Origin of the sequence: Microcoleus sp. A2-C3 (assembly GCF_036706065.1) — a bacterium.
Classification (GTDB): domain Bacteria; phylum Cyanobacteriota; class Cyanobacteriia; order Cyanobacteriales; family Microcoleaceae; genus Microcoleus.
Genome location: NZ_JAUBVX010000002.1, coordinates 198,987 through 256,657 on the forward strand (window position 1 = coordinate 198,987; position 57,671 = coordinate 256,657).

Below are 57,671 nucleotides of genomic sequence, written 5' to 3' on the forward strand. Positions count from 1 at the left end.
CGATCGCACAGTTGTGGAGTGTCACGGCGGATTGTGCGATCGATAATTAACGGCTAAAAGCTGACGCACCCTACCAACTTAATTCTTAAGTCTGCGGAGGCAGACATCGTTTGTCTAGGCGCGGTTTCAACCGCCGACTATTCCTGACTCTTATAAATAATCATGCCTAAATTTCAACTATCCTCTTGGCTACCCCGTCTCCCCACTCAAGTCTGGATTCTCGCCGCAGGCAGATTCCTCTCGCAAAGCGGCACCGGTTTTACTTTATTTTACGCGCCGATCTTTTTTGTCGATCGCGTCGGTTTATCTGCAACTGCTGTTGGTATCGGTTTGGGTATCGGTTCAATTGCGGGAATATTCGGCCGCGTTTTGGGCGGTTCTTTTTGCGATTCTAAATTTTGGGGAAGGCGGCGAACTTTATTGCTGGCGACAATGATTGCGGCTGTCGCTTCTTTTGTGCTGGCGGCAACTAATGATTTTGCAGGTTTAGTTGCAGGAAATGTACTGATGGGTTTTGGCGTGGGTTTGTATTGGCCTCCAACCGAGACAATGGTGGCGGATTTAACGGAGGGCGATCGGCGACAAGAGGCTTTTGCTTTGACGCGGCTTGCTGATAATTTGGGTTTACAAGTTGGGATTATTTTTGGCGGTGTTTTGATTGCGGTGACGGGAAATTATCGATCGCTCTTTATTATCGACGGTATCTCGTTTATAGTGCTGTTTGCGGTGGTGGCGATCGCGATTTCAGAAACCTACAAACCTTCTACTGCAACAGATGCAAGCCCAAAAAATCTGAAAAATGGCTGGATGGTGGCGTTGAACGATCGCACTTTGCTAGTATATGCCTCGGTAAATATTTTGTTTACTCTCTACATTTCCCAAATTCAAACCACGATGCCGCTGTATTTTAGTAAGTTTGTGCCGGTGGGGACATCTGGAGAAGGCTTTTCTACAGGTACAATTACCGTTTTGTTTGCTTTTAGCACATTTTTAACTGTGGCTTTGCAAATGCCGATTGTTAAGGCTTTGAGGCGGTTTTCCCATCCAAAAGCTTTGATGATTTCGGCGCTGCTGTGGGGAATCGGATTTATTGCGATCGGCTTGACGGGAATGGTAGCAACTGGCAATCTATTTTTAGCTGTTTTAGGCTTGAGCTTTTTGTCCTTAGCGACTGTTGCTTATACGCCTTTTGCTTCGGCTTTGGTGGTGGATTTAGCGCCGGATTCTTTGCGGGGCGTGTATTTGGCGCTTAATTCTCAGTGTTGGGCGATCGGCTATTTAATCGGGCCGCCGCTGGGCGGTTTCGCCTTGGATCAGGGTAAATTGGGGGCGGATAATTTTTGGTTGGGTTTGGCTGTTAGCGTGATACTGGCGATCGCGATTTTGCGAAAGCTCGATCCAATGTTGAAAGCAAAAATTATTGCAAAAAAACAACTTTTGTGATATGTAAACTAGACAAATAAAGAAATTTCCAAAAATGCCGATCGCCCTCAAACTGCGATCGGCATTTTTGGCACACACACCCGAACCAAAAAACCGGATTTTGGAACCAAAATAGAAAGTTTTAAGCAAATATTGTGCCGAAAAACCCGGTAGAGCGATCGTCGCCCCTGCCTCCGCAAACTAAGGCAATTATTTTATACAAAGTCGCCTCCGTACACAGTCTATCTGTATGGTACTTCGGCGCACCTTATCCCTACCAAGAGCACAGCGACACCATTTTTGCGTAATCTATTACAGAGCTTATTAAAGATATAAAAAATCCAAAAGTGATGAATTTAAAACTTGTGATTTTGGCTGCCGAATAGATTTACAATCGCTAGAAAGCTACTAGCAATTTTAGAATTTATTTGTGAGGAGTCGCAGTGAAAACACATTTACTATTTAGTGCCGGCGGAGCAGGTTTACTGTATCTACTTGTCGCTTCTTTACCATTGGCAGCCATGCCACCCGTTGCAGATCAAGAAACATTAAGCACTCAAGACTTAAAAGAGTCAGATGATAAAATTAGCCTGAATACAACTGTTGAAAATCCGCTCAAAATCCCTGAAACATCAGAATTCAAACAAATCGAGGAGCCACCCGTTGATAGTACCACCTCAACAGACGATCGCCTCGCCAACCTCAATCAGCCCGAAACCACCGCATTAACCGCAGAAAATCCCCCAAACAACTCATTAAACTTAGCCGAAAAACCAGCCAACCAAGCCCCAGCCGAAATCGCAGAAACCACATCTGCGATTCCCGCCCCAAACCCGCAGACACCAGCCGAATTCACAGAAACCACATCTGCGATTCCTACCCCAAACCCGGCACCAGCCGAAATCGCAGAAACAACATCTGCGATTCCCGCCCCAAGCCCGGCACCAATCATTGCTCAAACACAAACACCTACTTTAGAAAAGTTAGCTGAAATCGAAAACAGCGCTTCCTTAGAGCCCGCACCAACCAACAGCCAAACTCCCGAATCTACCGAACTCGAACAAGTAACATCTGTCTCACAACTCTCCGACGTGCGCCCGACAGATTGGGCATTTCAAGCCTTACAATCTCTCGTAGAAAGATACGGCTGCATAGCGGGATATCCAGACGGCACATTCCGAGGCAATCGGGCAATGACTCGCTACGAATTCGCCGCCGGTTTAAACGCTTGCTTGGATAAGGTAACAGAGCTAATTAAAGCAGGTACTGGAAATTTAGCGACAAAAGAAGACTTAACTACATTGCAAAGATTGCAAGAAGAATTTGCCGCAGAATTAGCTACTTTGCGCGGTAGAGTCGATGCTTTAGAATCCCGCACCGCCGAATTAGAAGCAAATCAATTTTCGACAACAACTAAACTCAGCGGCGAAGCCATTTTTAGTGTTGCCGACACTACCAAAAACAATAACAGCGATACTCAGACAGTCTTCAATTACCGAGTGCGCTTGAATCTGCTTACCAGTTTCACCGGCAAAGACACATTAATCACAGGCTTGCAAGCTTACAACATTCGCAGCTTCGGGCCAGATTTGGGTTTGTCAACGGGAGCATTTAGCGGTTTATCTGACAGTCAAGCAAGACTGAGTTTTGAGCCGCAATTTCCCGGAATAAACCCTCAGAATTTATCTAGCATTGGCGCTAACACAGTTGAACTTTACAAACTGCTTTACGTCTTTCCAGTTTCTAACAGCATTACTTTATTTGCTGGCCCGAAGGCGGAAACTTCCGATGCTTTTCAAGCAATCACTCCTTTTGCAGGAGAAGGGCAAGAAGCTATTTCTAGGTTTGGAGGTTACAACCCTGTAGTGCGCGTATCCGGCGGCACTTCTGGCAGCGGTTTGGCATCGGCAGGCGGGTTTATCTGGAACGTTTCTAAAAAGCTCAATCTTACGGCTTTGTACGGCAGTGTAAATGCTGCTTTGCCTAACGATTTAGGCTTTCCAGCTACTCCGTTGGGGGCTGGTTTATTTGAGGGAAGTACAATTGCTGCGGCGCAGTTAACGATTAAACCAACTAGCAGTATTGACATTGGTTTGAATTACGCTTACAGCCGCCACCAATTGAATATTCTGGCTACAGGATTATCTGATGCGGATTTGGGCTCGATTTTGGGAAGAGATAGAGAACCTGTTAACGGTGGCGTGAGGATGAATTCCTTTGGCGGTACTGCAACCTGGCGGCTTTCTCCGAAAGTTGCTGTTTCTACCTATGGAGCTTGGATAATTGCTGATGCTGAAAGAAGCAATGCTTCTACAACTTTCAACAGTTGGATGTTTGGTTTACATTTCCGAGATTTGTTCAAATCAGGAAATAATGCAGGTATTCTGTTTGGACAGCCTTTGGATCGCGATTCGGTAAGTGGCGGTGCTCGTTTTCAGGCAAACAAAGCAACTCCTTACCATTTGGAGGCTTATTATCGTTTCAAAGTTAACGATAATATCAGCATTACACCGGGGGTTTTTGTGTTGTTCAATCCTGAAGGTACTAAGGATAATGACACTGTAGGGGTGGGAGTTCTTCGCACTACTTTTACTTTCTAGGAAGTGACGAGAATTGCTCATTGCATCAAAACGGTTCGTAGTGTGGACTTTAGTCCGCTCATTTGTTGCGGACTAAAGTCCACACTACGAACTAATTAACGATCGACCTGAGATGATATTAGGATCGCATCGCGAAACAAACCAGTAAATTAATCTTTGCAGGCAGATTCTTTTAAACTGGTATTAGTTTTGCCGGTTTTCGAGCGTATTTTGGAAAATAGGACTGAAGTCCGAACGATCAAACCTATTAGCAATTATCGACTATTTTCGACGATCGCCCAATTTGCGATAAACTTCTCTCAAATCAACTTGATGGTGAGCCAAAGCAACCAAAGCGTGATAAAATAAATCCGCAACTTCCCCAGCAATCCCGTCTTTGTCGTCATCTTTGCAAGCCATCACAACTTCCGCCGACTCTTCGCCAATTTTCTTGAGAATCTTGTTGTCGCCACCCTCGAACAACTTGCAAGTGTAAGATGTTTCGTTAGGATTGTCTCGCCGATCGCAAATCACGTCAAATAATTGAGATAACATATCTCCGGGCGGCGGTGAAATTTCCCCATCAACTTGGTGAAAACAACTTCTTTCACCCGTGTGACAAGCAATATCTCCGACTTGTTCCACTGTCACTAGCAAAGCATCGCTATCGCAGTCGTAACGCAGCCCTTTGACATTTTGAATGTGTCCCGATGTCGCTCCTTTCGGCCACAATTCAGCGCGAGAACGGCTCCAGAACCAAGTTTGACCGGTTGCGAGGGTTTTTTGCAGCGACTCGCGATTCATCCACGCCATCATCAACACTGTACCGTCTAAGTAATCTTGGACGATCGCCGGTACTAAACCGCGATCGTCGTAACGAATCTTTTCAATTGGGATCGATCGGCTCAAACTAGACACATCATTAACAGACATAATTTTATTGCAGCTTTTCAGATAAATTAACGCTTTCGTGTCGGATATTTTTTTTTAATTAACCGCAGAGAGCGCAGAGGACACAGAGAGAAGAGAGGAGATTAGGCAAGTGATGGGCAAATTGTCAAGAACTATTTTACAAAAAATTACACTTTAGGGCGATCGCTGGCGGTGCTGTCAAAGCGTTAAAAATTTCACCCATATTGCTAGTCATTGGTTTGTATCATAGAATCTACTACTATAGTTTCTTTAATCGGCCTACCCTTTAACCTGAAGTCGATATATTAAGTATCCTAGCAACAACATACCTTCACTAAGGAGAAAACTTTGGTTTCCACAACACACTTGAAAACCGCCAAATCAGAAGAAATCTTTGCCGCCGCCCAGAAGTTGATGCCCGGTGGCGTCAGCTCCCCCGTGCGCGCCTTCAAATCCGTAGGCGGAGGGCCAATAGTCTTTGACAGGGTAAAAGGAGCCTACATTTGGGATGTTGACAGCAACCAATACATTGACTACGTAGGCTCTTGGGGCCCAGCCATCTGCGGCCACGCCCACCCAGATGTCATCAAAGCCCTTCACGAATCTTTAGAAAAAGGTACAAGTTTCGGCGCACCCTCGCTACTGGAAAACGTGCTGGCCGAAATGGTCATCGATGCCGTTCCCAGCATTGAAATGGTGCGATTTGTCAATTCCGGCACCGAAGCCTGCATGGCTGTTTTGCGGCTGATGCGAGCCTTCACCGGACGCGATAAATTGATTAAATTTGAAGGCTGCTATCACGGGCACGCCGATATGTTTTTGGTAAAAGCAGGTTCCGGTGTCGCAACTCTCGGCCTTCCCGACTCGCCTGGAGTGCCAAAATCCACTACCGCCAACACCCTCAACGCTCCGTACAATGACTTAGAAGCAGTCAAAGCTTTATTTGCCGAATATCCGGGCGAAATCGCAGGCGTAATTCTCGAACCAGTTGTAGGAAATGCCGGATTTATTGTACCGGATGCGGGTTTCCTCGAAGGTTTGCGGGAAATTACCAAAGATAACGGCGCTTTGTTAGTTTTTGATGAAGTAATGACCGGTTTCCGCATCGCCTACGGTGGAGCTCAGCAAAAATTCGGTGTCACCCCAGATTTGACGACTTTGGGTAAAGTTATCGGCGGCGGCTTGCCGGTGGGAGCTTACGGCGGACGGCGCGATATTATGGGGATGGTGGCTCCAGCGGGCCCGGTGTATCAAGCTGGTACGCTTTCGGGAAATCCTTTGGCGATGACTGCTGGGATTAAAACTTTGGAATTGCTACAAAAACCTGGCACTTACGAACAGTTGGATAGGATTACGAAAAAACTGTCCGACGGATTGCTGAAAATTGCTAAGGAAGCGGGACACGCGGTTTGCGGCGGGCAAATTAGCGGGATGTTTGGCTTGTTTTTTGCGGCGGGCCCGGTTCACAATTACGATGATGCGAAAAAGTCTGATGTAGCAAAGTTTGGCCGCTTTCATCGCGGAATGTTGGAGCACGGTATTTATCTGGCTCCTTCGCAGTTTGAGGCTGGATTTACTTCTTTGGCTCATACTGATGAGGATATCGATCGCACTTTGGCCGCAGCGCGCGAAGTGATGGCTAGTATTTAAAGTGCGATCGTTCCGAATGCAAGTCCTTAAAACTCAGGGATGAAGGATTAAAGTCCTTACTGTTTTTTGCAGTAAGGGCTTAAATTTTTAACGGCTACCGAATCGGAGTTAAAAACTTCTCTGGGCTTACGCATGGGGGCGAGAAACCCGGTTTCTATGAGATTTTGTGTTTAGTAACGAGAAATCACGCAAGAAACCGGGTTTCTGAACTTGTGTTTTTTCCGATTACCGACTTAATGACCAATGACTAATGACTACTGACTAATGACCAATGACTAATTCACTCGTTGAGAAATTCACCTTCACAGATAATCGAGTCTCTGCTATCCAAATCTTCTTGATTCCAAATCGAGTTTAATGCTGCCGAACTTAGAGAAGTTGACATTGTATTTAATGTTGTGTTGTAATATTCCACAGCATTATTCTGTTCCATCTGCGGCGCTTCCTTGAAGTAGGAATTAATATCCGGCGTGCAGCGCTGGGCTTGGTAGTATAAATAAGCTTCAGCATTAATGCACATGACGTGGTAAAAATCCTTGTTGGCTGCTGCGATATCTCCGAGTTTGTACAGCGCTAAACCTCGGTTGAGATAAGCTTTGACATAATTCGGATCGAGTTCCACTGCTTTGTCAAAGTCTTCGATCGCCAACTGCATTTGTTTTAATTTATAGCGAACACATCCTCTGTTATAATAGGCATAAACATTGTTTGGGTCGATGCCTAGTGCAGTGTTGTAATCGGCGATCGCCTGCGTATTGTCTTTTAGTTGGTGGTAACAGAGACCGCGATTTATGTAAGCTTTGATATATCTAGGATTCAACCGCAGCGTTTCGTTAAAGTTCTCTATTGCTGCCTCTTTTTCTCCCAAAAGGTAGTAAGCCCGCCCCCGATTGTAATAAGTTTTATAATTTTGGGAATTGATAGAGAGAGCTTGATTGTAGTCTTCTATTGCTTCTTCGTAATGCCCTAAATTAGCAAGTACGAGTCCCCGGTTGTTGTAAATAGCATGACTGTCAGGTTTGTTTGCTAAAGCGCAGTTGAGATCCTCAATGGCTTTGTCGTTTTCTCCGAGATGCCGCCAAGCATTACCTCGATTCAGATAAGCCTCGAACAAATTAGGATTGATATCTAGTGCTTGGCTGAGGTCTTCGATCGCCTTTTGGTAGTCTTTCATGTAATAGTAGACTAAGCCGCGATTGTTATATGCTTTGGCGTCGGCGGGATTTTCCTGCAATATCTGATCAAAGTCTTCGATCGCCGCTTCGTAGTTTCCTTTTTTGGCGCTGTACAAACCGCGCTTGTAAAATTGTTTGAGGTTCATAGGTGAGTTGATTTTAGATTTTAGATTTTAGATTTTAGATTTTAGATTTTAGATTGACTTGCTGCTGGCTGAATCACCGGAGTTTGAACAAGCATCTAAAGTGTTGGGAACTTCACATTTATGATGTCGGCGGCACGGTGTCGGTTATTGAGTGGGGTCAACTTTCAGGATTGCTTGATTGTGGGGAGTAATTCCTTTGTACTCTGTGTTGAGTTCGACAGGCGTTAATCTGTTGAAACAGCATTCATTTATACCAAGAGTAACTCTTGAGTTATTCCCGGAAATCTATCCAAAACAGGATTTAGGTCGATCTTAACAGCAGTTAAATCATGTTGAAAGAGCCTGCTCGTCGGCTGGATTTAATTTATGAGTTCGATTGTTTACCCGATGGCTTACGCCCCGCTACGCTACGACTTTCGATCAACATTCTAGTTTGCGTTGGTGCTCTGTGTCTCTCGATGCAGGTGCGATCGGCACGGGTAGCCAAATTAAGCTTGACGCGCCCCATCGGTATAAATTGGTGCACGCATTTCTCTTGAGTAAAATTTATATCCTGTTTAGCAACTTCATCTCAGTATTTCTAGCAGCAAGTATTGACAAAATTTTGCTGGCTAATTACATACAAATTACCGATTACCGCTCGACTTCCTCTTCCACATAAACTCTCAATTTCTCCAAATCTGGAAGTTCGATCAATTCTTTTTCCTTTTGCTCAACAGAGATTGGCATCATCACAGGTTTGCGGTGTTCTATCCAGCAACTCGCCAGCGGCAAAGTTTGTTCCAAATCTTCCAAAGGCCTCGGAATTACCATCACCGCGTTCAACTCGCCAATGCGTTCAGCTTCGTACATCCCGGCTTCTACGGCTACTGCGACATCTGCGACGGCACCGCGAATAATTGCCGTACACAAACCGGCGCCAATTTTCTCGTAGGCGGCCAAGTGTACGTCTGCGGATTTGAGCATAGCATCGCAAGCGCCGACCATTGCCGGAAATCCCCGCGTTTCGAGCAAACCGATCGCCTGATTGCTCAGCCGCGAATAACTGCCACTTTCGGAGAGTTCAGTCAGCCGAAAGCCGATCGGCAAAACCACTTCCAAATTAGCCAAAGGTCTAGCAATCACCAACTTAGAAACAAACTGTCCGAACTGTTCTGCTGTCTGAGCTCCGGCTTCCACAGCCAAGCGCACGTCCGAAATTCTGCCCCGGACGATCGCCGTACAGTGACCGGAACCAATTTTTTCGTATCCTACTAAAATCACCCCCGCCGACTTCAGCATCATGTCAGCAGTCCCGACAATTGCCGGAAAACTTTTGGTAGATACCAAACCCAAAGCAGTGTCTTTGAAATATTCCTGGCGCTGCGAGCGATCGGGGTCACTTTTACGATCTATTTGTCCGTCCATCTTCAATTACCTTTAGAAACTTCTCAAAATAAAAATTTGTTGATAGTTTTAGTTTGTCAGATGAGAAGACAGATTACACGAGCTCTAAGACACACATTTCTGCTGCAAAGCCTTAAAAATTGTTGAGCTACCAATAATATCAGATTACCTATTTATATTTTTTGATTCTGCCTTCAGCATAACTGCCTTTTGCCGAAATGAGGGCTATCCAGAACCGCCCGATAAAGTTTGACCGTTTTCTTGCGATCGATTAAAAGCTTGCCGGTGCGGAAACAGCGTTCCCAGCAACTGATTGATGTGAGCTTGACCGTAGAGAATAGTTGGTGTATTTGCTGGTTGGGGCTGCTCTGAGGCCGCGTCTGACGGCTGTTCTGGGGCTGTCTCCGGCGGTGTTTGAGGCGGTGTTGGGGCGGGTTTTGGCTCAATCGGGCGATCGACTGGCGGTTCAACTGGTGGCGTACTGGCTTCGGGAGTTTCCGGTGCTGCTGTCGCTGCTGCGGTTGCTTCTGCTGCAACTTGGCGGCTGGTATCTCCGATCAGAGAACCTGCTGCTAAAATTTGCATTTGGTCGATACAAGGATTAATCAGCGTCGTCCCCGCGCCAATACAGGCATTTGCGCCGATCGTCCCCGCACCTACAACCAACACTCCTGCACCCAGAATCACGCCCGCTGCGATTTCGAGAGTACCTTCGCGGGCGTGAAGGATTACTCCCATGCCGATACAGGTACCGGCGGCGATCGAGATCCGACTTCCCGGATCTGCTTGTAGGATGACTCCTGGGGCGATCGCCGCACCCTCATTCACAACTACATCGCCACTCATCAAAATCTGAGAGTTGCTACTTAATTGCAGTGGCGATAAATACATTCAACTTTACCATGAAAGGAGCTATTTTTTTAGATAAAAGGACTTTAATTTATGGGTTTTATTGACGAAAGAAAATTTAACCTTATCCATCAAACAAGCGAGAATTTACTCATACTGAAAAGCTCCATCGAGACTGAATCTAAACCTAATTACGCAGGATTAACACTGCGTACCTTACCCATATAAGTAACGCATCAAACCTTTTTTGCCTAAGTTTTGTTCGGGCTTTAAGATTTTCTATAAAGTTTGAGAAAATCCTAAAGTTTGCCCAAAAATTCTCAATCGAGTTGTCTAACTCTCTCAAACCAAACTTGAATCCCAGGGCTAGTTCTCCCATTAGCCCAACGCGAGCACTTAACGGGAGAAACAAGCTAATTACCAGGCATTCTTAAGGGCGCTGGATGATTTCTTCGAGTACGCGGCGCTTGGCCTTGGAGTCGATACCGAGCAAGCGGACGTAATCGCCGCTGTGTTCTGTCATACAGCTTTCGAGAGCCGAAATTACTTCGGATTCGCGGTTGGATTCGATCGGCGCGCAACTGCTCCAGGAACCGGTGCGGAAACGGCGCGGGTCGGCGTGTTCTGTGCCAATTTTGTAGCCTTGGGAGAGCAGGTTGCGGATTTGGTCGATCGTCTTGCCGGTCAAGATGCCGCTGCTGGCGACCGCACCTGTGTAAGCTTCTTTAAATTTCCCTGGTTTGAATCCCGATGTTGCAGCCGACTTAGCCGATTGAGCAACCGGGCCATCGGGACGCTGAATAATTTCTTCAACTATGCGGCGCTTAGCTTTCGGATCAATTCCGATCAAGCGCACATACTCGCCCGTATATTCCTTCATCACAGCTTCCAAAGCAGCGATCGCCTGAGATTCGTTTTTGACTTGCAGCGAAGCCCCACTTTGCCAAGAACCAGTACGGAAGCGACGCGCGTCGGCGTGTTCCGTCCCCACTTTATAGCCTTGAGCTAGCAAGCCGCGAACTTGAGCCACTGTTGCGTCGCTCAATTTGCCACTTGACGCAGAAGCTTGTGCAACTTTACCGCTACCGTTAGATTGGTAAGTTTTCGCACCGCTAGAACCGTTAGAACCATTAGAGCCATTGTCTCCGGGTCTTTGGACGATTTCTTCTAGTACGCGGCGCTTGGCTTTGGTGTCAATCCCGATCAAGCGGACGTATTCTCCTTGGTGGTCAGCCATGCAAGCTGACAAAGCCGCGACTACTTCAGATTCGCGGGTTGAGGAAATTGGGCCGCAAGTGCGCCAAGAACCGGTGCGGAAGCGGCGCGCGTCGGCGTGTTCGGCTCCCACGCTGTATCCTTGCGCTAGTAAATTGCGGATGCTATCGGCTAGAGAAGAACTCAATTGGGTGCCGGTTTGGGTAGAATAATTCATTTGAGTGATATTTGAGTTTTTAGCTTGCTCGTTGCGAATTGGTGCTAGACAAGCGATGTTGTCAGCGCAGCGATAACCCGTTCTCAAAGCGTCATTGATGCCAATGACGTGGGTCGCAAATTTAACATCTGAATCAAGAACATCTGGCAGGCGATCGGCTTGCTGCTGATTAGTGATGATGGCTCCCGAAGGTATATATTTACCTGGGGGAATCTCCACATCTTGAATTAATACGTGCATCATGACAATGCAGCCGTTGCCGACTCTGGCATTGAACACCGTAGAGCGAAAGCCGATAAAGCAATCCTCGCCCACGTAGGCTGGGCCATGAATTAAACTCATGTGGGTGAGGGAAGTATTTTTCCCCACCCATACGGAATAGGATTTGTCATCGTCTCCTGTGACTCGGCCTTGTTCTAGGCCGTGAATCACTACTCCGTCTTGAATGTTGCTTCCTTCTCCGATATAAAACGGAGTGCCTTCATCGGCGCGGATAGATGTCCCGGGGGCAATCATCACATTTGAACCGATATGTACATCCCCAATAATGTTAGAAAAGGAATGTACGTAGGCGGTGTCGTGAATTTTCGGCTCAGCCAAGTTTTTCGACCAAGGCGTCGGGGGAGCCGCAACGCTGCGGACTGCCATAAATTAAGTTCTCCTAAACTGAAAAAAAATTGTCAGTTGTTCTTTGTTAGTTGTTAGTTGTTAGTTGTTCACTGTCAACTGTTCACTGTTAGCTATTAGCTGTTCACTGTTCACTGCCAACTGTCAACGGTCAACGGTCAACTGTCAACTAGCGGTATGGGTCGTCTTTTTTACTGTAAATGAGGCGATTTTCTACATTGACAGTATCTATAATGCCTACTACTAGAGCATCGATCGGACGATTTTCGCTGCCTGGGGCTATCCTGGCTGCGCTGCCGCGGGTCACTAAAACCCATTCATCGATACCAGCGCCCACACAGTCAGCGGCTACCTCATATCCGGGAACTGGCGAACCTTCTTGATCGATGAATTGCAGCAGTAGAAATTTCGATCCTCTCAGCGTCGGCTCTTTTTGGGTACTGACAACTGTGCCGAGAACTTTGGCCATTTGCATTTTAGGTAATAGGTAATTGGTAATTGGTAATTGTCATTCTTTTGCCGTCACTTGTCTTTTTTCAATTAGCTTTATTCAGTCTCATGTCTTCATTTTAGAGTTTTTCGTCTAGTAACTAATGACTAATGACTAATGACTAATGACTCGTGACTTATGACTAATAACCAATATCTCATGCCCACCTCAATTAAAAATTAAAAATGCTAAATCAAAAATATCGCGATTTTTAATTTGTGATTTTTAATTTTTAATTACCAAACGCCCCTAACAGCCTCGTGCCTATCTTAAGATCTGTTGAGGGGGCGAATGCCGCTCACGCCTTCGCGGAACTGTTCTACAGCTTCGGTGTAGCGAATGGGTAGCACGTACTCCAAGTTTTCGTGAGGGCGGGCGATAATGTGGGTGGACATCACTTGTCCGCCGTTAACGCGCTTCACTGACTCTACTCCAGCGGCGACGGAAGCTTGCACTTCCGAGACATCTCCTCTGACAATGACTGTAACGCGAGCGCTACCGATTTTTTCGTAGCCGACCAAGGTGACGCGGGCTGCTTTGACCATCGCGTCAGCAGCTTCTACCACTGCGGGGAAGCCTAAAGTTTCGATCATGCCAACTGCAATTGCCATTGGTTTTACTCCTGATTGAATATTTGGGTAACTAAACTGTAAATTTTTGACGATCATCGCACTGCTTTTCGTCCAACTTTTGGTCAAACGAAATTTCAGCGCGCTAAGAAATTAGTAGCCTCGGAACTGCTCTACTGCTTCTGTATAACGAATGGGTAGAACGTATTCTAGGTTTTCGTGGGGGCGAGCGATGATGTGGGTAGAGACGACTTCTCCGCCGTTCACCCGCTTGACGGATTCCACTCCTGCTGCCACTGAGGCTTGGACTTCCGACACGTTGCCGCGCACAATTACGGTGACGCGGGCGCTGCCGATTTTTTCATAGCCCACGAGGGTAACGCGAGCAGCTTTGACCATAGCGTCGGCAGCTTCCACAACAGCGGGAAAACCTTTTGTCTCAATCATTCCCACGGCAATTGACATTTTTGAATCTCCAAGTTGAGGATTAGTGGCATTACCGTTACAAATCTTTGAGAAATCTAAAAATTTGGACGGGGAGGCCCACATTATTTAGGAATGCAGTGTAAAGCTTCCTATCCTTATAGAATAGGGGAATCTGTCCACCTTGACAATATAAACTAACATCATAATGTTTAATAACAAAAATTAAAATTTTTTATGTTACTTAAAATAATTTAATATTTATTTAATAATCTTAATATATGCCGGAGTAGATGCGGGCGGCCAGCTTGCAGTCAAGTGAGTACAAATACCTGTAAGGTAGAGTTCGGTAAGTGAAGGCGAGACCGATCAGTGTCGATGAAATTGGGGATTTGCCATGAGGGATCACCAATAAATAGGCAAAAAAGACAGTCTGGGCCAATCGGCGGGCATTTTTTCTGTGAGTGCTGATTCTGAGAAGCTTGTAATTTTGTAGGGAGAAAATTCTCAGTTTTGATGCTTTCATGTATAGTGAATTTTAGGTGCAAATTATTTTGCCAGAACTATTAAGATCTGGTTTAGTCAAATTTTTACGGTGTGGCGCGATCGCCCGGAACTGCCTTTGGATCGAGGCAGCGAGTAATTTAAAATTTCAAGGATCAATTAAATGACCGAATTTCTCCTCCAAGCCTGTTGGTGGGTGCCTTTATATGGCTTAATTGGCGCAATTTTAACATTGCCGTGGTCTACAGGAACCGTTCGCACCACAGGGCCGAGACCCGCAGCTTACTTCAATTTGCTGATGACTGTGTTGGCTTTCATCCACGGATCGGTTATTTTTCGAGCAACTTGGGATCGACCCCCCCAACAGTTGCTCGTACACTGGGTGCAAGCAGCAGACTTAAATTTGTCTTTTGCCATCGAAATCTCCACCATCAGCGTCGGAGCAATGGAGTTAGTTACAGTTCTGAGTTTGCTAGCACAAATTTACGCGATCGGCTACATGGAAAAAGACTGGGCGCTAGCTCGATTTTTTGGGCTGCTCGGTTTTTTTGAAGGAGCAATTAGTGGCATTGCCATTAGCGACTCGCTGCTGCTAACTTACGCTTTGTTGGAAGTGCTGACGCTTTCAACTTATTTGCTAGTCGGGTTTTGGTACGCTCAACCGCTGGTAGTAACGGCGGCTAGAGATGCGTTTTTAACAAAGCGTGTAGGAGACGTACCGCTGCTGATGGGAGTAGTGACGCTTTCTACTTTAGCGGGAAGTTTGAATTTTTCCGATTTAGAAAAATGGGCGGAAACTGCCACTTTGTCTCCTTTGGTAGCGACTCTTTTAGGTTTGGCTTTAATCGCTGCACCTACAGCCAAGTGCGCTCAATTTCCGTTCCATTTGTGGCTGGACGAGGCGATGGAAGGGCCAAACCCGGCTTCGATTATGCGGAATACGGTTGTTGTAGGTGCTGGCGCTTATATTTTGATTAAACTTCAGCCTGTTTTAGCGCTGTCGCCGGTGACTGGTGTGGTGTTGGTCGTTTTGGGTGCGGTGACGGCTGTTGGCGCTTCCTTGGTGGCGATCGCCCAAATCGACATCAAAAGAGCCTTATCGCATTCTACCAGCGCTTCTATGGGTTTAGTGTTTATCGCGGTGGGACTCAATGAAGTAGACATTGCTTTGCTGTTGCTGTTCGCGCACTCGATCTCCAAAGCACTATTATTCATGAGCGTAGGGTCAATTATTCTCACAACCAACACTCAAGATTTAACAGAAATGGGAGGGTTGTGGTCAAAGATGCCTGCCACGACAATGGCTTATTTAGTAGGCGCTGCGGGGATGGTAGCACTATTACCGATGGGTAACTTTTGGGCGATGCGGCGCTGGCTCAACGGTTTTTGGACAGTGCCCTTGTGGTTGGTAGTTGTATTGCTTTTGGTTAACTGTTTAACAGCGCTAAATTTAACTCGCGTATTCGGTTTAGTGTTTGCGGGAAAACCGCAGCCGAAAACTCGCAGAGCTCCAGAAGTCGGTTGGACTATGGCATTACCGATGGTAACTTTGACCGTAATCGGGCTGTTAGTGCCTTGGATTTTGCAACGGTGGCAACTGTTAATTAGTTGGACTGGGCCTTGGGCGAAAACCTGGGATTTTGATACTTTAAATTTGCTGTTGAAGACTCTAAATGTTCCGCTTTTAATGCTATCTGGCTTGATTGGCGTTGGGATTGGGGTGGCGATTTATTGGTACGGGGTTTTACCTAGACCGGTACGGCTGCCGCTGCCGGCGGTGCAGGATTTGTTGGCTTACGACTTTTATATCGATCGAGTTTACGGCTTGACTGTGGTTTGGGCCGTGGCTTCTATTGCTAAACTCAGCGCTTGGACTGACAAGTACGTGGTAGATGGGGCGGTAAATTTGTTCGGTTTTGCCACAATTTTCAGCGGCGAAGGGTTGAAGTATAGCGGCACCGGTCAATCGCAGTTTTATGTGTTGACTATTGCGAGTGGGGTTGCTGTGTTGCTGGGGCTGATTATTTGGCTTTTTTGAACCGCACATGAAAGGCGGATTAACGGGGATGAATGCAGATGAATTGTTTTGAGTTTGTCTGCTTCTTTTCTAGTTTTATTTAATGTCAATCGGTCACAATTGTGCAACCGGAATTTTCCCACCGGGTAAAATTTCGGGTAGTGAAATTGTGTCGTAGTGCGATCGTCCTCGCTCGCGAGTATTATACACCTCGCTCTTCGGGGACGATCGCACTCCCAGAAAAAATATTTTTTGCATAAATGAGATGCTCCCATTTAATTGGAAAATCTTATCGATCGCTAATACTTAAGGTTATAGGACGATTACCGAGACATTGGCATCTATCTTAACAAGAAAATTGACCGATCGCTTTTTTATTCAGTTCCTTTGCGTTAATGTTAAATATAGTTATCAAAGCTGCGTAACAAGGGAAGTTTTAATTGATGCTCAGTGCTTTAATCTGGATACCAATGTTGACCGCTGCTCTAATTGGGTTCTGGCCCAGTGCGGTAAGTTCTAAAGTAGTTCGGAATGCCTCTCTCGTCATGGCGGGCGTGACTTTTATTCTCTCGGTGATTGTAGCTGCTCAATTTGATATCAGTACGAGTCAGTTGCAGTTTTCGGAATTTGTTCCTTGGCTCGATGCTTTGGGATTGAATTACAATCTAGGCGTTGATGGTTTGTCTCTGCCTTTGGTGATTTTAAATACTCTACTGACAGGGGTCGCTATTTACGCTACGGATGACTCTATCCGCAGACCTCGACTTTATTATTCTTTGATGCTGTTAATTAGTGGTGGAGTCACGGGGGCTTTTTTATCTCAAAATTTGCTGCTATTTTTCCTGTTTTTTGAGGTAGAATTGATTCCGCTTTACTTGTTAATTGCGATTTGGGGCGGCGAGCGCCGGGGTTATGCTGCTACTAAGTTTTTAATCTATACTGCATTTTCTGGCATGGTGTTGCTGGCTTCTTTCTTGGGGGTAGTTTGGCTCAGCGGTGCTTCTAGTTTCGATATGGTTGGTGCAGCGGGTGCATCGCATTTACAAGGTGGATTGCCTTTACCTTTGGTGAGGCAACTTGTGTTGCTGGCTGGGGTGTTGTTGGCTTTTGGAATTAAGATTCCTTTGGTACCTTTTCATACTTGGCTGCCGGATGCTCACGTAGAAGCTTCGACTCCTGTTTCTGTGCTGTTAGCGGGGGTTCTGTTGAAGTTGGGAACCTACGGGATGCTGCGCTTTGGTTTGGGTTTGTTCCCCGATGCGTGGGCGGTGGCTGCACCTTGGTTGGCGAGTTGGGCGGTGGTGAGTGTGCTTTACGGGGCTAGTTGCGCGATCGCCCAAAAAGATATGAAAAAAATTGTAGCTTATAGTTCGATCGCCCACATGGGCTACATTTTGTTGGCCAGCGCCGCAGCTACTCCAATTAGTATGCTGGGAACTGTGTTGCAAATGGTTAGCCACGGTTTAATCTCGGCGCTGCTATTTTTGAGTGTCGGGATTGTTTACAAAAAATCCGGCAGTCGCAACATCGATGTGCTCAAAGGTTTGTTCAATCCCGATCGCGGTTTGCCGATGATTGGCAGTTTAATGATCCTTGGCGTGATGGCGAGTGCCGGCATTCCGGGGTTGGCGGGATTTATTGCTGAATTTTTGATATTTCGGGGCAGTTTACCAGTGTTTCCCGTGCAAACTTTGCTCTGCATGATCGGCACTGGTTTAACTTCAGTCTACTATTTAATTATGGTCAACCGTGCCTTTTTCGGTCGCCTTTCCGATTTGGTGGTGAATTTGCCACAAGTGCGGTGGCGCGATCGTATTCCTTCGCTGGTTTTAGCAGTAATTATCGCCATCATGGGAGTGCAGCCTGGTGTTTTAGTGGCTTTGAGCGAGAAAACTGCGATCGGCTTAGTATCGGCTGTGCCCGCGCAAGTTCAACAAGTTGCTCACAACTTGGAGTGAAATCTTCCATAGGTTCGTAGTGAGGACTTCCGTCTTTATAAACTTCTGAGGACTCAAGTCCTCACTACAAACATTTGGGAGCATCTCCGGCATTGCAAAAAGCATTTATTTTACAGTGCGAGCGTCCCCGATCGCGTGCATTTACTGCCGCTATCGAGCGGGGACAGCACTCTTAATGCAAAACACAGATGCTCCCAAACATTCTTTTGAATTCTGATTTGGTTGATAGGAAAACAGTTATTCAATTAAGGTTCAAATCAAATGACAAGTACCGTATTAAAACCCTCTGCCCATCCTCTATCCGCCTACATTGACATCTTGGAGTCAGGCAAAGCTTTGCTTCCAGAATCAACGGACAATGTAGTAGAAGTAGTCGGCATTCTCAAAAGTTACGGTGTGGTTCTAGATGCCTACTCCCTCAATCTTAACTACATCGCTGAAGAACAATTTTTAGTGCTTTTCCCGTTTTTTAAATATTTCAACGGAGAAGTGAATCGACCGAAATTAATCCGCTATTTGTGGCACGACCGCATTAATTTTGAGTATGCTGAGTATGTGATGAGAACCATGCTTTGGCACGGCGGTGGGGGTTTGGACACTTATTTGGATTCCCCGGAATTTAGCAGTTTGGTCGAAAAGGCGATCGCAGCTAAGTTAAAAGGCAATTTTTTCATGCAGGGACTGCACAAAGTTTTCCCTAATTTTTTGCCGGAACAAGTGCGGATGCTGGCTTACTACACCGGGCTTGGTCAGTTTTGGCGGGTAATGAGCGATTTATTTATTGATATGTCCGATCGCTACGAAGCCGGGGAAATTAAGTCGATCGCTGACGTAGTTGATTTTACCTTAGCAGGTTTGGTGGGTGCCGCCAGTCTACCAATCACCTACAGCGTCAAGATTGGCGATCGAGACTACGATATCATTCCAGCCTCGGCGGGCTTGACATTTTTAGCAGATGTAGCAGTGCCTTATGTAGAGGCAATTTTCTTTCGTGGAACAGCATTTTTTGGAGTAGTTTCATACAACGCCCAAGCGCACCAAATCCCCGAAGAACAAAAAGATTTTGGCTACGGGGCTTTATTTGCTGACCCTTTGCCGATCGGAGGTGCAGGGATTCCGCCGACTCAATTGATGCAAGATATGCGGCATTTTCTGCCGGATTATTTGCAAGAAGTTTACCGCACTAGCTGTCGCGGCGAAGATGATGTGCGCGTGCAAATTTGCCAAAGTTTTCAGAAGTCGATGTTTTGCGTGACGACAGCGACTATTTTTGGTTTAGCACCTCATCCGATGAACACCTCAGATCCAGAGGAAAAAAAGGCTAATCGAGCTTATTTGGAAGCTTGGATGGATCGATTTCCAAATTCTCGCTTGGATTGGGCAAATCAGCCAACTATCAGGGCTTGTCAGTTGTTCCCGGAACGGTAGTCAGTTGTCAGTTGATAGTTGACAGTTGTCAGTTGTCAGTTGTCAGTTGTCAGTTGACAGTTGACAGTTGACAGTTGACAGTTGAGATTTGTCATTCCAATTCCCAATTCCCAATTCCCAATTCCCAATTCCCAATTCCCAATTCCCAATTCCCAATTCCCGAATTATCTAGATTCGGACTAAAAGACTCAGGCCATGAGAATCAGTTCCGCAAGTTCCCAACAAACCATAAGTTTCAGCTAAATCTTTGACTAAAGCAGTTTGTTTGGGACTCGGTTTCCAAGGATTGGGATTAGCATAAGCATAGTAAATTTCTACACCGTCAATGCCAAGACGGGCTGCTTCTGGGATTAGTTGATCTGCTGTGGATCGATACCGGCAAGGATGTGCTAGAACTGCTAAACCTCCTGCTTCCTGAATCGCTTCAATTACCCTGGCTGCGGCATAAGAGGCGTGGCCTTCAGTACCTTTACCTCGCAAGTAAGGTTTGAGGCTGGAATGTTCCGGATCGAAAGCGTAAGCGAGAATGTGTACGTCGTTGTTGAGCAATGCCGCATTAATTTCAGCGCCTGTCCAAAAACTAGGTGCTGCGGTAGTGCTGTCGGGATGGTTTAGTTTCCAATTATCCAGCCAAATTTGAGCTTGAACGTAGCCTTTGGCGCTGTGGTGGTCAGTGATAGCAAAGCCTTTCAAACCACCTGCGATCGCAAGTTCCATCAATTTCTCAGGCTGCAATCGCCCGTCTGAGTAAACTGTGTGCATATGGAAGTTATAGGAACCCGGACAGCTATCGGCATCAATTGTCTGCAAGACTTGTTTGAGTGCCCAGATATTCTGGGCTTCTGGTTTGAGGCTAGAACTGGTGGAGGGAGCGAGATTGACCGCCATAAGCATTATTATAAAAAAAACTAGCTTTGTTCACTATATCTAATTTTTTGTTTAAATGTTGGGGGCTGATACCCACAGGCACTGCAAAGCGTTAGTCGCATTTTAAGCCTGCGGCTGCGGCTGTGGGAAATTCGATCGGCACAAAGGTAAGACCAAATTGTTCTCTAGAACACAGAACAATATGCGCCACTCGTTTCGGAGGGTTTTTGCGATTTCCAGTCGTCGAGTCAAACTCAATTATACCCGTGGCTCCGTCAGCTTTGAAATCAGGAGAGGCTAAGGTTTTTTGCATTCCTTCGCGGCTGGGTTCTGGCTGCATTTCGAGGGCTTTTATCAGCGTCTTGGCTGCATCGTAGGTTAAAGCCGATCGAGTATTGACCGGGCCTCCCCACAATTTTTCAGCGTTGACTGGAAACTTTTTGTCAAAACTAATTGTCGGATGCCAAAACACGGATATGCCCAGTTTTTCAATGGATTTTAGCTGTTTTGCTACTTTTAGCGTTCTCGGCTCGTACAGCGTCCAGGGCCCGACAATCCAATTGCGATCGCCGTTAGCTTTAATCATTTCTAGCGCATTTTCTACAGCCTTAGTAACTTGACCATCGGGAATGACCAATATCGCCGTTTTTCCGGTTGTCTCAACTTCTTTGATTGCTGCTTTAGCGTTGAAATCATTTTTAGATAAGTCGTAATAATTACTGAGTCTAAAAGTCGAACCTCCTTGGGATTCAAATTGCTTTTTGAATTCTTCCCACAAAGAAGCGCTAAACGGACTGTTGGGATTATAAAAAACTGCGACTTTTTTCTGACCGACTGAGAGCAGTTGATTTACTAAACCTTCAGCTTCTATGCTGGTTGTCGGAGCCGTGCGAAAGAAAAATTTACGAGGTTTGCGCGTCAGTTCTTCTGTTGTGCTTCCCGAAGAAAGGGCGACCAGTTTATTTTGATTGTAAATATCTACTGTTGCCACGGTCATGTCGCTGGTGTAGTGTCCGATTACTGCTAGAATATCTGGCTGAGCGACTAGGTAATTTGCCCTTTGAACTGCGTAGGATTTGATATTGCCATCATCCGCAATGATGACTTTAAGACCTTTTCCTTTGATAGCTTTTGGTTCGAGAAATCCTTGACCTGGAAAATCTTTATTGCTGTCATTTGCAGCGAGGAGACCTAAATTTACTTCGGTTTGAGCTTGAGCAATGCCGCGCAGCAGTTCTTCTGCTAAATTGGCGTTGAGAATGCTGCCGTCATCCTTTCTGCGGATAGGAACAACAATTGCGATCGTGTAATAGTCTGCCTTGATTGTCTTTAGCAGAGCATTGTTGATGTAAATTAAAGTTTCTGGGTCTCTGCGGTCTTCTCGCCAGGACTGTTTGAGCAATTTTAAAGCTTCTGAATAATTAGAGTCTGCAAATTCATTAATTCCCCTTTGTTTTGGCCAAATGGCGAAGGTTTGTACTAGGAGTTTTTCACCGGAACTTACACCATCAGCGGAGGGTGTAGGCTGCGTTGGTGGCGGGGAAATTCTGGGGATTAGCGGGGAAATTCTGGGGATTAAAAGTACGATCGCCAATCCGACGCAAATTCCCGCAACGCCTAACAGCGGCCAGCGAAAGCGCACAGGTTTGGGTGACTTGGGCTGTTTGTCGATCGCCTCCAAGTCTTGCAAAACTTCAGAAACAGATTGGTAGCGCTCTTGAAAGTGGAAGCGCACCATCCGGGTTAATATATTTTTGAAACGGTCGCTCACTTGTACCGCAGGGCGATCGGACGTGGAGTAATCCCAGACTATTTCACAAGTCTGGGGGTCTTGCGGGAGATTTGTGGGAACCTTCCCGGTAAGAGCTTGAATCACGATGATTCCTAGGGCGTAAATATCGTTATATGGTTGCGGGACAGACCGGGGATTGTATTGTTCGGCAGGCATATAACCGCTTGTGCCGATCGCCTGGGATGTTATTTCACCTGTAGAGTCAGTGGTAAAAGTGCTGATTTCTTTGACAGCCCCAAAATCAATTAAAATAATTTGTTTATCTGTTTTTCGCCGAATTAAGTTAGAAGGTGTAACATCGCGGTGAATAATATTTTCTTTATGGACTAATTTTAAAATTTCCAGAATTGCTCGCAACAAGGCGATCGCTTTCTCCTCCGTCCACTGTTTGCCTGAAGTGAGTTCTTCCTTAAGCTGATGTCCTTGAATATATTCTTGAACTAAGTAAAAATGATCGTTTTTTTCAAAGTCAGCGGATAATTTGGGAATGCACGAGTGATTGTCGAGACTGTACAAAGCGCTAGCTTCCCTTTCAAATTGCCGCCTTGCCATTCTTAAAACGCGCGGATCGTTCGATGACGGAAAAGGAATTTCCTTGACAACGCACACATTTCCGGGTCTGCTTAGATCGTTAGCCGTGTAGGTTCTAGCAAACCCTCCCCGTCCTAATTGAGCAATAATTCTGTAGCGTTCAGCCAGTATATCTCCGGGATTGAGACACATAAATTTTATAGTTTCTCTTGGGGCGCGATCGTTGATGCTAATTATAATACAAAACCTGGGTTCACTACTTCATTTATGGGACTTTGTGGTTGAAACTCATATGTTTCAACCTTCTCAACAAGAGGCTCTCCGGCCCGTTCCACAAGAACATTGAATTTTTGTGGAACGGGCCAGAAAGCCCGTTCCTACTCTAAAAAAAAATTCCCATGGATTACCTGGGAATCATAAATATTAAGAAAAATTAGTGCTGTTTTAATATATTTAATTAGCTCAAAATCTATCATAATCTAGCATCCCCATTTGGAGATTTGAGAGCGGACGACGGGGCGGGCATTCCGGTTCCGGTACCACACCCGATCGCATTTTCCAAACTCAAGAAAACAGTTGCGTTCATGTTGGATCACCCATTAAGCTTGGCTGCTGTTGCGAGTCTGGCTTGCCAGATCCAACAGTTGTGCCCAGCGTTTTTGAACTTGTTTGGGAGTGCAGTTGAGCGCAGTGGCGATCGCCTTGTCGCATTCTTGATTCCGCTTCATTTCTAACAGTTGCTGCATTTCTGGCGACAGTTGAGCACGAAATGCTTCCCATTTGTCCGAAGTCATTCCCAGCTTTTGATCGACATCAGCACCCAGCCATTCGTGAACCAGTTTCCAGTTTTGAGTACGGGAAAATTTTTCGACGTGGTACTTAAACCGTTGTTGCAAGTAGTCGCGCTGGCGGGAAGATAAACCGAGAACGCGATCGATTTCCGAAGCCGAAAGGTCTTGCAATTTCAACATTAAGTAACTCACACATTCGGGCTGATTTTGGGCTTCCAGATAAGCGATCAATTCAGCGACAACTCGATCGCGCAACACAGCATCAGCCGGATCAACAGTTTCCGAAACCATTTGTTCGCGGACTTGTTGCAGCGCCGGAGAACGGCTGTACATTTCCGCATCTTCTCCCTTGCCGGATTCTACTGCCATTTCAATGTCGATCGCAGTTTCGGGAGGTTGGCCCTTGGCAAATCCTTGAGCGCGGAGCACAATCAGGCGTTGGCGATTGCGGCCGGGCAAACCGATTTGACGTTTGGCGTATTGTTCGGTGAAAGCCATGTACTCAGCCAATTCTAGCTGCGTGTGGGGAGTGTAGTTGAGATCCAGTTGGTGTTCGCGGCGGAAAGCGCGCAAAGCTTCGATGTAAAAGCCTTGCAAAAAGTCTTCAATCATGTTGTAGCGAGCTTGGAAATTCAAGTTCGAGCGAAAAGAAGCAACATGACGGTAAATCATCGCCGCGAGGTGAGAGTGTAGTTCGACGCGGCCTTGTTTGGAACCGAGGCGATAGAATTGTAGAGTTTTTTGCAACCGGTGCTCAGCCAAGGTGATTTGCCAAGCTTCAACTTCGCCGGAAACTTGGATGCGATCGCTTTTTTGGCAAATCCGTTCGACTTCCTTGGCAATCCGCATCGCCACTGCTTGAGCGCTGCGGCTGGATTTTTTCATTTCCGCTTGCAATTCTTTGAGGGCGAATTCAGCCAAAGCCAGAACATCAATGCTCGACACTGTATTGATTTCGGCGGTTTGTTCGGAGGTGGCCGGAATGAAGTTGAGGTTAGAAGCGGTGTTGCAGTTGACGGTGTTGGTGGCAGTTTTGACAGTCATGGCGTTTATCCGGTAGTAGCGTAAGCGGGCAGGGAGTGAGGCGACAGTTGCTCGCGGTTTCGCTTGCTGTGCTGATTCAACTCTCTATGTATTGAATATAGGGAAATACAGATAGGCACAGTGATGCCAGTGTTCCACTCTCTCATGCAACAGTTTTTGGCTACTGAATTTGATTCTAAGCGCTGGCTGTGGGAGATATATTTTATTACCCTTAAATCCTTACTGTACAAGCATTCTGAGCTGTAATTATGGTACGGCGATCGCGACAAAGATGGACGGTGTTCCGGGGCCGCTGAGTGGACAATTTACCAACTGGTCTTTTGAGGGGGTTTTCGGCGTTGGAGATTGCGGAATTGAGAGTCGGCAGAGTGTAGCGAACTGCACTATCTTCAGAACCTACGCCGCAGCAGTTGGGAAACCCGGTTAATCTGCAAATTTGTTTTTATGGCAGAAGGAAGAAGGAAGAAGCACAGTATTGTGTAGGGCGTGCACCGCCACCGATATCAACCTTTCAATCACCTCATGGGGAAACTGACGGAGTATTTCGCGTTTCCCCATGTCAATAATGTGCTGCGAGATGTGTACGGTATGGAACCGAAAGTGCTGTCGGCTGTTGGGGGAAGATGCGATCGCACTCGCCCCAATCAAAGCTACGGCCCGCGAGTGCGAACAACACTGCTGGCTGAATTTCGCACTTGAGCGCAAGTCAAGTTAACCTAAAGTTAACAGCCGTTTTGTGCAGATGTCGGCTCAATCACCCACTGCAAATCATGAAAGAAGACACCATCGAAATTGTTGATTTTCACGCCCATATTTACTTCGACACTGATAGCCGCGATGCTGCGGCCCGCGTGCGTGAAGGATTGAGTCGGTTTGAGGTACAGCTCGGGCGCTGGCATGACAAACCCATTGGCCCCCACCCCCAAGCGATGTATCAAGTTGCATTTTTACCGCAGCAGTTTGGCAAAGTCGTTCCCTGGTTAATGCTTCATCGCGAGGAACTAGATATTCTCGTTCATCCCGAAACAGGCGACGATGTTGAAGACCACACGACACATTCTTTGTGGCTGGGAAAGAAACTAGAGTTGAATGTCGAATTCCTGCGACCTAAAACCACCAGCGCGAGTTTGTAGTCATCGTTCTCTGATTGCTATATGTAGAGCAAACACTGCTCTCGCAAGCACCGCCAGGGGTGTCTGCAAACAATTCACCCGGATTCTCTCTCTAATAACAAAGTCACCGGGCCGTCATTATCTATAGAGACTTGCATCTGAGCTCCAAACAGCCCTGTTTCGACTTTTAAGCCGCTGTGGCGCAACTTTTCGACAAATTTTTCATAAAGTTTTTCGGCGGCTTCTGGGGCGGCAGAGCGATCGAACGAAGGCCGCCGACCCTTGCGACAGTCGCCGTACAGCGTAAACTGACTGACAACCAGCAACTCGCCGCCGATGTCTTGTACGGACTTGTCCCAGCGGCCGCCGTCGCTAGCCGAGTCTGGAAACAAACGCAATTCTAGACATTTGCGAGCCATCCAGTCGAGTTCTGATTCGGTATCGGTGTTTGCAATACCTACAAGCAAGTTGAGTCCGCAGCCGATTTTGCCGACAATTTTACCGTTAACTTGGACTTGAGATGATTTGACTCGCTGGATGATCACTCGCATGGGAAATCAGAAGAGGAATTATAAAAACAAAGCCCGGTTTCTCGGATAACTCTTGGTTTTGGCCGCGAAGTCTCGACGAAATAAACCGGGTTTCTAGCTAGCACAGGTTTGTTATGCTTAGTTTTTAAGCTTTAGTTTTTCCCGAAACCTTTGCCGCGATTGGGTGCAGGCATACAGAGACAGTTTTCGATTTGCGATCGCAAAGTCTCGGTATCCAAACCCTGACCGATCATCACAAGTTGATTTTTTGGCTCACCTTTCCACTCGTCATCGTCCATCGAAAATCGCTTGCCACTCAGGTGAAAAATATGCCGTTTGGGACTTTCTTCAAACCACATAATTCCTTTCGCGCGAAACACGTTTGTTGGTAGTTGATTGTCTAAGAAATATTGAAATTTTCTTAGAGAAAACGGCTTGTCACTCTGGAAAGAAATTGAGGTAAATCCGTCATTTTCTAAATGGCCGGAGTGGTCGTGATGTTCGTGTCCGTGAGCGCTATGATCGTGAGCGCTATGATCGTGATGTTCGTGTCCGTGAGCGCTATGATCGTGAGCGCTATGATCGTGATGTTCGTGACTGCTCGGAGTTTCCTCAGAGAAATATTTCCCTGATTCAAACAATCCTATACTGAGGATGAGCGGTAGGGGAACTTCCGATTTTACTGCTCGGAGAATTCGAGCACCTGCTTTGACATCGCGAATCTTAACTTCCAACAAATCTAAATCTGCTTCTTCAACCAAATCTGTTTTGTTGAGGACAATAATATCGCCGTAAGCTATTTGACTGTGAGCTGCTTCAGAGTTGAACAAATCTAAGCTATAGTTGGCTGCGTCTACGACTGTAACTATCGAATCAAGACGGGTCAGGTCGCGCAGTTCTGTGCCTAAAAAAGTTAGAGCAACAGGTAGGGGGTCTGCGAGTCCGGTTGTTTCTACTACTAGATAATCTAGATTTTCTTGACGTTCTAAAACTTTGTAAACTGCATTAACCAAATCTTCGTTAATCGTGCAGCAGATGCAGCCGTTGTTCAGCTCAACCATGTTGTCGTCGCTGGTGACAATTAGTTCGTTGTCGATGCCGATTTCGCCAAATTCATTGACCAAAACTGCTGTTTTCAAACCTTGCTGGTTGCTCAGGATGTGGTTGAGCAGGGTTGTTTTGCCGCTGCCGAGAAATCCTGTAATGATGGTAACGGGTAAGCCGTGTTTGGGAGCGTCCATCGCCGGTGCTGTCTCGGACTGAGTTGTAGATTGCATAGCTTGATTGTCAAATAATGTCGATCGCACTTTCCTTGTGCTTCTCATTGTATCTTATTTAAGCCCAGCCCCCATCAACCCGGTTTCTGGGATAAATTTTGGGTTTGGAAGCATGGCATCTACCCATGAACCACAAATGGGCCCCAGAGTACGAAGGTGATTGGCTTACAGCCTGTTTTCTGGGTAAATCCAGCAGTGACAATTTTGGGGCAGACAATCGCTTCGTGCGATCGACCAATTTCCCCTGCTGTATCATAGTTTTAAAATAATTTTAATTATCTAGCGGGGTAAAATATTTATTTTTCAACCAAGTAAATACACTCAATTAAAAGTAAAATACGGAACCCTAAAAAACGGGCCGTATATATTTTCTGCCTTCTGCCTTCTGCCTTCTGCCTTCTGCCTTCTACCTTCTACTTATCAATTAAAACAGGGCGGTGGCTAACAATAGCCACCGCCCTCAAGATAGTATTGCACTATCTAAATCTGTGCTTACGCAGGAAGCAAGACTGTATCGATGATGTGGATGACACCATTATCAGCAGCAACATCGGCTGTGGTAACGGTAGAATCATTGATTTTGACGCCATTGGAAGCATCAATTTTCACTTCTGAACCTTCAACTGTCTTGGCAGATTTCAGCTTGACTACATCAGCAGCCATAACTTTGCCGGAAACGACATGATAAGTCAAGATTTTTGTGAGCTTAGGAATGTCCTTAAGCAGTGCTTCTACAGTACCTGCGGGAAGCTTAGCAAAAGCTTCGTCTGTAGGTGCGAAAACTGTGAAGGGCCCAGCGCCTTTGAGAGTGTCTACTAAACCAGCGGCTGTAACGGCAGCAACTAGGGTTGTGAATGAACCAGCCGCAACGGCGGTATCAACAATATCAGCCAAGTGAGTCACCTAGGTTTTGTATTCTGTAAATCAATATAACGCTAAAAAGTTAATTTAGCTACATAATTTTTGATCTAGGTCAGTCAGATTTTCTGATATAAACTATCAGGTTTTTTATATATAAATAATTCACACAATATCTATCTAAAGATACATGAAACTATTCCGGTTTAATAGTATTTTATATAAAACAATGTGTTTCTAAATACATGGATCAGCCGATCGCACAATTCGCGATCGCCACTGCGGTGTTAAACGTAAATACAGGAAAGTAAATCTAGGGCGATCGACTTTTTGATTAACTTGACAACACATTCAACATCGATCTTTGACAAGAGCGCACAACAACTTTTTTCTGCCGGGTGAGGGAATTGGTTGTCCTCAAAACTGCGTTACACTTATATAGGTATCTTTACAAAACAACATACAAACATGACAGTTGCCTATCCCCGTAAGCTTCGCAACGGCATGGGAGCGCGCGAGATTTTAAGTCAAGTGGTGCGCGATCGCGAAATCCACCTGATCACCCTCAACCGCTACCGCTTCAGCGAACAGCGCAGTTGCAAAGACCTCACGGACTTGATCGAACAGCTAGACGGCGAACCGGCAGAACTCGTGCGGGATCTTTCCCGGCACATTTCTGACGAAGCGCGACACGCCATGTGGCTTACCGACCTCCTGGTAGACATCGGCCAGAAGGTGGGAAAGCCGCCGGGAGTCTCCTACATTGACGAATTTGAAAGGTTGTTCGACAGCGAGCAACAAGACCCCACCAAAGACCGCGAAGATTTTGTAATTTCTTCCCTAGCCGCAATTAACGTCACCGAGAAGCGGGGATGCGAGTATTTCTCTGCCCACATCCACGCCCTCAAAAAGGCTCCTCAAACCGACGAAAACGTCAAAATCCGCGAAACCATCGAAAAGATTTTTCCCGAAGAAGCTGGTCACGTCCGCTGGGGCAACCGCTGGCTGGGCGCAATTGCTGCCAAGAGCCCCGCACATCGCCAGAAGGTGGAACAGGCAAAACGGAAGTATGTGGCGATCGAACAAGCAGCATTTGCATCGGGAATGGATATCATGCTGGGGGCAGAACTGCGTCGCGTCACCCATCTAGTGGATATTGCTAACACCATGCCCCTGTGGGAACGTCCGCAATACCTGATGGAACGCTTGCCGGCAACCCTGCTCGCCCCCGACTTGCAAATGACGAGAGTCGATGTAGCTCAACGCGCCTGGAATCGAGACCCCCAGGCATTTGTGGAAAAATTTGTGCCGATGTTTCTCAACGGATTAAAACCCATTGAGAAGAAGCCCGCGGCCGCTAAGCCCAAGGCTTAGATATAGGCGAAGCAGAGCCTCTGGACATGGGTTCCGAGGCTCTGTCTGGGAACCAGTAATTATTTAAGTCAAGCCTAATTCTTTAATCCAAAATCCAAAATCCTATCAGTCCTATTTAGGTAAGTCCTAAATAGGAAGTAAACTGTATTGGTAAAGATTATTGGAATACTTTTCCGTTTAAATATTAATCATGACTAACAGCGAGCCGAACCCACAAACAGCTTCCGCAGAAAGCCTATCGAGTGAAAGCGCGATCGCCTCTGAGCAGGTCGAAAAAGCCACAGCAGTCAGCTATGCAGAAGAAATTGAAACTGTGATTGCCAGCATGGCTGTAGACCAAAAAGTGATGGTCGGTCAAAATGAAGCTGGCGGACATCTTTGGAAATTTAAGTACGGTAGTGTTGAAGTGTTCGTGCAACTCACGGGCGAAACCGAAAATGATACTTTGACTGTCTGGGCTTTTGTGCTCCAGTTGCCGGCCAAGAATGAAGCGGAATTAATGCGGAAACTTCTAGAAATGAATTGGCTGTCTACTTTGGAATCTCATTTTGCGATCGTTGACAACCAAGTTGCGGTAATATCCAATCGGGCGATCGCCGAAATCTCTGCTGGGGAAATTTCACGCGCCATTACTATTGTCGCCACCATCGCCGACGACAACGACGACTTGCTGCAAGCAGAATTTGGGCAGTAGTCATTAGTCAGTAGTTAACAGTCATTAGTTAACAGTCATTAGTTAACAGTTAACAGTCATTAGTTAACTGTTAACTAATATGCAGGCCCTGCGATCCAAGAAATAGCGATTCCCAGCCCCAAACCGACGAGCACTTGAAAAGGAGTGTGTCCCAGCAACTCTTTGAGGCGAGCCTCATTCAGGTTGTGGTCTTCTTCAAAAAACTCGTCGATAATTTGGTTGAGGATGCGAGCTTGTTTGCCGGCAGCTTGGCGCACTCCAGCAGCGTCGTACATGACAATAATTGCAAAGATCGCTGCGATCGCAAATTCTGGACTTTCCCATCCCATCGTTTGTCCGACTCCCGTAGCCAAAGAGCCCACAAAAGACGAGTGAGAGCTGGGCATTCCGCCCGTTGTTACCAAATACCGCAGATTAAACTTGCGATTTTTGATTAATTCGATCGGCAATTTAATGATTTGAGCCGACAGACAAGCGATCAAAGCAACTATCAGTACATGATTGTTTAAGATGCCGCTGCAAATTTCCTGCATATTCTTTAGTATTTCTAGTTACTGCGGCTGGTAATAAAATCCGCGATTCCCAATAAAGGTTGGGCTTTACTCCCAAACACTGCCAGTTGAGCCTTAGCATCAGCAACAAGCTGTTTGGCTTGGCGCCGAGACTCCTCAATTCCCCACAAACTAGGATAAGTCACTTTCCCTGCTTGAACATCTTTGCCAGCAGTTTTGCCCAATTCTTCTTGAGTAGCAGTAATATCCAGAATGTCATCAATTATCTGGAAAGCCAGCCCAATATTTTTAGCAAAACGAGACAACCGTTGCAAATCTGCTGCTGAGGCTCCACCCAAAATTCCCCCACAAACCACGCAGGCTTCTAACAGCGCGCCGGTTTTGTGAGCGTGAATGTAATTCAATGTTTCCAGAGAAACATCTGTTTTTCCTTCCGATTCCAGGTCAACCACCTGACCGCCTACGAGTCCAGCAGCGCCGGATGCGCGCGCCAAATGGGCGATCGTCTGCAACACCTGTTGGGGGAGTACGTTCTGAGTTTGAGTAGCGATAAATTCAAAAGCATAGGTCAACAAACCATCGCCAGCCAAAATGGCGATATCCTCGCCATAGACTTTGTGGTTCGTCAGTTTACCGCGCCGATAGTCGTCATTGTCCATTGCCGGCAAATCGTCGTGAATTAGCGACATTGTATGGATCATTTCCAAAGCGCAAGCTGTGGGAATTGCCATAGCAGCAGTGCCGCCAGCCAGTTCGCAGCTAGCCACACACAGGATTGGACGCAGGCGTTTTCCTCCCGCTAGCAGCGAGTAGCGCATTGCTTCGTAAATTTTCTCTGGGTAGATGACCGGTAGTGCACTGTCGAGAGCTACCTCGATCGCCTTTTTTTGCTCGACTAGGTAACTAGATAAGTCGAAAGCGGATTCCGGTTGGGACGAATCCATTTCTGTTGTTGCAAATACCATCCCTTGCTCTCTTGTACTGAATGTGATTGGGGATACTGTGAGCCGTTTGGGTCGGATCGCGCCGACTTTTACGGTAGTGGTTGCCCGAAATCCGAGCATCAATTAATTATTCTACGGGTGTTGTTGCACAGAAAATCTTTGAGTTTTAATAACTTTGTCAAATTAGCCGTCAATCTAAAATCAGCAGTCTCAAATCTCAAATCCGCCACTTTGTCTGGCGACTTCCAAAAACCGCTGCACCGCCTGGGTGGGAGAGTTGCGCCAAATTAGGGCGATCGCCACCATGCAGGTTGATTCTGGCAAAGATTTGTAAACAACCCCACTGCGCTGGAAGTTTTGCATGGATGCGGGGACGATCGCCACCCCCATCTCGGCTGCTACCAAACTGATAATTGTCTGCATTTGAATTGCTTCTTGACCTGCGATCGGGCTAAAGCCTGCTTGCAGACACAGACTGACGATCGCATCGTACAGTCCCGGAGCCTGGGAACGCGGAAATAAGATGAACGTTTCGGCAGAGAGTGATCGCAATTCCACAACAGCGCGTGAATCGGCTAAATAATGCGTTTCTGGCAGCGCCACGATCAGAGGCTCTCGAAAAACGATTTCTGAATTTATGCCATCTTCCTCGATCGGAGGGCGCACGAAGCCGATATCAATTCGTCCTTCCCGTAACCGCTGCAACTGTTCGTTTGTCGTCAGTTCGTGCAATTCGAGGCAGACTGCGGGATAGCGAGTGCGAAACGCCTGCAAGATGGCTGGAACTATATTGTGTGCTGCCGAGCTCACAAAGCCTACAGTCAGTTGGCCGAGTTCCCCGCGGCTTGTCTGTTTGCCGAGTTGAATTGCCCGATCGACTTGTAGCAGAATTTTTTGCGCTTCCTCAAAAAAAACCTGTCCCGCAGCGGTTAGCTGCACCGTCCGCTTGGTGCGGCGAAACAGTTGAAAGCCCAACTCTGCCTCCAAATGCTGAATTTGTTGGCTTAGCGGAGGTTGAGCCATGTGCAATTTTTCCGCTGCGCGAGTGAAATTCAGTTCCTCTGCAACGGCAATAAAGTAACGCAAATGTCGCAGTTCCATACATCTTCAAGCATTAATACTTTAAAAGTATAAGTTATGAATTAAAAAAATATTGGACATTAATGATGGCATTTAATACAGTGATTAATAAGCGAAGTTGAGAATTAAACAATGGCTAATTTGGATATCAGCGGAGATTTTGGAAAATATTAGATTTTGTCCTATTGAGGGGGATGCAATTGGTTTGCTTGCTGGTAAATAATTCAATAACCAATCGCGCACTTGTCTCAGCAACCCGGTTTATCGCTACACTCTTCAACCCGCGCACCATCCGGGTTTTGGTTGTATAGAAGCGGTTTCAAGCTCTGTAATTTACAAATTGAGGAATTTCAAATGTCACAAGATTCTTGGAATACAGCTCTTTATGAGCAAAATCATGCTTTTGTTTGGGAGTACGGTGAATCGCTTTTGGATTTGCTCGCTCCGAAGGCTGGAGAACGGATTCTAGATTTGGGCTGCGGTACAGGACAGTTAACTGAAAAAATTGCTCAAAGTGGTGCTTTTGTTCAAGGTATTGATTCCTCTTTGTCTATGATTTCCACGGCTCAAGCAAATTATCCTCACATTAACTTTGGGGCTGCGGATGCGCAGGATTTTCAAGTGGAAGATCCGTTAGATGCGGTGTTTTCTAATGCTGTTTTGCACTGGATTAAGCAGCCGGATGCTGTGATTCATTGTGTGGAAAAAGCGCTGCGGCCGGGTGGGCGTTTTGTTGCTGAGTTTGGCGGTAAGGGGAATGTGGGAGCGATCGCCCGTGCACTTTTGAGCGTTTTGTCAGAAATTGGCTGTTCGGAGCCTGAATCGCTTAATCCTTGGTATTTTCCGAGTATCGGCGAGTATGCTCTGCTGCTGGAAAACCAGGGTTTTGAGGTGAGTTATGCGGTTTTGTTCGATCGCCCAACTCCCCTAGAAGGTGGCAGCGCTGGTATGGTAAATTGGATTGAGATGTTTGCAGGCGGGTTTTTGTCGGGTTTGTCGCAGGAAGTGCGATCGCACGTAATTCGTACAGTTGAAGAACGTTTGCGGCCCGCCCTTTACCACGACGGTAATTGGAGTGCAGACTATCGCCGAATTCGGGTTGTTGCTGTTAAGCAGTAGTCGGCGTAGGCGGCAGAGTTAGCCTCTGTAGTAGCGAATTATTTCGTCCGTCATTTGTGGTTTTATTCAGCGAATTTGCTATTGAATAAACCGCAGCACCTAATTATGTAGGTGCGCACTGCGCACCTTACCGCTATTCGCGCGTCAAACCATTTTTTTCGTATAACTCGAAACTGTATTTTCCAACAACATAGCAACAGTCATTGGCCCGATTCCTCCCGGCACCGGCGTAATCAATCCGGCTACTGTTTTCACATCATCAAAATCTACATCTCCGGCCAAACGGCTAGTACCATCTGGATTGACAACACGGTTAATACCAACATCAATTACTACTGCTCCCGGTTTAACCATATTAGCTGTAATCATTTCGGTGCGGCCGACCGCGGCTACTAAAATATCGGCTTGGCTAGTAATTGATTCTAGGTTTTGCGTCCGCGAATGAGCTACAGTAACAGTACAATCGGCTTCTAATAACATCAACGCCATCGGTTTACCCACCAAAATACTGCGTCCCAAAACAACAGCATTTTTTCCTTTCAAATCAATCTGATATTCCTGTAATAACCGCATCACTCCGGCGGGAGTACAACTGCGCAAACCTTGCTCCGATCGCACCAAGCGGCCTAAATTTATAGGGTGAAGTCCGTCAGCGTCTTTGTCTGGGGCAATTTGGTACAGCAGCGAAATTGCATCTAAGTTTTCTGGTAGCGGTAGTTGCACTAAAATGCCATCTACTCGATCGTCCTCGTTGAGTGCATGAATTGCAAGTTCGAGTTCGGCTTGAGTCACATTTGCTGGGTAATGCTGGCCAAAGGAAGCTATACCAACCTTAGCGCAGGCACGCTCTTTGTTACGCACGTAAGCCGCGCTGGCTGGGTTGTCGCCCACCATCAGCACCGCAAGTCCCGGAGGACGCCCCATCTGGGGCTGTAGGGCGCGGACTTGATCGCTCAGCTCGCTTTGAATCTTGGTCGCTAAAGCTTTACCATCTAGTATTTGAGCAGTTTTGGCATCCATTGTAGACTCTGGGTTAGGGGCTGACGATTTTAGATTTTAGCTTAATCGCCGTCAAGGATTGTACTAGAGAAATTTCTGACTTGCGATCGACTCTTGGGATTCTGTTAGAGTAAGTCGTATCTCACAATCTCAAATCTCAAATCATTTGACAAATGACTACTGTAATTCAGCAAGTTTGGGTTCAAAGATACTCCATAGGCTCTTTATTGCTAATACTTACCAGCGGTTTGCTCAGTTGTGGCAATTTACCCATGTCTCAACTCAATCTTGGTTTTAATGTTGCTAGTATTGGCGACATTCAACAAAAGCGGCAAGTCGATGGTGAAGTTTATCTCCGGGGAAAGGTGGAAAATCGCGCTCCGTTTGTGGGGAATGCGGCTTATCAACTTCAAGACGGTACTGGTAAGATTTGGATTTTAACTAAGCAAGCTTTGCCGAAGCTTGGCGATGAAGTATTGCTGAAGGGAGAAGTCCGTTATAAAAGTATTAAGCTGAAGGATTTGGTTGGTAAAGATTTAGGTGAAGTTTATGTTGAGGAAATGGAACAACTCAAGCGTACTCCAGTGGCTGATCAAGGAAAATAGCTACACGCTATTGTTTTTCAATCATTAAGTACGTCGATTTCATGAAAATCAAAAGTTTGTAATTCTACTTGGGCGCTGTGGGTATGTTTATTTATGCTGAAATCCGTTACATCCGTTACATAATCCGTTGCCGAACTTCTTTATGACTCAAATTCACGTTGCGATCGCAATTTTATACCAAGACGGCAAGTTTCTCTGCCAGTTGCGGGACGATGTTCCGAATATTAGGTATCCCGGACATTGGGCTTTGTTTGGTGGACACTTGGAACCCGGAGAAACTGCGGAAGTTGCTTTGCTGCGGGAATTAGTAGAGGAAATTAGCTGGGCTCCTGCAACTGTTTCTTTTTTCTGTCACGATGTCGAAGGAGATGTTGTTCGCCATGTCTTTCACTCACAACTTAGTGCGGATGTCAAGGATTTAGTTTTGCACGAGGGTTGGGATATGCAGTTGTTGACAACGGAGGATATTCGGGCTGGCAAATGCTATTCTGAAAAATCTGGAGATGTGCGACCTTTCGGCAGTGCTCACCAGCGGATTTTATTGAGTTTTATTGATGCGATTTGAGGCTCTACTGATATTTGTAAGGTGCGCCGAAGAACACCCTACATTTCAGGTTTTAGCTTAAGAACGAGCTGCGATCATTCCGGTTTGGCGTGCGTAGGCAAATAGCCCTCCGGCATCAATTACTGGCCCGACATCTCCTAAAGGCTTGAGGGAGTAAGTAACATTTAGAGTGTGGTTGATGATTTGATCGCCCGCAAAGTCGATCGTCACTTCCTGGCCTGTGACAAATAAGTCGCAAAGTCGATCGACCGATTCGATCGGGTACAATTCGCCAGTAGCCGAGCAATTGCGAAAGAAAATGCGCGCGTAAGACAAAGCCACCACCGCTTTGACACCCGCAGCCCCCAGAGCGATCGGAGCGTGTTCCCGCGAAGAACCGCAGCCAAAATTTTCGCCGGCAATGATAATCGGATACCGGGTTTTCTGTTCGTCGGGCGCGATAAACTTGTCGTAGCGATCAGGTAAACCAATCATCGCATAACTGCCTAGTTTCTCGTACTCGTCCGGTTTCGAGGGAACCAGAGTCAGGTATTCGGCAGGGATAATTTGATCTGTATCGATGTTGTCATCTAAAACAAAAATTTGACCGCTAATTACTTTGCCCATAGTTTATTTCCTCTTGGCTTCTCAGATGCTGCCGTGATATTTTTATGTCGGATTGGTAATGCAAGATTTGCATTTGTCCATTTTAACCGGGGAATGTCGGCGATAATCTGTATAGGCGAAAATCAGATCCGAGCATTTAGATTAACAGTTATACAGATTGCTAAGCATCAAGATATTTTTATGGCGAATCCAGTAGATGACATTGCTCGACAAGCTCGCGAGGGATCGGTTTCCTCAATTATTCAAATTCTGAACGATGAACTGGCACAGGCAGGCGTCAGGGCTAGAGCCGTGTTTGCCGATGGGGTGCTGCAACTACTGTGCGAAGCTGCAACATCCCAACTGCTCGAACAGTCTAGTTTGGTCGATCGAGTTCGAGAAATTTTGGAAGGCCTCTCGCCCCGCAATATTCGCCGAGTCAACATCAACAGCCGGCTGGTGCGAGAACACCAACTGCTGTGGCTCGAAGAAATTAGCCACGATCCAGAAAATCAATTACTGTGGTCTCAAGAAATTAAACTCAAAAAGCCGAATTTGTTCAAGCGTTTGGCCGCCGCCCATCACGAACGCCAAGCTCAAGGCAAGCGGGCTTTGCCGAGAATCGCTGCACCTCGATCAATGCGGCAACCGCGACCATTTCAGCGCAGTATCGTCGGCGGCATCAGCTTGACCGTGTTGTTGCTCGCTGCGGCGGCCGCCATCTACAAAGGACTCAATTCTCAAGTGCCAAACAGCACAACAGCCACCAGCCAAGCAGTTGCCAGTGCCACTCCCTTGGCAACGACACCTGCTGGGAAAACTTTTAAAGAAAATGCTAATTCTGCTGTTGACCCTTTTGGACAAGCAGTACGAGTGGCCCAGCAAGCAGCCACCGACGGCAAAACGGCTCAATCTCGCGAAAATTGGTTAGTAGTAGCAACTAAGTGGCAGCAAGCTTCGGATTTGATGGCTGCCGTGTCCCCGAATCATCCCCGCTATGCAACGGCTGTCAACCGGACGGCACTTTACCGCCAAAATAGCGATAAAGCCCAACAGGAAGCACAAAATAAGTAGGCAGGGAAGTCGGATAAATTTAACCAGAGAACTCGCCCAGCGTTTCTAGAAGTTGCGATCGATGAGTTTTTGACAGAAAACTCGAAAAATCTCAGATCTGTGATGACTAGAATTTTTTTTAGTTTAAATTTTTGCGATCGTAGTCACTCGATCGACTGATTTATATCACAATAAAATTTTATCAGGATCACAAACTTAAATAAGAAACATCACAGAGTCAGGAGAGGGGTGTCACTAAGCGGTCTGAAGAAAAGCTTCATACTCATAATAGTCAAAATTAGTGGGAATAGAATTTATCCTCAACTGCTCAAGGATGCTAAAGCTCAACCCGTACAGATGCAAGGCTAGAAAACAGCAAAATAGAACTTGGTCGGATCTGAGTAAGTCTTTTACAGATTTAGTTACCCGCCGACGGGCTGCACGAACGCAGAAAGCAGGATCATAATAGTCGGTTGGAATGTTATGAACAGGTTTCTATATTTGTACCGTGATCCAGCTCAAATACTTTAAAATAAAGGCTTCGTTGCCATGATCGATTACCAGGGAAATCAAGACTTTACTTCGATCGACCGATCGCCGTCAGAGTCTTGCACTTTGCATCTACCACAAATCGCAGAACCAGTATCAGTCCAAAAATTTCTGGATCGTCTTATGCAGTACCAAGTCGATCCTGCCCTTCTGGGGCAGCAAATTTACCAAATTCTCGCGACCAACATCGATCGAGAAATCCTGCTGCTACAAATAGCCAATACTTTGGGGGTTGCTTGTGGGGCAGATTTCTGTTTGGTTGCTGCTGTAGCTGACCAGAAAGTAGTAATTCCGAATGCTTGCTGGCTTCAGAGGAGCGATCGACCAAACGCTGCGGACGCAACTCAAACACCCGAATACTCCCAAAGCACAAAATTAGCATCGTCTAGCATATCGCTCGAACATCCTGTCCTGGTAAACGTGCTAGCAGACGGCGAGATAGTGGCCATCTCCGACTATCTTGAGATTTCGGCAGCTTCATCGCCCAATTCCCCTGTGACACCGCTGCCTTGTCGGGCAATTTTGGCAGCGCCTGCGCGATTTGGAGGGGCTGTAAATGGGATGATCGTTCTTGGTAAGTCGCAACCTCATGAGTGGTCAGCAGCCGATCGCCAGCGCCTAGAAGCAGCATTAGAGGCGATCGGCATCGCGATTGCTGACATTCAAAAAACTCAAGAAATTGCCAGTTTAAACCAACAGTTACAACGACAAGCGAAATACAAAAATCTCCTCGGCAGAGTCGCTGCCGCGATCGACACGAATTCAGAAGTCGATCAAATTTTGCAGCGAGTAATTGAAAAAACCGCCGATACCCTGGAAGTAGATAGAGGTCAAATCCTGCTGTTGAAATATACAGACCCTCTATTTAAAACTCGCTCTCCCAATCAAACGCCACAAGCCAAGGTCGAATTAGTTTGCGAATCCAGTCAGAAAAAAGACCTAAATAAACCAGCAATAGAACCAAGCAATGCGGGCAAAAAAAGCTCGACATCAAAAACCAAAACCAAGGAAAAAACAGCTAATTCCAAATCCACAACACCAAGCTCACAATCAAATCATTTCCCTGCTTTTTGGATGTCGGAGTCTAGTTTGTGCCAGGAAGCATTCAACCGGGTTCCCCAATCCCTTGCGATTGCCGACGCCCGCGAACTGCTGGCGCAACAACCAGAACACATCAGACAAATTTTGAAACTACAGGATATCAGTGCCCTTTTGTTGGTTCCCCTAGTAGGGACAAGCGGACAAGGCACGGTATTGGGATTCTTGGTTTTGCAGCACTCATCGTCCCGGATCTGGCAAGTTGAAGAATTAGAGGTTGTAGAATTAATCGCCGCTCAATTGAGTACGGCGATCATCCAAACTCAAACTCTCAAGCAAGTACAAACTCTTGTCGAAAACCGAACTGCTCAGTTAAAGCACAGTCTTGACGTACAGGCAATATTGTACGAACAATCTCGCAAACAAGTAGAGCAACTGCAACGGTTAAATCAGCTCAAAGATGAATTTCTTGCCGCCGCGAGCGACCAGTTGCAACATCCTCTAACGAAGATCAAGATAGTTGTTGAACTCTTTCGGAAATGGGAATTATTATCGCCGGCGCAGATAACTCTGTATTTGGATATTCTGGATCAGGAATGTAATCAGGAAATCAATCTGATTAAGGATTTGCTGAAGCTAAAAGAATTAGATTCTCAGCAAACGCCTATGTCTCGCATCAGGATTGACCTCAAGCCTTTAATTCAGGATTTGGCTAAAGATTTTAACAAAAAATGGGCGGATCAAGGATTAAGTCTGGTGGTGAATTTACCGGAGCGCTCGTTGTGGTCCGAAACCAATTTCGATAGCTTGAATCGAATTCTGCTGGAATTGCTGACGAATGCTGGCAATTTCTCGGATGATGGGACTGCGGTAGTTTTGGATGTGTCTGAAGCAAGCAACCTTATTTTCTTGAGCGTCTCTAATTGCGGGCGCGGTATTTCTGATGATGATTTACCACACATCTTTGACAGGTTCCGCCGCGGCACTGGTGTGACTGACCAAAGTGGTATTCGGGGTACTGGTTTGGGTCTGGCTCTGGTAAAGAGCTTAGTACAGCACTTGAATGGTAATATTGATGTTTCTAGCAGTCCGTCAGAAAATTCTGAAACTGCTGATCAGTGGCGCACCTGTTTTACTCTGACTCTGCCCCAATTTGCAGCAGATGTCTCTAATCGGGAAGAATAGTTAAACAAAGGCGTTGGATTTTTGAGGTTTGCAGTTGCGCTTTCTTGGCCTCGTGGCGGAGACGAGGACACCTGCAAGCCAAATTCATTAGCCCTAGGCACATCAATATCAAAGAAACCGGGTTATTTGGGAATTCAAGGTTTTGATGCAGTATTGTCGTAAAAAACCCGGTTTCTGCTTCTATGGTAGTTCGCGTGTCATTTGCCGGTGTTGCTGTCGGTCTGAAGCACCGGTTCCCAATTCTGCCTTTTCCAGTTAAAATCTTTGCGGTGCACGAAAATCGATCGCGACGAATATTATGCTCACAAAAGCTGCACCGAAACTCCTGCGTTGGCAACGTTCTAAATATTCGCCGCTGGCACGACAAATAGACGTTTTTGCTGCGACGGCAAAGTTTATGTTTTTTTTGTGGTGGGATGGACTGCTGCAAAATAATTCTGCTCAAACTAGAAGAATTCGCGCCCATTGGTTGGTGAATACTTTGCTGGATTTAGGCCCGACTTTTATTAAAATCGGGCAGTCTCTCTCGACTCGCGCGGATTTGCTGCCGCTGGAGTACGTCAAGGAGTTGGAACAGTTGCAGGATCGGGTGCCTGAGTTTAGTTCCGAAGAGGCGATCGCCCTTGTAGAATCAGAGTTAGGCAAAGATATTTATGCTTTGTACCGCGATTTTGACCCATTGCCGATCGCTGCTGCGAGTCTGGGACAGGTACACAAAGCGAGGCTGCACACCGGGGAAGATGTGATTGTCAAGGTGCAGCGCCCGGGTTTAGAAAGTTTATTTAATTTGGATGTGAAGGCGGTGCGGCAAGTGATGCGTTTTTGCGATCGCCATTTGCCTTGGACGCGCAAGTACGACCTAGAATCTATTTATCACGAGTTTTTTAAGATTTTATATCAAGAAATCGACTATGTGCAAGAAGGGAAAAATTCCGATCGCTTTAGCCATAATTTTCAGGAATTCCCTCAAATTATTGTCCCGAAAGTTTACTGGCAATACACGACACAAAAAGTGCTGACTTTAGAATATGTTCCCGGTATTAAAGTAGATGATAGGATTAGCTTAGAGGCGATTGGAGTAGATATTACGAAGCTCAATCAACTCGGAATTTCCTGTTACTTGAAGCAGTTGTTAATTGATGGTTTTTTTCAAGCTGACCCGCATCCGGGAAATTTAGCGGTGACAGAAGATGGCAGCTTAATTTTTTATGATTTCGGGATGATGGCAGAGGTGAAGTCTTTGGCTAAAGACGAAATGGTCAAGACTTTTTTTGCTGTGCTGAGAAAGGATACCGATCAGGTACTCGATACTTTAATTACGATCGGCTTAGTTGAGCCGATGCCGGATATGATGCCGGTGCGGAGACTGATTGCTTTTCTGTTGGATAAGTTTATTGATAAGCCGATCGACTTTCAAGCTTTTAATGAAATCAAGAACGAACTGTACATCATGTTCGAGCAACAACCGTTTCGCTTGCCTGCACAAATGATGTTTATTGTCAAGTCGCTGACGACTCTGGACGGCATTGCGAGAACTCTCGATCCTAACTACAATTTCCTAGTATGCGCTCAGCCTTTTGTGAAGACCATTGCGGTAAGTAAAGGACGGAAAAATGCGATCGGAGAATTGGCTCTTCAAGCGCGAAATTTCATCACCTACAAGTTGCAGCAGCCCAGCAAATCGCAAGTTTTCCTGAAGCGTTTGGAGCAGCGGATTGAAGATGGCGAGCTGCAAATTCGCGTCCGTAACATGGAGAGCGATCGCGCCCTGAAACGGATTAATTTAGCCCTAAAAACTCTGATTTTTGCCTGTATGACTGGTTTTGGGATACTGACGGGTGCAGTGCTGCTGGTGGGCGGATATCAAACAGGGGCGATCGTAGCTTTTGCTGTTGCCGGATGTGGTGGCTTGTTTGTGCTGCGTTCTTTGTTAGATTTGTTGCTGAGGGAAAAACTCGATCGAATAGCCGAAAAATAAATATACTTGGGCAGGGGAAATTGGGAATCAAAAATTGGCGTTTTTCCCCTTCAGCATCATCTAAAATGTGATGACATATCGCCAACAACGTGAAAGATAACTCCAGCAAATTGAACAACGTTTCTGAGAGTTATACTAATTAGGAAAAGTGGCCCTAGATCGAGTGATAATTGGTTAAAACTTGGTCAAAGCACCGTCTGTTTTAAAAATGCTTAAACCTGCCACTGTCGTGACATAAGCCGAATTAACATCCGCGATTATCCGCAATCCCCTGATGGTTGCACCGGATACAAAGGTGGTGAAGGGCGATCGTCCGATCGCCCTTTCACTCCTAAAAGCGATCACACTTCTCTCCTCACTTCTTCGCCACCTTGTCGAATTGCTTGCAAAAAGGCTGTTGAAGAGCGATCGCCCTTTCGTCAATTCCCAGCAAACACAAAACTCGTGAAGCTAAGCTATCCCGTAGGGAATCGCCCTCATTGCGATCGCCCGATCGAACTATCAGTCATGATTGGGCAAGTCCTCAACGAATCCGATATATTGAGATACAACCCGAACGATTCTGGACTCACCCTATGATGCTAAAGACACTTTGGGCGATCGTTCGCCAAGGCAAAATTAAATTGTTGGAACCAATAGAAATTCCTGAAGGTGCAAGGATTCTCGTTACTTTCCTACCTGATGATGAGTCTGAATTCTGGCTTCAGACAAGCCGAGTATCGCTAGATGCAATTTGGGATAATACTGAGGATGATGTTTATGCCCAGCTACTCCAAAAATGACATTATTTAAATTTGACTGTGTTAAGATTCATATATGGATACTTTGTATCGCCTCCAAGACATTCAGTTTGAATGGAACAACAACAAAGCAGAAAGCAACCTAGAAAAACATGGTGTTACCTTTGAAGAAGCGACCGAAGTTTTCTTAGACCCCTTCTACAAGGAAGGTGATGCTAGTTCAGAGACTGAGAAACGTGATTTTATTATAGGGTACTCTATTACTCAACGCCTCTTGCTAGTGGTTTATGTAGAACGCAGCCTGCGAATCCGCATAATTTCTGCACGTCCAGTTACCCGTACAGAAAGAAAATTATATGAACAACACTGAAGAAGAACTTACATTAAAAGTCCGAGCGCGCCCAACAACAACTGTATCAATCGAAATCCCAACAGATACCTTAGAATCCCTAAACAAAATAGCACTGCATCGAGATATGCCTTTGTCAGCTTTGCTCAAGTTTTACATTGGGCAAGGTTTGCGGCAAGATTTAACAAAATTGTTTAGCGATCGCCTCCTAGAAGCAACAGCCCAAGTTTTGGCACGACATCTAGATTCAGAAGAAGAAGTTTCAACCATTATTCGAGAAATTCAATCTGAGACAGCACGATAGCCCTGTTTCCTCAACTTCCCCAAGTGCGATCGCCCTCACACACTCCTCGAAACCGGGTTTTTCGCGAATCTGGGGCTTGGTGCCAAGTATTTTCCTAAAAAAACCGGTTTCTCGCTAGCCCTGCGCCCAGAATCTAAAATCCAGAATCAAAAATCCAAAATCTCAAATCGATCGCCCTCCCAAACCCAAATCTTATCAATGTCTAAATTTAATTAAAATTTGTTAAGATTAACTCGACCTCAGCGCCGGCATCCCATCCGCCGCTAAACCTCCCCTTCCCCAGTCTCGATAACAATGCTGCGACTCGAACATATCAGTAAAATTTATCCCACAGGCGTCGTACTCAAAGATGTCACCTGGGAAGTCAAACCGGGCGATCGCATCGGCTTAGTAGGCGTCAACGGTGCCGGTAAATCCACCCAACTCAAAATCATCGCCGGCGAAATCGAACCCACCTCCGGCGAAGTCATTCGCCCCGCCAGCTTACACATCGCCTACCTCTCCCAAGAATTTGAAATCGACCCCACTCGCACAGTCAAAGAGGAATTTTGGCGCGCCTTCAGCGAAGCTAACGAAGTCCACCAATCTTTGATGGAGGTGCACCGAGATCTCGAAGCCGCCACCCCAGAAAATCTCGACGACATGATCCACAAAATGGATCGGCTACAACGGCAATTTGAAGGCTTAAACGGCTACGGTTTAGAAGCCCAAATCGAGAAAATTTTACCAGAAATCGGATTTGAGCAAGAAGATAGCGATCGATTAGTCAGCGCCTTCAGCGGCGGCTGGCAAATGCGGATGAGTTTGGGCAAAATTCTTCTCCAAAAACCCGACATCCTGCTGTTAGACGAACCTACCAACCACCTCGACTTAGAAACGATCGAATGGCTCGAAGTTTACCTCAAAGGGCTGACAACCCCGATGGTAATCGTATCCCATGACCGCGAATTTCTCGATCGACTCTGCACCCAAATCGTCGAAACCGAACGCGGCGTTTCCAGCACCTACCTCGGCAACTATTCCTCATACTTACTGCAAAAAGCAGAAGCCAGAGAAGCCCAACTCAACGCCTACGAAAACCAGCAAAAAGAACTCGACAAACAGCAAGCATTCGTTGAAAAATTCCGCGCCAGCGCCACACGCAGCACCCAAGCCAAAAGTCGCGAGAAACAGTTAGACAAAATCGAGCGCATCGAAGCCCCCACCGGCGGCTTAAAAACCTTGCATTTCCGGTTTCCCCCCGCACCCCGCAGTGGCCGCGAAGTAGCAATAATTGAAAACTTAGTGCATACCTACGGTGAGAAAATCCTGTTTTTGGGAGCAGACTTATTAATTGAAAGAGGCGATCGAATAGCCTTTCTCGGCCCCAACGGTGCAGGCAAATCAACTCTGCTGCGCCTGATTATGGGTTTAGAAACGCCCACCGAAGGTTCCGTTAAAATGGGAGGCCACAACGTCATTCCCGGTTACTTTGAACAGAATCAAGCCGAAGCCTTAGATTTGAATAAAAGCGTGATGCAAACCATTCACGACGAAGTACCCGACTGGAAAAATGAAGAAGTTCGGACTTTGTTGGGGCGGTTCTTGTTTAACGGCGAAACAGTATTCAAACACGTTGGCGCTTTAAGCGGCGGAGAAAAAGCCCGTCTAGCTTTAGCAAAAATGCTCCTGGAACCGGTGAACTTGCTAATTTTGGACGAACCGACAAATCACCTCGACATTCCCGCGAAAGAGATGATGGAAGAGGCGATTAAAAATTACGACGGCACAGTAATTATCGTTTCGCACGATCGCTATTTTATTTCCCAAGTGGCTAACAAAATAGTAGAAGTTCGCGACGGGGACTTTCGGACTTATCTCGGAGACTACCACTACTATCTGGATAAAATAACGGAAGAGAAAGAATTAGCAAAGTTCGCCAAACTTGAAGCTGAGAAGGCGGCTAAGAAATCCGAGAAGGAGGCGAAGAAGAAAGCGGCGGCTAAACAGAAGTAAATAACTTGACTGGTAGGGACACGGCAGTGCCGTGTCCCTACGAATATGTAGCTGTCGGGACACGCCAATGTCGTGTCCTTACTAATATGTAGCTGTCGGGTGCGGATACATCGAAATTCATTAAAGTCCGATCGACAATCTCACAGCGACGCACCTTAATTCAGAAAAACTATATTAGTTAAACTACCACTTGTAGGAGTGCATCGCTATCAGATATTCGATTTGGTTGAAGGATTATGGAGGGCGACGCACCCTACAGCATCTAAATAAATGCACGCTTTTTAGCGAACGCCTCGGCCGCCTGATTTTTGTTTAAAGAAAGGCTTTTCGGAACTAAGACACTGCTGCAAATTATCATCTAAATTTCTAGAAAAACCATAATCTGCCACATACTTCATCAACTGATTTATCGGGCCGAATAAGACAGTATCTGTATCTTGTTGCAACAGAAATGTACCGTCAAATCCGTTGATTTTGTAGAAGTTTTCGCGTTTAGTATCCGTCGTAACGGAAGCCACAGTAACTCCGTTAGAAGAAAAGCCTTTGAAGCAGATTCTATTTTGTTTTTCAGCAATTTGAATGTATCGAGAACCGCCGCCGTGATAGACACCCACCTGTAAGGGTAAAGCAGCTAAAGCATTCTCAGCCCTGATGATGCTCAAAAACAAAACTATAAATCCCAATTTGGTGCAACAGTTCCAAAACTTCATTTGTGATTCGCTCTAATCCAATTAATATTGAAATCTTAACCCAAAATTCTATTAATCATTTGATTAGCCTGCGACTCGTAACTCCCGCCGAACAAATTAAAGTGATTCAAAATATGATATAAATTGTAAAGTATTTTGCGTCTTTCATAGCCTGAATCCAGCAACCAAACCTCATTATAACCCCGATAAAACGCTGCGGAAAAACCCCCGAATAGTTCAGTCATGGCAATATCGACTTCTCTGTCGCCCCAATAAGCAGCCGGGTCAAAAATTACCGGTTCCCCCGCCGCAGTTACCGACGCATTTCCTCCCCACAAATCCCCGTGAACCAGCGAAGGTTGAGGCTTGTAACCATCCAACAACTTCGGAATAGCTGCTAGCAAGCTTTCCCCCCGACTGAAATTTCCGCCCCGACGATTAGCCAACTTTAACTGATAGCCAATCCGATGTTCGGCCCAAAATTTCGCCCAGTCAGCAGTCCATTGATTAATTTGAGGAGTTGAGCCGATCGTATTATTAACACTCCAACCAAAACGTCCCCTCCACAAGCTATCATTAGGCTCTTCCCTCCCCATTGCCAAAGGTGGATTCGGGGGGATGTATTTGTGCATTTGAGCCAGTTTCCGCCCCATTTCTGACCAAGCTATCTCGCCCCCGCCACTTCGCAAATCCAGCCATTCCAACACAATATAAGCAGAATTGCCTTCTGTTCCCCAGCAAATCGGTTCAGGAACGCGAATCGTCTGAGTTTCTCCCATTTGCTGCAAACCCAAAGTCTCAGCTTCAAACATCGCGACTTGGGAAGCTTGATTTATTTTCGCGAAATAAGTGCGCTTACTACTGCTGATAGCATAGCCTTGGTTGATGCAGCCGCCGCTGACTGAACGGCGGTTGTCGATGGAAAATGTTTCTCCGGTTGCTTCAGAGATGTGCGCGGCAATTTTGTCCCACATAGCATCAAATTGTCTTGAGGGCGATCGCCATTAGTTTATCTGACTGCGGACACTTTACTGTTGATATTTTTGGTTAATTTGTCGATCGAACTTTGCCTCCGGGCCACCATAACTCACGCCACCGTCAAGAAGACTCGGCGGTTGAAACCGCGTCTACACAAGCAAAACCCGGATGGTGCGCGGGTTAAAGATAGCGCGGTAAAATTATGTTATTCTCTTTAGTCCCTCTGAGCTCGGACATTGTTTGTATAGGCGCGGTTTCAACCGCCGTCTTATTTTTGACTAATTCATGATATGATAGGCTGCCAAAGGTTGCATTTGGTATAACCTATGAAAATCCTGCACGGCACTTGGATTCCTCAAACAGAAGAAAGTTTTGTTCAAGGTGGAACGTTTTGTCTTTGGGTTGAAACTACTGAAAAGAAAAAGCAGCGTGCTAAGGCTCATCCCCGACAATTGGAGGCGGCACAGTTAACAGAGTTTCTAACGAAAGAAGCCGGGATTCAACTGTCACCAGTCAGCAATACAAGTGCTATGGGGCTAGAATACGCGATCGCCCCTCGGTACTTTTTACTGCCCACTGCCGATAACCAGCCGTTACCATCTTTAGAGTTAGCGCGATATTTAGAGACAGAGTTACCCGAAACATTTGAGTTAGAGTATTGGGAAGTTGATTGTGTGTCCATCGCCACCCACACTTTGACTAAAGTATTGAACGATCTGCATTTTTTTGCCCTCTACGATTTGGCAGAAGTTCAGTTCGGCTCAGACTTGCTGTTTTGGTATCACTACACGCAATTTTTTAAACAAATTATTCTCAAGGATCATTATATTCCGGCGCTGCGCTATCGAGAAACTGCTCCGATTGCCCCCATCGAAACATCAGAAGCCGCTGCAAAAGCCACGCGCGGGCGCAAGAAAGCCGGTGAAACTGCAAAAACTGCAAAAACTACTAAAACAACTGCCAAGACTGCACCAAGCTTTGAGATTTATCCGGGATGGGAAATTGTTTCAGCGCAGTACGAAACTGATTTACAACGCTATGTTGAATGGATGCCTCTAGTTTGCGCGTCGGGTTTTAACAAGCTCAAACTAGCAGATATGACGCCAAAGTTCTACGATCGCGAAATGTTGCTGCGGCATTTTTCAGAATGTGCGATCGCCGAAATTGTAACTCAAACACCAATCCCAGCGTCGTTTGAAAATAAGATTGCGGATTCTTTACTCCAAATCTGTCTCAACCAAACACGAAAAATCGCGCGAGTAAGCCTTGAACAATATCGACAATGGCAAACCTGGCGCGATCGCATTACGCGCAATCAATCTGCTGACTCATTCTCCCTTTGCTTTCAATTGCAATCGCCCGAAAACCCCGAACAGCCTTGGATTTTAGAGTTTCAGGTGGCGGCAAAACAAGATCCATCTGTGCGGGTGCCGTTGCAGGATTATTGGCGATCGCGATCGACTGAACAAAAACAGTTACAGAAACAATTCGGCGACAACTTCGAGCAACATTTGCTGACAAATCTTGGTTACGCAGCGCGCATTTATCCCCAGCTTTGGAATGGACTAGAAACCGACAAACCTGTTAACATTTCCCTCAGCTTAGATGATGCCTTTACCTTCCTCAGCGAGTCCGCTTGGGTACTAGAAGATGCCGGATATAAGGTGATTGTGCCGGCTTGGTGGACTCCGAAGGGACGACAGCGGGCGAAGATTCGGCTGCAAGTCAAGGGCAGCAGTCAGAAAAGCGCTGCAATCAAGGGTAAGGGATTGTTTTCAGCGAACTCCTTGGTGGAATATCAGTATGAATTGGCGATCGGAGGCGATCGGGTTAGCGAACAAGAATGGGAGGCGTTAGTTAATAGTAAAACGCCGCTGGTACAGTTCCGAGGACAATGGATGGAACTGGATAAAGATAAAATGCAGGAGATGCTGGAATTTTGGAAAAAACATCGCGAAGAGAATCCCGATGTCAGCCTGATTGACTTTATGAAGTTGACGGCCCAAGGAGAAGCTAGTGAAGAGTTGGAGGTGGAGCGCGATCAAGCTTTGTCGGATATGTTGGAGAAGCTGCACGATAAGAGTCGGCTCGAATTAATTACAGATCCAGTAAGGTTTCAGGGTAAGTTAAGGGATTATCAAAAGCGCGGTGTTTCTTGGCTGAGTTATTTGGAAAGTCTGGGATTAAATGGCTGTCTTGCCGACGATATGGGTTTAGGTAAATCGGCGCAGGTAATTGCTCGATTATTGCAAGAACGGGAAGTTTTATCTACTACTAAAAAGACCGAAAGTGCGGTTTTACCCACGCTGCTAATTGCGCCCACTTCCGTAGTTGGCAATTGGCAAAAGGAAATGGAAAAATTTGCTCCAGAATTGCGATCGCTGATTCACCACGGGCCTGGGCGCTTGCAAGATGCCAAAGCATTTAAAGCCGCCGTCCAAGATTGCGATATGTTGATTACTTCGTTTACTTTGGCGCGCAAAGATGAGAAGCTGTTGAGCAGTGTTGAGTGGCATCGGTTGGTAATTGATGAAGCGCAGAATATTAAAAATCCGAAGGCGGCGCAAACAAAGGCGATTTTAAAGTTGCCGGCTACCCATCGGTTGGCGCTGACTGGAACACCTGTAGAAAATCGCTTGTTGGATTTATGGTCAATTTTTAATTTCCTCAATCCCGGATATTTGGGAAAAGAGGCGCAGTTTCGGAAGTTGTTTGAGTTACCGATTCAAAAACATGGAAGTCGCACGCAATCAGCAGCGCTGAAAAAATTAGTAGAACCTTTTATTCTGCGCCGCCTGAAAACGGATAAGTCAATTATTCAGGATCTCCCTGACAAAGTTGAGCAAAAACTATACTGTAATCTCACCCGCGAGCAAGCTTCCTTGTATGAAGCCATTGTGAAAGAGGTAGAGCAAGAAATTGACGCGGCGGAAGGGATGAAGCGCAAGGGGATGATTTTGGCGACGCTGCTGAAGCTGAAGCAAATTTGCAACCATCCGCGCCAGTTTTTGCAGGATGAAAGTGAGTTTACACCGGAGCGATCGCACAAATTGGAACGGCTGATCGAAATGATTGAGGAAGTGAAAGCTGAAGGCGAAAGTTTATTGGTATTTACGCAGTTTACAGAATTGGGAAGTGCGTTGGAAAAATACATCAAACAGACTTTACATTATAACACTTATTACATCCACGGGGGAACGAGTCGCGAAAAACGGGAACGGATGATTTCAGAGTTTCAAGATCCAGAATCAGAACCTTCGGTATTTATTTTGTCACTGAAGGCTGGCGGCGTTGGAATTACGCTAACAAAAGCTAATCATGTGTTCCATTTCGATCGTTGGTGGAATCCGGCGGTGGAAGATCAGGCGACGGATCGGGCGTTTCGGATCGGACAAGAAAAAAATGTGTTTGTGCATAAGTTTGTGGCAATTGGCACGTTAGAAGAAAAGATTGACCAAATGATTGAGGACAAAAAGAAATTGGCAGGTTCAATTATTGGTGCTGATGAGTCGTGGTTGACTGAGTTGGATAATGAGGCATTTAAAAAGTTAATTAGGCTCAATAAAAATGCAGTTTTAGATTAGGAGAAACCAAAGATGTCACAATTTACTCGGACTTGGTGGGGTAATGAATTTATCAGCGCGCTGGAAAAGTTTACCGATTCTGGACGACTGGGGCGGGGACGTGCCTATGCAAAAAATGGTAAGGTAAAAAGCTTTAAAATGAATGATGGCTTAGTGATAGCAGAGGTGAGAGGATCGGTTAATCCTTATTTTGGGGTTTATAAGGAGCCGCTGTACAAAACTCAAATTGAGTTTGAGCCGATTAGTCAGGCAAAGTGGAAAGTGGCGATCGCCCAAATGGCATCGAAAGCCAGTTTCATTTCCCGGCTGTTGCTCAACGAAATGCCCGACAATATTGAAAAGGCTTTTTCACCCTTCGGATTGCATCTTTTACCCAGCAGCCGTGAGGATTTTAAAACGACTTGCTCTTGTCCAGACTATAGTAATCCCTGCAAACATATTGCGGGAGTTTATTATTTGGTGGCGGCCGAATTGGACAAAGATCCGTTTTTACTGTTTGAATTACGGGGACTTTCTAAGGAAGTGCTGCACCGCGAATTGGCAAAAACGCCTTTGGGAATGGCGCTTTCTGCTGAGTTGACGGCAGATGCAGCGGCCCCTGTGGCGGTGAATTCCTATTACACGCGGGCGATCGCCAATGAAGCGCAAACAATTAGCCTGAGAGAGTTTTGGCACGGTGCGAAGCGGTTGCCGCAGACGATTGAGGTGGGGGTGCAAAGTGGCGTAAGTGCGATCGTGGTCAAGAAACAGGGAGATTTTCCGCCGTTTTGGCAAAAGGATGGTTCGTTTATTGAGGCGATGGAAGAGCTATATATGCGGGTGAAAAAGAATAAGTAGTAGGCGTGAGGCGTTATTTTACTGTTGCTCTCTGATTGCTGATTCACGGTATGAATGAACTTCTAAGCAAAGACGCAAAGGCGCAAATAGTCTGTCTTAGGCAAAGACTAATACCATTTTGACAAAAGATTGCTACACAATAAATTTTGTGTTTCTTTATGAACCTATTGCGATCAGGTGCGTCGCTGTTAAATTGTCGATATGTAGCTAGAGATTGTTGGTGGCGACACACCCTACGACTACTGTTCCAATTTTACTTTCTTGGTATTCATTATCGTTAGATAACCGAACATGAACTCATTAGATTGACTTGATTGAACCAAGGGAAACCGAAGCTACTGTTGCAGAGATTCTTTGAATTAGGATAAATTTCGCTTTGCTCTCTGGCTTTGAGTTCGGGATGCAGCTTGACTGAGTATCCCAAAATCCCCGTACTTGGAGAGCTGCGAGTGGTAGCAGCAACATCAGTCGAAACTGTCCGGATCACAATTACCATCTACGAATTATGATAGTATCAATTTCTATTATATAGTCACAAAATTCAGTTCATCCCATCCTCGTTTAGTGGTAATTTTTACCTATATGTTACTAAAAAACAAGGGTGAAATTTAATAACTGGTAAAAATCATGAAACCTTCCCTTCCTCAAGACGATCTGAACAAACAACAGCGCACCGATTACTTAACTCGCCAGCAACAAGCTTATCAGTTTGACTATAACAGTTTATCACCTTTGGCATTATTAAAAAGCGTGCCAGCGATCGAGAATTTTTCGAGCGACTATATTGGAGAACGAATACTAGCAACCGCTGAACTTCCTGTAAATATGTTGGCAGTCCAGGCGAGATCTTTTCTAGATCCTCTCGACGAACTCCAAGACTATAAAGACTTCTTTCCCGTGCTGCGGCTGCCTCAAGTTGCAAAGACTTACCAAACCGATCGCTCTTTTGCCGAACAGCGCTTGTCTGGGGCAAATCCGCTGGTGCTCCGCCTCTTAGATCCCAGCGATCCCCGCGCAGAAATCGTCACAAAACTGGCAACCGCGCAGCCATTATTGGAGCTCCCCACACTGTTACGGGAAAAAAGTATTTACATTGCCGATTACACAGGTACTGACCCAAACTATCGCACGCCTGCTCGAATTCAAGGAGGAACCTATGAAAAGGGCAGGAAATACTTGCCGAAACCCCGTGCTTTCTTCGCTTGGCGGTGGACGGGAGTGCGCGATCGCGGTGAAATGGCACCCATTGCCATTCAACTAGACCCCAAACCGGGCAGCCATATCTACACGCCATCCGATCCGCCCCTGGATTGGTTGTTTGCCAAAGTCTGCGTGCAGATAGCAGATGCCAATCACCACGAAATGAGCTCGCATTTAGGTCGAACCCATCTTGTCATGGAACCGATCGCGATCGTCACAGCCCGACAGTTAGCTGAAAATCATCCCCTCAGCTTACTGCTCAAACCCCACTTCCGCTTCATGTTGACCAACAACAATCTCGCACGCACTCAGTTGATCAGTTCTGGAGGCCCAGTTGATGAGTTGCTGGCAGGAACCTTGGCAGAAACGATCGAAATCAGCAGAGAAGCTTGCACTACCTGGAGTCTCGATCAATTTGCGTTCCCAACCGAACTTAAAAATCGGGAAATGGACAACACAACTCAACTACCTCACTACCCTTACCGAGATGATGGATTGCTGCTTTGGAACGCAATTAAAACCTTTGTATCCGGCTATCTCAACTACTTTTACCCGACGAAGGAGACAATTGCAGAGGATAGCGAACTGCAACGCTGGGCGCAAGAATTATCCTCAGATACAGGGGGTAAAGTCAAAGGAATGCCACAGCGCATTGACGATGTTCAACAATTGATTGAAATTGTCACAACAGTGATTTTTACCTGCGGGCCGCAGCATTCGGCTGTGAATTACACCCAGCATCAATACATGAGTTTTGCCGCCAATATGCCTTTGGCTGCCTACCGGGATATTCCGGCAATTCTCAAGCCAGATATTCCAGAAGTAATGACGGAACAGAAGCTTCTACAGTTGCTTCCGCCCTACAAACGAGCGGCAGACCAACTGCAAATTCTGTTTACTTTGTCAGCTTATAAATATGACCGTTTGGGTTATTACGATAGATCTTTCCGAGAACTCTACCGTGCCACCTTCGACGAAGTTTTTGAGGGAACTCCCATTCAACAGTTAATCAGACAGTTCCAGCAAGATTTGAATATCGCAGAACAGAAGATTGATGCCAACAATAAAAAGCGATTAGTGCCATATATTGCTCTCAAACCTTCTTTAGTGATCAATAGCATCAGTATGTAATACCAAATCCGGGTTAAAAACCGCTGATCCTACTCGGCGGTTAAAACCGCCTCTATACAAACGAAGAGTCGGCGGTTGAAACCGCTTCTTGTCAAACGAAGTCCGCCTTCACGGACTGAAGAATCAAGTACCAGCCGTGGGTGCGCGGGCGCACCTTACTTTTAAAACATGACTAAATCAGCCTTTGTATTCTTCCAGAATACTGCAATTCACGGACATTTCTCCTAATGAATCAGTGAAGGTTACTTCATCTTTGTAATGCCGGGGTGTTTCCCTAAGCAACCGCCAAGCTTCTCCAGCATCAATTAAATTCATCCGATCGGGATAGTGAATTTGTAACAATTCTTGCACCATCGGGTAATAGTTTGAGTTGATGCTGGGGAAAATGTGATGTTCTGTGTGGTAGGAAAAATTCAAGTGCAGCAGGTCAAATATTTTAGGAACTCGCAGCGAAGCACTATTGATCAGCGGGTCATTAATGCTGGTCATCCGGCAACCCATGTGGTTGGTGTAGATGTAAAACATTGCTCCTGCATGACCAAGTGCGATCGGCAAAATGTACGCCAGAGTAACTTTAATCGGGTTAAAGTCTAGGTAAAACAAGATGCTGAGATGAATTCCTAGGATTCCCAGACATTCTAGGGCGATTGTCGATCGATCTTTCGGACTAACTGTAAACGCAGCCGGTACGTAATCCACAGATTTATCGTTGAATAACAACACCGAGGACACGTTGCGGAAGTTATGCACTGTCCACGATCCGGCCATTCCGACAATCAACCACAGCGGATTGACTTCTACCGACGGTACAAATAAATTTTGAATCCATTTTCCCCAAGTATCCGGTTGCTGGTACAGGTAATTGCGATCGGGGTCTGCTAAGGAATTTGTGGTATTGTGGTGTACGAGGTTGTGCAGGGATTTCCACTGAGTGGGTGGCATCAATAGCATACTTAGACCTAAAAAGGCGATCGGATAAGTCAGCCAAGACTTTTTCTGAACGCTACCGTGCATCAAGTCGTGGGAGCTAAATAGCAAAACTATGATACTATTGCCCATAATCGCGGCTAAAGGTAAGTAAAGCCATAAAAGATAGACAGGCCAGCGATCGAGATAGTCGGCAATCCCCCATCCCAACAATAAAATTCCCAGATTGATTAAGAGTATTGTTAACTTGCTAGGATCGGGTTCAAAAGCCTCTGGTGGCAGCAGCGGACGCAATTTTTTAATGTATGTCGATTGATTAATTAGCGTTTCGCGATCGACTGTCTCGTCTGAAGAAATGAGCATTTTTTCTGAATTCATTGTTTGCTAATTACACCCTAATTTCAGTCAGATTGTTTTTCCTTTTTTAATTATATCGACTTTGTGATAATTTAGGATTGGCAAATCATGATTTTGTGAAATTTATAACTGTTACCCAGACGTTTGACACATATAGCAGTTGACAGTTGACAGTTGCATAATGGGAATCAAATTATTGATGTTTGACGGGTATCGGCTCTATTCATTCCGGTTATTTATGTCCTCACCGATGTGGCAGTTGCTATATCATAAAAACGTAATTATTGGAAGTTTTTAATTCTCAGCCATCCGTATAGAAAATCAAATCAAGCCACAAAAATATATCCTATTGCTCTAGATTTGGAATCTCATGTCATCTCCGATCGATCGCCTACAATAAAATTTTTTCGTAGTACGGCTATTAGTCTTTGTTTACTAAAAGCCGACTGATAGGACTGAACTCCTCACTACAAAGTTTGTTTAAAAAAGATGCTCTCTCTTAAATTCCATTCAACAGCTAAGCCGGAGAACATAACTCCTTAAAATTGTCCGTTACCTTGAACAATTTCTTTAATTGTCGTCAGCGTATCTAGCCCGATCAATCCTCGACGATAGCCTTTTTGGTTGGACATTCCCAAAAATATCGCATCTCCCTGATTTTGATAGCGCCAAAACCGAGGCGAGGCATTAATAAAAGTAGAGGCGCTGTTCACATCCAGAGCAAATTGGCGGCTTTCTAGGTAAGATTCAGTGGCGATGCAGTCAGCGTGGCCACTGCTGTAGCGGTTGATCCAGCCGATCGCACTTTCTAGACTATCAACAACTTTAAACGCGATGGTTTTGTTTAAATAAGGTTGAGTCCACTCGTAGGGTTCCGCCAGCTTCAACTCTGGGAAATCTGCGACGAGATCCGCGTCGGCGCTAATTTTAAAGCCTTTTTCTTTTAAACTATTCCACAGCCTGACTAAGGAAGAAGGCTTTTGGTTGCGATCGATCAACACTTTCTCGATCGCATTTACCTGATCGGGGACACTTTGATGGCTGTCCAAAATCATCCACCTTGCCATCTCCAAACTACCAGTCGGCGACCAATAGAGGTAACAATTGCCCATTGCCGATCGCAACACTGGCGCTGTGCACAGCCTTACCACCTGCTGCACCAAACTCGGTCTACCGTAGGGAATAATTAAATTGAGATATTGGTCTTGAGTGACCAAATCTCGGATCGAAGCGCCCCGATCCGGCGGGAGTACCTGCAAACATCCTGACGGCAAACCGACCTCATCGATCGCCGAAATCAAAGCTTCTCCAATTACAGCATTAGTTTGCCAGCTTTCGCTGCCACCTTTGAGAATCAAGCTGTTAGCGCTTTTGAGACACAAGCCAGCCGCGATCGCCCCCAACTCTGGAAACGCCTCGTAAATTAGCGCGATCGCCCCCAACGGCAGCGATTGACAGTATACCTGACAGCGATCGACCTGATAAGAAGCATTGATCACCCTGCCGATCGGATCTGGCATTTCCCCCAACCGTTCCAGAATTTGGACAGTTGTCTTAATCCGTTCGGGTGTCAGCTTCAGCCACTCCACAATCAACTCAGGAATCGCCATATCGCGACTCGCTTCTAGATCCAGAGTATTTGCTTCTAAAATGTCATTTTGGCGGCGTTTGAGTGCGATCGCCATCGCCTGCAAACCAGCAGCGCGATCCGTACTTTTTGTCGCCGCCAACTCCATAGAAGCTTGATAAGCGTGGCGGGCGACATTTGCCCCCTCTGATGAATGGCTAAAATCTTCTATGATCATTTAATTAACGCCTGTAAGCTAGCCATACCATCAGCGCCGGCAGCATTGCTAGCAGCACAGCGACCATTGCCCACAGAATAACATTTGGGCCCGGCGAGTGCAGCGCCAGGGGCAACCAAATCAATA

General features: G+C 46.1%; 51 protein-coding genes (1 of these 51 only partly in view). 26 read left to right on the forward strand and 25 right to left on the reverse strand.

Going from position 1 to position 57,671, the window contains the following annotated elements; translation table 11 throughout:
* Positions 1-162 precede the first annotated feature (162 nt).
* The 3 genes from QUB66_RS02390 (at position 163) to QUB66_RS02400 (ending at position 4,022) form a co-directional block, all read left to right on the forward strand.
* On the forward strand, positions 163-1,443 hold the full coding sequence (locus tag QUB66_RS02390) for an MDR family MFS transporter (protein WP_332966260.1): 1,281 nt from the start codon (positions 163-165) through the stop codon (positions 1,441-1,443).
* A 134-nt stretch (positions 1,444-1,577) separates the two neighbouring features.
* The gene (locus tag QUB66_RS02395) at positions 1,578-1,730 is read left to right on the forward strand and encodes a hypothetical protein (RefSeq protein ID WP_332966259.1); all 153 of its coding nucleotides are present in this window, start codon (positions 1,578-1,580) and stop codon (positions 1,728-1,730) included.
* Positions 1,731-1,865: 135 nt separating this feature from the next.
* On the forward strand, positions 1,866-4,022 hold the full coding sequence (locus tag QUB66_RS02400) for an iron uptake porin (RefSeq protein WP_332966258.1): 2,157 nt from the start codon (positions 1,866-1,868) through the stop codon (positions 4,020-4,022).
* A 261-nt stretch (positions 4,023-4,283) separates the two neighbouring features.
* Here the strand turns inward: QUB66_RS02400 and hisIE are convergent, their stop codons facing one another.
* Entirely contained in the window at positions 4,284-4,934 is a 651-nt protein-coding gene (gene hisIE, locus QUB66_RS02405) for a bifunctional phosphoribosyl-AMP cyclohydrolase/phosphoribosyl-ATP diphosphatase HisIE (RefSeq protein ID WP_332966256.1), read from the reverse strand.
* Positions 4,935-5,261: 327 nt separating this feature from the next.
* Here hisIE and hemL point away from each other — a divergent pair, with 327 nt between their 5' ends.
* A complete protein-coding gene (gene hemL / locus QUB66_RS02410) occupies positions 5,262-6,563 on the forward strand; it encodes a glutamate-1-semialdehyde 2,1-aminomutase (RefSeq protein WP_332966255.1) in 1,302 nt (433 codons plus the stop codon).
* A 280-nt stretch (positions 6,564-6,843) separates the two neighbouring features.
* Here the strand turns inward: hemL and QUB66_RS02415 are convergent, their stop codons facing one another.
* Positions 6,844-7,884 (reverse strand): tetratricopeptide repeat protein, encoded by a 1,041-nt coding sequence (locus QUB66_RS02415; protein ID WP_265233205.1) that lies wholly within the window; start codon positions 7,882-7,884, stop codon positions 6,844-6,846.
* Positions 7,885-8,332: 448 nt separating this feature from the next.
* Here QUB66_RS02415 and QUB66_RS02420 point away from each other — a divergent pair, with 448 nt between their 5' ends.
* Positions 8,333-8,545 carry a hypothetical protein gene (locus tag QUB66_RS02420; protein ID WP_332966254.1) on the forward strand — a complete coding sequence of 71 codons (213 nt, stop codon included), beginning with the start codon at positions 8,333-8,335 and terminating at the stop codon, positions 8,543-8,545.
* Here QUB66_RS02420 and QUB66_RS02425 read toward each other — a convergent pair.
* From QUB66_RS02425 to QUB66_RS02450, 6 genes are all read right to left on the reverse strand, one after another.
* Complete coding sequence (locus QUB66_RS02425; protein WP_265233207.1) at positions 8,518-9,291, reverse strand: carbon dioxide-concentrating mechanism protein CcmK; 774 nt, start codon at positions 9,289-9,291, stop codon at positions 8,518-8,520. The genes QUB66_RS02420 and QUB66_RS02425 overlap by 28 nt on opposite strands.
* Positions 9,292-9,495: 204 nt before the next feature.
* Positions 9,496-10,161: a carbon dioxide concentrating mechanism protein gene (locus tag QUB66_RS02430; protein WP_265233208.1), complete on the reverse strand. Its 666-nt coding sequence runs from the start codon at positions 10,159-10,161 to the stop codon at positions 9,496-9,498.
* Between the two features lie 388 nt (positions 10,162-10,549).
* Complete coding sequence (locus QUB66_RS02435; protein ID WP_332966253.1) at positions 10,550-12,199, reverse strand: ribulose bisphosphate carboxylase small subunit; 1,650 nt, start codon at positions 12,197-12,199, stop codon at positions 10,550-10,552.
* Between the two features lie 148 nt (positions 12,200-12,347).
* Positions 12,348-12,653 (reverse strand): EutN/CcmL family microcompartment protein, encoded by a 306-nt coding sequence (locus QUB66_RS02440; protein WP_265233210.1) that lies wholly within the window; start codon positions 12,651-12,653, stop codon positions 12,348-12,350.
* A 284-nt stretch (positions 12,654-12,937) separates the two neighbouring features.
* Entirely contained in the window at positions 12,938-13,279 is a 342-nt protein-coding gene (locus tag QUB66_RS02445; protein ID WP_006635058.1) for a carbon dioxide-concentrating mechanism protein CcmK, read from the reverse strand.
* Positions 13,280-13,390: 111 nt separating this feature from the next.
* Complete coding sequence (locus tag QUB66_RS02450) at positions 13,391-13,702, reverse strand: carbon dioxide-concentrating mechanism protein CcmK (RefSeq protein WP_006635059.1); 312 nt, start codon at positions 13,700-13,702, stop codon at positions 13,391-13,393.
* Between the two features lie 625 nt (positions 13,703-14,327).
* Here QUB66_RS02450 and QUB66_RS02455 point away from each other — a divergent pair.
* From QUB66_RS02455 to QUB66_RS02465, 3 genes are all read left to right on the forward strand, one after another.
* On the forward strand, positions 14,328-16,202 hold the full coding sequence (locus tag QUB66_RS02455; RefSeq protein WP_332966252.1) for an NAD(P)H-quinone oxidoreductase subunit F: 1,875 nt from the start codon (positions 14,328-14,330) through the stop codon (positions 16,200-16,202).
* A 422-nt stretch (positions 16,203-16,624) separates the two neighbouring features.
* Positions 16,625-18,139, forward strand: coding sequence for an NADH-quinone oxidoreductase subunit M (locus tag QUB66_RS02460; protein WP_332966251.1), 1,515 nt, complete (start codon positions 16,625-16,627; stop codon positions 18,137-18,139).
* A gap of 261 nt (positions 18,140-18,400) precedes the next feature.
* Positions 18,401-19,567 (forward strand): CO2 hydration protein, encoded by a 1,167-nt coding sequence (locus QUB66_RS02465; RefSeq protein WP_265233214.1) that lies wholly within the window; start codon positions 18,401-18,403, stop codon positions 19,565-19,567.
* Positions 19,568-19,735: 168 nt separating this feature from the next.
* Here QUB66_RS02465 and QUB66_RS02470 read toward each other — a convergent pair whose 3' ends face one another.
* The 3 genes from QUB66_RS02470 to QUB66_RS02480 all read right to left on the reverse strand — a co-directional run bounded on the left by QUB66_RS02470 (position 19,736) and on the right by QUB66_RS02480 (position 24,592).
* On the reverse strand, positions 19,736-20,455 hold the full coding sequence (locus QUB66_RS02470) for a PHP domain-containing protein (protein WP_265233215.1): 720 nt from the start codon (positions 20,453-20,455) through the stop codon (positions 19,736-19,738).
* A gap of 91 nt (positions 20,456-20,546) precedes the next feature.
* Positions 20,547-22,949, reverse strand: a complete 2,403-nt coding sequence (locus QUB66_RS02475) for a bifunctional serine/threonine-protein kinase/ABC transporter substrate-binding protein (RefSeq protein ID WP_332966249.1) — start codon at positions 22,947-22,949, stop codon at positions 20,547-20,549.
* A 407-nt stretch (positions 22,950-23,356) separates the two neighbouring features.
* Positions 23,357-24,592 carry a HetZ-related protein gene (locus tag QUB66_RS02480; protein ID WP_265233217.1) on the reverse strand — a complete coding sequence of 412 codons (1,236 nt, stop codon included), beginning with the start codon at positions 24,590-24,592 and terminating at the stop codon, positions 23,357-23,359.
* A gap of 522 nt (positions 24,593-25,114) precedes the next feature.
* On the opposite strand from QUB66_RS02480, the gene QUB66_RS02485 reads away from it, so the two are divergent.
* Both QUB66_RS02485 and QUB66_RS02490 read left to right on the forward strand, forming a co-directional pair.
* Entirely contained in the window at positions 25,115-25,291 is a 177-nt protein-coding gene (locus tag QUB66_RS02485) for a hypothetical protein (protein WP_332966248.1), read from the forward strand.
* 71 nt (positions 25,292-25,362) lie between these two features.
* Positions 25,363-25,725: a DOPA 4,5-dioxygenase family protein gene (locus QUB66_RS02490; RefSeq protein ID WP_332966247.1), complete on the forward strand. Its 363-nt coding sequence runs from the start codon at positions 25,363-25,365 to the stop codon at positions 25,723-25,725.
* A 74-nt stretch (positions 25,726-25,799) separates the two neighbouring features.
* On the opposite strand, the gene dtd is transcribed toward QUB66_RS02490, so the two are convergent.
* The 3 genes from dtd to QUB66_RS02505 all read right to left on the reverse strand — a co-directional run bounded on the left by dtd (position 25,800) and on the right by QUB66_RS02505 (position 28,405).
* Entirely contained in the window at positions 25,800-26,255 is a 456-nt protein-coding gene (gene dtd / locus QUB66_RS02495; protein ID WP_332966246.1) for a D-aminoacyl-tRNA deacylase, read from the reverse strand.
* A 131-nt stretch (positions 26,256-26,386) separates the two neighbouring features.
* On the reverse strand, positions 26,387-27,511 hold the full coding sequence (locus tag QUB66_RS02500; RefSeq protein WP_332966361.1) for a CobW family GTP-binding protein: 1,125 nt from the start codon (positions 27,509-27,511) through the stop codon (positions 26,387-26,389).
* A 492-nt stretch (positions 27,512-28,003) separates the two neighbouring features.
* Positions 28,004-28,405 carry a fasciclin domain-containing protein gene (locus tag QUB66_RS02505; protein ID WP_265233282.1) on the reverse strand — a complete coding sequence of 134 codons (402 nt, stop codon included), beginning with the start codon at positions 28,403-28,405 and terminating at the stop codon, positions 28,004-28,006.
* 432 nt (positions 28,406-28,837) lie between these two features.
* Here QUB66_RS02505 and QUB66_RS02510 point away from each other — a divergent pair, with 432 nt between their 5' ends.
* Together QUB66_RS02510 and QUB66_RS02515 are read left to right on the forward strand one after the other, a co-directional pair.
* Positions 28,838-29,743: a ferritin-like domain-containing protein gene (locus tag QUB66_RS02510; protein ID WP_265233222.1), complete on the forward strand. Its 906-nt coding sequence runs from the start codon at positions 28,838-28,840 to the stop codon at positions 29,741-29,743.
* Positions 29,744-29,933: 190 nt separating this feature from the next.
* Positions 29,934-30,437, forward strand: a complete 504-nt coding sequence (locus QUB66_RS02515; RefSeq protein WP_265233223.1) for a YbjN domain-containing protein — start codon at positions 29,934-29,936, stop codon at positions 30,435-30,437.
* 74 nt (positions 30,438-30,511) lie between these two features.
* Here the strand turns inward: QUB66_RS02515 and QUB66_RS02520 are convergent, their stop codons facing one another.
* The 3 genes from QUB66_RS02520 to QUB66_RS02530 all read right to left on the reverse strand — a co-directional run bounded on the left by QUB66_RS02520 (position 30,512) and on the right by QUB66_RS02530 (position 32,994).
* Positions 30,512-30,970: a divergent PAP2 family protein gene (locus tag QUB66_RS02520; RefSeq protein ID WP_265233224.1), complete on the reverse strand. Its 459-nt coding sequence runs from the start codon at positions 30,968-30,970 to the stop codon at positions 30,512-30,514.
* A 14-nt stretch (positions 30,971-30,984) separates the two neighbouring features.
* Complete coding sequence (gene crtE / locus QUB66_RS02525) at positions 30,985-31,914, reverse strand: geranylgeranyl diphosphate synthase CrtE (RefSeq protein ID WP_265233225.1); 930 nt, start codon at positions 31,912-31,914, stop codon at positions 30,985-30,987.
* Positions 31,915-32,103: 189 nt separating this feature from the next.
* Entirely contained in the window at positions 32,104-32,994 is an 891-nt protein-coding gene (locus QUB66_RS02530) for a LysR family transcriptional regulator (protein WP_265233226.1), read from the reverse strand.
* A 333-nt stretch (positions 32,995-33,327) separates the two neighbouring features.
* Here QUB66_RS02530 and QUB66_RS02535 point away from each other — a divergent pair, with 333 nt between their 5' ends.
* Positions 33,328-34,092: a class I SAM-dependent methyltransferase gene (locus QUB66_RS02535; protein WP_332966245.1), complete on the forward strand. Its 765-nt coding sequence runs from the start codon at positions 33,328-33,330 to the stop codon at positions 34,090-34,092.
* A gap of 144 nt (positions 34,093-34,236) precedes the next feature.
* Here the strand turns inward: QUB66_RS02535 and folD are convergent, their stop codons facing one another.
* On the reverse strand, positions 34,237-35,112 hold the full coding sequence (folD, locus tag QUB66_RS02540) for a bifunctional methylenetetrahydrofolate dehydrogenase/methenyltetrahydrofolate cyclohydrolase FolD (RefSeq protein WP_265233228.1): 876 nt from the start codon (positions 35,110-35,112) through the stop codon (positions 34,237-34,239).
* A 152-nt stretch (positions 35,113-35,264) separates the two neighbouring features.
* On the opposite strand from folD, the gene QUB66_RS02545 reads away from it, so the two are divergent.
* Positions 35,265-35,696 carry a DNA-binding protein gene (locus tag QUB66_RS02545; protein WP_265233229.1) on the forward strand — a complete coding sequence of 144 codons (432 nt, stop codon included), beginning with the start codon at positions 35,265-35,267 and terminating at the stop codon, positions 35,694-35,696.
* Between the two features lie 142 nt (positions 35,697-35,838).
* On the forward strand, positions 35,839-36,261 hold the full coding sequence (locus QUB66_RS02550; protein WP_332966244.1) for an NUDIX hydrolase: 423 nt from the start codon (positions 35,839-35,841) through the stop codon (positions 36,259-36,261).
* 57 nt (positions 36,262-36,318) lie between these two features.
* Here QUB66_RS02550 and QUB66_RS02555 read toward each other — a convergent pair whose 3' ends face one another.
* Positions 36,319-36,867, reverse strand: coding sequence for a LeuD/DmdB family oxidoreductase small subunit (locus QUB66_RS02555; protein ID WP_265233231.1), 549 nt, complete (start codon positions 36,865-36,867; stop codon positions 36,319-36,321).
* A gap of 180 nt (positions 36,868-37,047) precedes the next feature.
* Here QUB66_RS02555 and QUB66_RS02560 point away from each other — a divergent pair, with 180 nt between their 5' ends.
* From QUB66_RS02560 to QUB66_RS02570, 3 genes are all read left to right on the forward strand, one after another.
* On the forward strand, positions 37,048-37,920 hold the full coding sequence (locus QUB66_RS02560) for a hypothetical protein (RefSeq protein ID WP_265233232.1): 873 nt from the start codon (positions 37,048-37,050) through the stop codon (positions 37,918-37,920).
* Positions 37,921-38,448: 528 nt separating this feature from the next.
* Positions 38,449-40,671 (forward strand): GAF domain-containing sensor histidine kinase, encoded by a 2,223-nt coding sequence (locus QUB66_RS02565; protein ID WP_265233233.1) that lies wholly within the window; start codon positions 38,449-38,451, stop codon positions 40,669-40,671.
* A 298-nt stretch (positions 40,672-40,969) separates the two neighbouring features.
* A complete protein-coding gene (locus QUB66_RS02570; protein ID WP_332966243.1) occupies positions 40,970-42,649 on the forward strand; it encodes an ABC1 kinase family protein in 1,680 nt (559 codons plus the stop codon).
* 174 nt (positions 42,650-42,823) lie between these two features.
* On the opposite strand, the gene QUB66_RS02575 is transcribed toward QUB66_RS02570, so the two are convergent.
* A complete protein-coding gene (locus QUB66_RS02575; protein WP_332966241.1) occupies positions 42,824-42,994 on the reverse strand; it encodes a hypothetical protein in 171 nt (56 codons plus the stop codon).
* 99 nt (positions 42,995-43,093) lie between these two features.
* On the opposite strand from QUB66_RS02575, the gene QUB66_RS02580 reads away from it, so the two are divergent.
* The 5 genes from QUB66_RS02580 to QUB66_RS02600 all read left to right on the forward strand — a co-directional run bounded on the left by QUB66_RS02580 (position 43,094) and on the right by QUB66_RS02600 (position 46,037).
* On the forward strand, positions 43,094-43,228 hold the full coding sequence (locus QUB66_RS02580; RefSeq protein WP_332966240.1) for a hypothetical protein: 135 nt from the start codon (positions 43,094-43,096) through the stop codon (positions 43,226-43,228).
* Positions 43,225-43,431 (forward strand): hypothetical protein, encoded by a 207-nt coding sequence (locus QUB66_RS02585; protein ID WP_265233236.1) that lies wholly within the window; start codon positions 43,225-43,227, stop codon positions 43,429-43,431. Before QUB66_RS02580 ends, QUB66_RS02585 begins: the two co-directional genes overlap by 4 nt.
* A 34-nt stretch (positions 43,432-43,465) precedes the next feature.
* Positions 43,466-43,759: a BrnT family toxin gene (locus QUB66_RS02590; protein WP_332966239.1), complete on the forward strand. Its 294-nt coding sequence runs from the start codon at positions 43,466-43,468 to the stop codon at positions 43,757-43,759.
* Entirely contained in the window at positions 43,746-44,042 is a 297-nt protein-coding gene (locus tag QUB66_RS02595; RefSeq protein ID WP_265233238.1) for a hypothetical protein, read from the forward strand. The genes QUB66_RS02590 and QUB66_RS02595 overlap by 14 nt, the downstream gene beginning before the upstream one ends.
* 294 nt (positions 44,043-44,336) lie before the next feature.
* Positions 44,337-46,037, forward strand: coding sequence for an ABC-F family ATP-binding cassette domain-containing protein (locus QUB66_RS02600; RefSeq protein ID WP_332966236.1), 1,701 nt, complete (start codon positions 44,337-44,339; stop codon positions 46,035-46,037).
* A 281-nt stretch (positions 46,038-46,318) separates the two neighbouring features.
* Here the strand turns inward: QUB66_RS02600 and QUB66_RS02605 are convergent, their stop codons facing one another.
* Both QUB66_RS02605 and QUB66_RS02610 read right to left on the reverse strand, forming a co-directional pair.
* Complete coding sequence (locus QUB66_RS02605) at positions 46,319-46,747, reverse strand: hypothetical protein (protein ID WP_265233240.1); 429 nt, start codon at positions 46,745-46,747, stop codon at positions 46,319-46,321.
* Between the two features lie 35 nt (positions 46,748-46,782).
* Positions 46,783-47,700, reverse strand: a complete 918-nt coding sequence (locus tag QUB66_RS02610) for a fructosamine kinase family protein (protein WP_265233241.1) — start codon at positions 47,698-47,700, stop codon at positions 46,783-46,785.
* Between the two features lie 330 nt (positions 47,701-48,030).
* On the opposite strand from QUB66_RS02610, the gene QUB66_RS02615 reads away from it, so the two are divergent.
* From QUB66_RS02615 to QUB66_RS02625, 3 genes are all read left to right on the forward strand, one after another.
* Entirely contained in the window at positions 48,031-51,288 is a 3,258-nt protein-coding gene (locus QUB66_RS02615) for a DEAD/DEAH box helicase (protein ID WP_332966235.1), read from the forward strand.
* A 12-nt stretch (positions 51,289-51,300) separates the two neighbouring features.
* The gene (locus QUB66_RS02620; RefSeq protein ID WP_332966234.1) at positions 51,301-52,125 is read left to right on the forward strand and encodes an SWIM zinc finger family protein; all 825 of its coding nucleotides are present in this window, start codon (positions 51,301-51,303) and stop codon (positions 52,123-52,125) included.
* 627 nt (positions 52,126-52,752) lie between these two features.
* On the forward strand, positions 52,753-54,456 hold the full coding sequence (locus QUB66_RS02625) for a lipoxygenase family protein (protein WP_332966233.1): 1,704 nt from the start codon (positions 52,753-52,755) through the stop codon (positions 54,454-54,456).
* Positions 54,457-54,633: 177 nt separating this feature from the next.
* Here QUB66_RS02625 and QUB66_RS02630 read toward each other — a convergent pair whose 3' ends face one another.
* The 3 genes from QUB66_RS02630 to QUB66_RS02640 all read right to left on the reverse strand — a co-directional run.
* Entirely contained in the window at positions 54,634-55,746 is a 1,113-nt protein-coding gene (locus QUB66_RS02630; protein ID WP_321161488.1) for a fatty acid desaturase family protein, read from the reverse strand.
* Positions 55,747-56,279: 533 nt separating this feature from the next.
* Complete coding sequence (locus tag QUB66_RS02635; RefSeq protein WP_332966231.1) at positions 56,280-57,545, reverse strand: glutamate-5-semialdehyde dehydrogenase; 1,266 nt, start codon at positions 57,543-57,545, stop codon at positions 56,280-56,282.
* A gap of 4 nt (positions 57,546-57,549) precedes the next feature.
* Positions 57,550-57,671: the 3' end of a hypothetical protein gene (locus QUB66_RS02640; RefSeq protein WP_332966230.1), read on the reverse strand. Its footprint extends 283 nt past the window's final position; 122 of the gene's 405 nt are visible here — the last part of the coding sequence; its start codon lies beyond the right edge, outside the window; the stop codon is at positions 57,550-57,552.

Coding starts and splice junctions, on each gene's coding strand:
- QUB66_RS02585 (WP_265233236.1), top strand. CDS start 43,225: ATGATGCTAAAGACACTTTGGGCGATCGTTCGCCAAGGCAAAATTAAA.
- QUB66_RS02545 (WP_265233229.1), top strand. CDS start 35,265: ATGACTACTGTAATTCAGCAAGTTTGGGTTCAAAGATACTCCATAGGC.
- QUB66_RS02465 (WP_265233214.1), top strand. CDS start 18,401: ATGACAAGTACCGTATTAAAACCCTCTGCCCATCCTCTATCCGCCTAC.
- QUB66_RS02515 (WP_265233223.1), top strand. CDS start 29,934: ATGACTAACAGCGAGCCGAACCCACAAACAGCTTCCGCAGAAAGCCTA.
- QUB66_RS02450 (WP_006635059.1), bottom strand. CDS start 13,702: ATGTCAATTGCCGTGGGAATGATTGAGACAAAAGGTTTTCCCGCTGTT.
- QUB66_RS02500 (WP_332966361.1), bottom strand. CDS start 27,511: ATGCAATCTACAACTCAGTCCGAGACAGCACCGGCGATGGACGCTCCC.
- crtE (WP_265233225.1), bottom strand. CDS start 31,914: ATGGTATTTGCAACAACAGAAATGGATTCGTCCCAACCGGAATCCGCT.
- QUB66_RS02595 (WP_265233238.1), top strand. CDS start 43,746: ATGAACAACACTGAAGAAGAACTTACATTAAAAGTCCGAGCGCGCCCA.
- QUB66_RS02535 (WP_332966245.1), top strand. CDS start 33,328: ATGTCACAAGATTCTTGGAATACAGCTCTTTATGAGCAAAATCATGCT.
- QUB66_RS02425 (WP_265233207.1), bottom strand. CDS start 9,291: ATGGACGGACAAATAGATCGTAAAAGTGACCCCGATCGCTCGCAGCGC.
- QUB66_RS02510 (WP_265233222.1), top strand. CDS start 28,838: ATGACAGTTGCCTATCCCCGTAAGCTTCGCAACGGCATGGGAGCGCGC.
- QUB66_RS02620 (WP_332966234.1), top strand. CDS start 51,301: ATGTCACAATTTACTCGGACTTGGTGGGGTAATGAATTTATCAGCGCG.
- QUB66_RS02445 (WP_006635058.1), bottom strand. CDS start 13,279: ATGGCAATTGCAGTTGGCATGATCGAAACTTTAGGCTTCCCCGCAGTG.
- dtd (WP_332966246.1), bottom strand. CDS start 26,255: ATGCGAGTGATCATCCAGCGAGTCAAATCATCTCAAGTCCAAGTTAAC.
- QUB66_RS02555 (WP_265233231.1), bottom strand. CDS start 36,867: ATGGGCAAAGTAATTAGCGGTCAAATTTTTGTTTTAGATGACAACATC.
- QUB66_RS02630 (WP_321161488.1), bottom strand. CDS start 55,746: ATGCTCATTTCTTCAGACGAGACAGTCGATCGCGAAACGCTAATTAAT.
- QUB66_RS02435 (WP_332966253.1), bottom strand. CDS start 12,199: ATGGCAGTCCGCAGCGTTGCGGCTCCCCCGACGCCTTGGTCGAAAAAC.
- QUB66_RS02550 (WP_332966244.1), top strand. CDS start 35,839: ATGACTCAAATTCACGTTGCGATCGCAATTTTATACCAAGACGGCAAG.
- QUB66_RS02440 (WP_265233210.1), bottom strand. CDS start 12,653: ATGCAAATGGCCAAAGTTCTCGGCACAGTTGTCAGTACCCAAAAAGAG.
- hisIE (WP_332966256.1), bottom strand. CDS start 4,934: ATGTCTGTTAATGATGTGTCTAGTTTGAGCCGATCGATCCCAATTGAA.
- QUB66_RS02560 (WP_265233232.1), top strand. CDS start 37,048: ATGGCGAATCCAGTAGATGACATTGCTCGACAAGCTCGCGAGGGATCG.
- QUB66_RS02520 (WP_265233224.1), bottom strand. CDS start 30,970: ATGCAGGAAATTTGCAGCGGCATCTTAAACAATCATGTACTGATAGTT.
- QUB66_RS02480 (WP_265233217.1), bottom strand. CDS start 24,592: ATGACTGTCAAAACTGCCACCAACACCGTCAACTGCAACACCGCTTCT.
- QUB66_RS02460 (WP_332966251.1), top strand. CDS start 16,625: ATGCTCAGTGCTTTAATCTGGATACCAATGTTGACCGCTGCTCTAATT.
- QUB66_RS02605 (WP_265233240.1), bottom strand. CDS start 46,747: ATGAAGTTTTGGAACTGTTGCACCAAATTGGGATTTATAGTTTTGTTT.
- QUB66_RS02570 (WP_332966243.1), top strand. CDS start 40,970: ATGCTCACAAAAGCTGCACCGAAACTCCTGCGTTGGCAACGTTCTAAA.
- QUB66_RS02485 (WP_332966248.1), top strand. CDS start 25,115: ATGGGGAAACTGACGGAGTATTTCGCGTTTCCCCATGTCAATAATGTG.
- QUB66_RS02470 (WP_265233215.1), bottom strand. CDS start 20,455: ATGGCGGTCAATCTCGCTCCCTCCACCAGTTCTAGCCTCAAACCAGAA.
- QUB66_RS02530 (WP_265233226.1), bottom strand. CDS start 32,994: ATGGAACTGCGACATTTGCGTTACTTTATTGCCGTTGCAGAGGAACTG.
- QUB66_RS02625 (WP_332966233.1), top strand. CDS start 52,753: ATGAAACCTTCCCTTCCTCAAGACGATCTGAACAAACAACAGCGCACC.
- QUB66_RS02635 (WP_332966231.1), bottom strand. CDS start 57,545: ATGATCATAGAAGATTTTAGCCATTCATCAGAGGGGGCAAATGTCGCC.
- QUB66_RS02455 (WP_332966252.1), top strand. CDS start 14,328: ATGACCGAATTTCTCCTCCAAGCCTGTTGGTGGGTGCCTTTATATGGC.
- QUB66_RS02415 (WP_265233205.1), bottom strand. CDS start 7,884: ATGAACCTCAAACAATTTTACAAGCGCGGTTTGTACAGCGCCAAAAAA.
- folD (WP_265233228.1), bottom strand. CDS start 35,112: ATGGATGCCAAAACTGCTCAAATACTAGATGGTAAAGCTTTAGCGACC.
- QUB66_RS02600 (WP_332966236.1), top strand. CDS start 44,337: ATGCTGCGACTCGAACATATCAGTAAAATTTATCCCACAGGCGTCGTA.
- QUB66_RS02490 (WP_332966247.1), top strand. CDS start 25,363: ATGAAAGAAGACACCATCGAAATTGTTGATTTTCACGCCCATATTTAC.
- QUB66_RS02390 (WP_332966260.1), top strand. CDS start 163: ATGCCTAAATTTCAACTATCCTCTTGGCTACCCCGTCTCCCCACTCAA.
- QUB66_RS02610 (WP_265233241.1), bottom strand. CDS start 47,700: ATGTGGGACAAAATTGCCGCGCACATCTCTGAAGCAACCGGAGAAACA.
- QUB66_RS02590 (WP_332966239.1), top strand. CDS start 43,466: ATGGATACTTTGTATCGCCTCCAAGACATTCAGTTTGAATGGAACAAC.
- QUB66_RS02615 (WP_332966235.1), top strand. CDS start 48,031: ATGAAAATCCTGCACGGCACTTGGATTCCTCAAACAGAAGAAAGTTTT.
- QUB66_RS02475 (WP_332966249.1), bottom strand. CDS start 22,949: ATGTGTCTCAATCCCGGAGATATACTGGCTGAACGCTACAGAATTATT.
- QUB66_RS02565 (WP_265233233.1), top strand. CDS start 38,449: ATGATCGATTACCAGGGAAATCAAGACTTTACTTCGATCGACCGATCG.
- QUB66_RS02430 (WP_265233208.1), bottom strand. CDS start 10,161: ATGTATTTATCGCCACTGCAATTAAGTAGCAACTCTCAGATTTTGATG.